Here is a 57,671-nt window from a genome sequence, read left to right as displayed (position 1 = left end):
CCGCATGGCGCTGCGCGCCTACCCCCGGATGGACACCTACGCTCGGCCTGCCGAAGGGGCTGAAGATCAAAAGCCACATCAAAAGCCAAAGCCAAAGCCAAAGCCAAAGCCAAAGCGGATCAAAAGATCACAGCCTTCGGCAGTTCCTACATGGGATTGGGTGTATTCAGTTGGAGATTGGTCGGCTGACAGGCCGCCTTCGCGAGCAAGCCCGCTCCCACAGTTGGGCCGGGTGCATCCGCAAGAGATTGGTCGGCTGTCAGGCCGCCATCGCCAGCAGGCTGGCTCCTACAATTTAGAGAGCGTGCACCCCATGCGGCGAAGCCGCCCCACTCAACACAATGAGCGTTAGCTCGAGTAAAGCTTTTGATCTCAGGGCCCGTCGGCAGGCTGAGTGGAGGGATTCATCCGGGGGTGGGAGCGCAGCGACCGTTTGGCGCAGCCAAACACAGCGAGAGGAGGTGCAGCGAAGCAAACCGTAGGCGCTGCCCCCCGGATGAATCCCGGAGCGAAGGAACCCGAGCCTAGGCGAGGGCCGAACGTCAGGGTAAAGCCCTTTTGGTTACTTTTGGGGCGTTTGCCAAAAGTGACCCGCCGTAAGGGCGGAACCCTAATCAGCCTTCACCCAAAAAACGGATCTACACCCAAAACTCAATCAGAGCGACGAACACTACTCCGATACATAAAAACCAAAGCCAACCCCAGACACACCATCGCCAACACCCGAGAAGACGAAAGCTCGATCGCCGGATTCCCCAACCAGCCAAAATTATCGATCAACATCCCCATCCCAAGTTGACCAACAATCACCGCAACAGTCGCCACCGCAGTCCCCACAACAGGCACCGCGCCAACCATGACCATCATGTAAACCACCCCAAACAGCGCCCCACAGACCTGCCACTTCGGCACATCAAGCAAACTCACCGCATGCGCCGGCTCAAAAAACACAATCAACAACCCGGTGACCACCGCCCCGACGAAAAACGTCAGCAGACTGCTGCGCAACACCCCGACCGTTTCACCGAGGCGTCCATTGATGGCCGCCTGCACACTCAACACTGCGCCCGCCAACACCACCACAGCCAACAAAATAACCAGACTCATATTCTCAACCCCGCGCAATCAGAACCAATGCCACCACAATCAACACCAATGCCAGCCACCGCTCGGCATTGACCTTCTTGCGCGTCGCGCCGAACCAGCCGAAATGGTCGATCAGCACACTCTTGCCGACCTGCCCGGACAAAATCGCGATCATCGTCATCGCGATCCCGATATGCGGCGTCGCCAGGGTCAGCACCACCACGTACATCGGCCCCAGAAACCCGCCGATCAATTGCCAGCGCGGCAGATCGGTCAGCGCCGGGCCTTTCTGCGGGCCGGCGAACAACAGCAGCAAAAACAGAATCGCCGAACCTACGCCGAAAATGCTCAAAGTCGCCCACAGATGCCCGACCTGCTCCCCCAACGGCCCCAGCAACCCGGCCTCCACCGACAGGCCCATGCCGGCCAGAATCACCAGCGGCAGCAACAACAGGCGCAACCCCGGCTTGCTGACCGGCGCCGCCCCACTCACTTCATCCAACGTCTGCATATCAAGATTCCACGCAAGTAAACGATGGCGCGGATTATCGGCTGGCGCCGCTGTGCGATAAATGGGAGCATTCAGACAACACTTTTGCGCAACTCGCACAGCAGGATGATTCATGCACGGGCTCAATGAACTGGGATTCAAGGCACTCAGGCTGTTTGTGGCGGTGCTCGACCACGGCAGTTTTTCCGAAGTCGCCCGCCGCGAGGGCGTGGCGCCCTCTTCGATCTCGCGGCAGATTCAGTTGATGGAGCAGGCGCTGAACCAGCAATTGCTCTACCGCCACACCCGCGCCGTGACGCCGACCGAGGCCGGACGCATGCTCGGCCACCACGCGCGGCTGGTGCTGGTGCAACTGGAGGAAGCCGAGCAGGCGTTGCAGGAACAGCAAAGCGAACCCACCGGGCTGGTGCGGATCAACGCGCCGGTGGTATTCGGTCAAAGGCATCTGACGCCGTGGCTCGGTCAGTTGCGCGCGCGCTATCCGCAGCTGCAACTGGACATCCAGCAGACCGACCATTACGTCGACCCGTTGCAGGAAGGCGCCGACCTGCTGTTTCGCATCGGCCCGCTGCACGACTCGAGCATGCAGGCGCGGATTCTGGCGCCGCATCGCTTTCAGGTCGCCGCCAGCCCGGCCTATCTCGAGCGCCACGGTACTCCGCAACACCCGCAGGATCTGGCGCAGCACCAGTGCCTGGCCTACAAGGGCGCGACTGGCCAGCAGCGCTGGTTTTTCCGCCAGGGCCAGGGTGACTGGACGCCTTACTCGGTCAAAGGCCCGATCACCGGCAACCACGCCGACACCCTCACCCAGGCCGCCGAGCAAGGCCTGGGGCTGGTGATGTTTCCGTCCTGGCTGATTGGTGAGGCGGTGCGCGAAGGCACGCTGGTGCCGGTGTTGCGCGAGTATCAGGTGTCCAACAGCCTGGAACCGCAGCAGATCGCGGTGCTGTGGCCGGGGAGCCGGCGGTTGTCGGTGAAGGTGCGGACGGTGATTGATTTCTTTGTCGAGTGCTTTGGTGAAGTGCCGTACTGGGACAGACCTTGAAGCTGAAAATCAAAAGCCCCTCACCCTAGCCCTCTCCCGGAGGGAGAGGGGACTGATCGGGGGATAGTCAAGAGATACGCTGACGTGAACGATCGGCTTTGAATCCAGAATCGACTGGTTTTTTCAGGTCGATGTATGACGCGAGACGCTGCGGTCAGTCCCCTCTCCCTCCGGGAGAGGGCTAGGGTGAGGGCCCGCTTGAGGATTCACTCAATTATCAGATGCGGAACTGGCCCACCAGCTTGCCCAACCGCTGCCCAAGCTCTGCCAGACTGCGCGAAGTCTGCGCCCCCAGTTGCGTCTCATCCGCCACGCTGTCCACCGCCACCGCAATCTGATGCACGCTGCGGTTGATCTCTTCGGCCACCGCCGTTTGTTCCTCGGCAGCACTGGCGATCTGCGCGTTCATCGAGTTGATCGTGGCAATCAGGTCAGCCATGGCATCCAGCGACGCGCCGGCCTGATTGGCCTGCGCCGAGGTGCCATCGCCCGCTTCGCTAGAGCGGCGCATCGCCTCGACCGCCGACTGTGTGCCGGCCTGCAGGCGATCGATCATCCCTTGAATTTCCTGGGTGCTGATCTGCGTACGGCTGGCCAGCGCGCGCACTTCGTCCGCCACCACCGCAAAGCCGCGCCCGGCCTCCCCGGCACGCGCCGCTTCAATCGCCGCGTTGAGCGCCAGCAGGTTGGTCTGCTCGGCAATCGAACGAATCACCCCGAGCACGCCGACAATCGACGACACATCCTGTTGCAGGCTGTCGAGCGACACGCCGCTGCTGCGAATGTCATCCACCAGCGCATGAATCTGTTTGATGCTGCCGGCCACCACGCGCTTGGCGCTCTGGCCTTCCTCGTCGGTCTGCTGCGCGGCGACCGCGGCGTTCTGCGCGCTCTTGGCGACTTCCTGAGCGGCGGCGGACATCTCATTGATCGCGGTGGCGACCTGATCGGTCTCGTGGCGCTGACGCTCCATGGCCTGGTCGGAGCGCTGGGCCTGATCCGAGACCTGATTCACCAGGCCAGTCAGTTGCGTGGTCATCTCGGTGATCTGCCGCACCAGGCCGTGGATCCTGTCGACGAAGCGGTTGAACGAGCCGGCCAGTTCGCCGAGTTCGTCCTGGCTGGTGATGTTCAACCGGCGTGTCAGATCGCCCTCGCCCGCCGCGATGTCGTCGAGGTTGGCTTTCATCAGATTGAGCGGGCGCAGAATGGTGTTGGCCAGCAGCATCCCGGCGATGGCAATCACCAGCAACACCACCAGCGCCACGCCGACAATGCTGAGGATCACGCCTTGCATGCGCTCCTGAACTTGCGCCTCGACCACCGCGACTTGCGCTTCGATACCGTCGAGGTTGACCGAGGTCCCGACCGCCATGTCCCACTTCGCCAGGTATTCGGTGTAGCCGAGTTTCGGCACCAGCACGCTGGCGTTGCCCGGCAACGGCGAGCTGTATTGCAGATAGTGGGTGCCGTCCTTCGCCACTTTCACCAGGCCGAGGTTGACGTAGACGCCATTGGGGTCGCGGTTGTCCTTGAAGCTTTTGCCCACGCCTTCGGGGTCGTTGGCCTTGAACAGGCGCACGGTCTCGGAGTCGTAGCCGAAGAAGTAGCCGTCCTTGCCGTAGCGGATGCCCGACAGCAGCTTGATCGCCTGCGCCCGCGCCACGTTGTCACCGGGGGCGGCTGCGTCGTACAGCGGCTTGATCGTGGTCATGGCCACGGCGACGTAACTTTGCAACGTGGCCTTGGCGTCGGCGAGCAGGCGCTCGCGGGTCTGTTCGACCTCGGTGTGCGCCTGTTGCTGGAGGATAAACAGCGTGGTCAGGCTGATGACCAGCGCAAAGAGCAGCACCGGCAGGACGGCAAGGGACAGGACTTTGGCCTTGAGACTCAAGCGCATTGGGGGGCTCACTCTTTTGGTTTTATTGGCGTGGTTAAAGGCGTTAACGGCACGCAATAGCAAAAGTTGAGCTTCGACTTGACCCCATCCCCTGTAGGAGTGAGCCTGCTCGCGATAGCGGTGTATCAGCCACTACATCTGTCGACTGATACATCGCTATCGCGAGCAGGCTCACTCCTACAAGGGGTATGTGGTGATCAGAGGACCATCGCCGCCACCCAGCCGAACGCCAGCAGCGGCAAGTTGTAGTGCAGGAAGGTCGGCACCACGGTGTCCCAGATGTGGTGGTGCTGGCCATCGACGTTCAGCCCGGAGGTCGGGCCCAGCGTCGAGTCGGAGGCCGGCGAGCCGGTGTCGCCCAGCGCCCCGGCAGTGCCGACGATGCACACGATGGCCATCGGGCTGAAGCCCAGTTGCACGCACAGCGGTACGAAAATCGCCGCCAGAATCGGCACCGTGGAGAACGACGAGCCGATACCGATGGTCACCATCAGGCCCACCAGCAGCATCAACAACGCGCCGATCGCCTGGCTGTGATCGATCCACGCCGCCGCGCTTTCCACCAGCGAGCGCACTTCGCCGGTGGCCTTGAGCACTTCGGCGAAACCCGAGGCGGAGATCATGATGAAGCCGATCATCGCCATCATCTTCATGCCTTCAGTGAACAGGTCGTCGGTCTCACGCCATTTGACGATGCCCGAGGCCGAGAAAATCAGGAACCCGGCCAGTGCGCCGATAATCATCGAGTCCAATAGCAACTGAATGATGAACGCGGCGGCAATCGCCAGACCGGCAATGCCGATGGTCTTCGGGTTGTACGCCACGCTGACCTGCTCGACCTGTTCGATCTTCTGCAGATCGTAAACGCGCTTCTTGCGATAGCTGAAAAACACCGCCAGCAACAGGCCGAAGACCATGCCCAGCGCCGGAATCGCCATGGCGTGCATGACGTTGATCTGGCTGATATCGACCCCGGCCTTGCTGACGTTGGCCAGCAGAATCTGATTGAGGAAGATGTTGCCGAAACCCACCGGGAACACCATGTACGGGGTGATCAGGCCGAAGGTCATGACGCAGGCGATCAGCCGCCGATCCAGCTGCAACTTGGTCAGTACATAAAGCAGCGGCGGCACCAGCAGCGGAATGAACGCAATGTGGATCGGCAGAATGTTCTGCGAGGCAATCGCCACCACCCACAGCAGACCGATCAGCAGCCATTTGACGCTGCCGCCGCCGCTCGAATGCTGGCGGTCAACCATCGCCAGAGCCTTGTCGGCCAGCGCATGGGCCAGGCCGGACTTGGCAATCGCCACGGCGAAAGCGCCGAGCAACGCGTAGGACAACGCCACCGTGGCCCCACCACCCAGGCCGCTGTTGAACGCCTTGAGCGTGGCGTCGATGCCCAGACCACCGGTCAGGCCGCCGACCAGTGCACCGACGATCAGGGCGATCACCACGTGCACGCGGGACAGGCTGAGGATCAGCATGACGCCGACCGCAGCAATCACTGCATTCATTTCACTACCTCAAAAACACTGCGATGAAATCATCACCGCCAGACAGGATGAGTCCGCCAACGGTTAACCGGCGGATTTGCAAAGAGGGTCTTATTAGAAGGGCGCGCACTGTGCCGCAGAGTGGCGGCGGTGTCAAAGCGAGCGGCTGAACTGAAATGTAACTGCCAGTGCACAACCCGGTGGTGCGCAGGAGATCCCTGTGGCGAGGGAGCTTGCTCCCGCTCGGCTGCGCAGCAGTCGCAAACCCGGTAGACGCGTTATGCCCTGAATGACCGCATTAGCAGGATTTGGGGGCGCTACGCACCCCAGCGGGAGCAAGCTCCCTCGCCACAGGGATCTAAATGTCACTCGGCTGCGGCAATCGGTCATATTGCGCTTGAACAATAAAGAAAGCCGAAACGCGGCCGTTACAGTGCAAAGTCTCAGATATTTATCGAATAAGGACGTCTCCATGTCGCTCAGACAACTTTCCATTCAATGGAAAATCACCCTGCTCGCCGGCCTGTGCCTGGCGGGCATCGTGACCCTGCTGGTGGGTCTTTCGCTGTACCGCATGGGGCACAGCTCCGAGCTGGTGAAAGCTTCGAGCATGGAGATGCTGACCGAGTCGGCCCAGGCGCGCATTGAATCGCAAGGTGAGGTGCAGGCTGCCGGGATTCGCCAGCAGTTCATGGACGCCTATCAATACGGTCACGGTTTCTCGCGGCAGGTGCTGTTCCTGCGCGAACAGGCCGAGAAGCGCTTCCTCGACGCCTTCGACCTGCGTGAAGACATGACCCGCCAGGTCAAGTCCGCCCTGCAGGCCAACCCGGATCTGCTCGGTCTGTCGCTGGTGTTCGAAGCCAACGCCTTGGATGGCAAGGATGAACTGTTCGCCGGTCAGGCTGAACTCGGCAGCAACGACAAGGGCCGTTTTGCCCTGTACTGGTCGCAGCCGACTCCGGGCAAAGTCACCTCGATGGCCCTGCCGGAAAGCGACATGGCCGACACCAGCACCGGCCCCAGCGGTCAGGCCGCCAACGCCTGGTTCACCTGCCCGCGCACCACGCTCAAACCGTGCGTGATCGAACCGTACTTCTATGTGATCGACGGTCAGAACGTGCTGATGACCAGCATCGTCTTCCCGTTGATGGTCAACGGCAAAGTCATCGCCTCGCTGTCGGTGGACATCAATCTCAACAGCCTGCAGGCGATCAGCCAGGGCGCGAGCAAAAAACTCTACGACGGCCAGACCGCCGTGAGCATCATCAGCCCCACCGGCCTGCTCGCCGGTTATAGCCCGGATGCGAGCAAACTGAGCAAGCGCCTGGATGCCGTGGACACCGTCAGTGGCGCTGAACTGTTGCGCCAACTTGCGGCCAGCAGCAGCGTCAGCAGCCTGCACAGCAACGGCCAGTTGAAAGTGCTGTCGCCGTTCCAGCCGATCCCCGGCGGGCCGTCGTGGGCCGTGTTGCTCGACGTACCGGAAAAGGTGCTGGTCAGCCGCGCCGAAGCGCTCAAGCAGCAACTGGATGCGAGCAACAACTCGGGCACATTGATCGAACTGAGCCTCGGCGTGCTCGCGGCGCTGGTCGGCCTGCTGCTGGTGTGGCTGATGGCGCGCAGCGTGACCAAACCGATCCTCGGCGTCGCGCATATGCTCGAAGACATTGCCAGCGGCGAAGGCGATCTGACCCGCCGTCTGGCGTATGACAAGCAGGATGAACTCGGTCAACTGGCCGGCTGGTTCAACAAGTTCCTCGACAAGCTGCAGCCGATCATCGCCGAAGTGAAACGCTCGGTGCAGGACGCGCGCAACACCGCCGACCAGTCCTCGGCCATCGCCACCCAGACCAGCGCCGGCATGGAGCAGCAATACCGTCAGGTCGATCAGGTCGCCACCGCCTCTCACGAAATGAGCGCCACCGCGCAGGACGTCGCACGCAGCGCCGCGCAAGCCGCCGAAGCGGCCAAGGACGCCGACCGCGCCACCCGTCAGGGCCTGACCGTGATCGACCGCACCACCGCGAGCATCGACACCCTCGCCGCCGACATGAGCGCGGCGATGGTTCAAGTCGAAGGCCTGGCCGCCAACAGCGAGAAGATCGGCACCGTGCTGGAAACCATCCGCGCCATCGCCGAACAGACCAACCTGCTGGCCCTCAACGCGGCGATCGAAGCGGCGCGTGCCGGTGAAGCCGGGCGTGGTTTTGCCGTGGTCGCCGACGAAGTGCGCAACCTTGCCCGCCGCACCCAAGAGTCGGTGGAAGAAACCCGTCAGGTCATCGAGCAACTGCAGACCGGCACCCAGGATGTGGTCGGTTCGATGGGCAACAGCCATCGTCAGGCGCAGGGCAGTGTCGAGCAGGTCGGGCAAGCAGTGACCGCACTGCGCCAGATCGGCGATGCAGTGACGGTGATCAGCGACATGAACCTGCAGATCGCCAGCGCGGCGGAAGAACAGAGCGCGGTGGCCGAGGAGATCAACAACAACGTGGCAACCATTCGTGATGTGACCGAATCGCTGTCCGGACAGGCCAATGAATCGGCGCGGGTGAGCCAGTCGCTGAACAGCCTGGCGAATCAGCAGCAGAGTCTGATGGATCAGTTCCGGGTCTGACTCGGACTTGAATCCAACTGGACTTCAATGTGGGAGCGAGCTTGCTCGCTCCCACAGGGGATTTATGGTGTTGGGGAGATCAGCGTTTTGGCAATTCGATCACCACCTTCAACCCGCCCCACTCGCTCTCGCCCAGCACCAGCAACCCACCCCACGTCTCGACGATATCGCGCACGATCCCCAGTCCCAGGCCATGCCCGTCAGTCTGCTCATCGAGCCGCGTGCCACGGCTGAACACCTGAGTGCGTTGCTCTTCAGGAATTCCCGGGCCGTCATCTTCAACGCTCAGGGCGAAGCCGTCCGTTCGCTCGATCACACTCAGGCGCACCTCGGCATCCGCCCATTTGCAGGCGTTGTCCAGCAGGTTGCCGAGCAGCTCCAGCAAGTCCTCGCGATCCCACGGCAGTTGCAGCCCCGGCGGCGCGACGTAGCTCAGTGCCAGATGCTCGCCGTGGATCATGTTCAGCGTTGCCAGCAATCCCGGCAGTTCCGCATCGCAATCAAACAGCGCACCCGGCAGCGCATCACCGGATAACCGTGCGCGATTGAGCTCACGATTGAGCCGCTGTTGCACCTGTTCCAGTTGCTCCTTGAGGATTCGGCGCAGCTCCGGGTGGGCATCGAGTTTCTCGCTCGACGCCAGACTCAGTAGCACCGCCAACGGCGTTTTCAGCGCATGCCCCAGATTGCCCAGCGCATTGCGTGAACGCTTGAGGCTGTCTTCGGTGTGCGCCAGCAAATGGTTGATCTGCGCCACCAGCGGCTCCAGTTCCACCGGCACCTGATCGTCCAGTTGCGAACGCTGGCCCTGCTGCAACTGGGCGATCTGCTCGCGCGCGCGTTCCAGCGGCTTCAACGCGCGCCGCACCGTCAGCCGTTGCAGCAGCAGAATCAGCAGCAAACCGGCCAGGCCCAGCCCGAGGCCGATCTGGCGCATGCGCTGGAAACTCTCGCGCACCGGAGTGTAATCCTGGGCGACGCTGATCGAGATAGATTGCCCCAGACGTCGATAGTCCGAGCGCAATACCAGCAACTGCTGACCGTCCGGCCCCAGTTGCAGGTTGCTGTGCAGACCCGGGTGCTCCAGCAGTGGCAGATCCTGATCCCACAGCGAACGCGAGCGCCAGTGGCTGTCGGCAAAATCGATGCGGAAGTAATGCCCGGAAAACGGTCGCTGATAGGCCGGCGACAAGTGCCGCTCGTCCAGCTGCAACCCTTGCGGGCCACGCACCAGCGCCACCAGCAGGCTTTCACTGTCGTTGCGCAGGCCCGCTTCGAGATAACGCTGCAAACCGACTTCGAACAACCACAGACTGGTTTGCGCCAGCACCAGGCCGACGATCACCATCACGCTGATCAACCCGAGGCTCAAGCGGCGCTGGATCGACCTCACGAAGCTTGCCCGCCGAACAGGTAACCCTGGCCGCGACGGGTTTCGATCACCGCTTTGCCGAGTTTGCGCCGCAGGTGGTTGACGTGAACTTCGAGGACGTTGGAATCACGCTCGGTCTCGCCGTCGTAGAGGTGCTCGGCGAGGTGGGTTTTCGACAGGATCTGTTCCGGGTGCAGCATGAAATAGCGCAGCAGGCGGAATTCGGCGGCGGTCAGCTGAATCTCGCTGCCGTCGCGAATCACGCACTGGCGACCTTCATCCAGATGCAGACCGGCGGCCTTGAGCGTCGGCTGATTGGCCTGGCCCTTGGAGCGGCGCAGCAACGACTGCACCCGCAGGTGCAGCTCTTCGGGGTGGAACGGTTTGGTCAGGTAATCGTCGGCGCCAGCCTTCAGGCCTTCGATGCGCTCGGCCCAGGAATCGCGAGCGGTGAGGATCAGCACCGGGGTCGACAGGCCACCGGCGCGCCATTGCGCCAGCACCTCCAGTCCGGGAACGCCGGGCAGACCGAGGTCGAGAATGATCAGGTCATACGGCTCGCTGCTGCCCTGATAGACCGCATCGCGGCCGTCCGCCAGCCAGTCCACCGCGTAGCCTTGGCGCTGCAGGCTGGCGATCAGTTCGTCAGCCAGCGGCACGTGGTCTTCCACCAGAAGCAAACGCATCGGTCAATCTTCCTTGTCTTTGAGCAGTTCGCCGCTGTCGGCCTTCAGGTGCAGCTCGCGCGCCACGCCCTCGACCGTCAGCAGTTCGACTTCGTAAACATAGACGTCGTGCTTTTCCTCCAGCTCGACCTCCAGCAGTTTGGCCCCCGGATAGCGATCCAGCGCCTGTTGCAGCACCTGCTCCAGCGGCAGGATCACCCCCTGCTGACGCAGCTTCAATGCCTCGTCCTGATCGAGATCGCGGGCCATCGCCGCCGAGCAGACAATCACAAGCGCCAACGCCGTGCGGCTGGTGGCGCGAACATTAACCTTCATTACGTATCCTGATGATCCTTGAGAACCTGCCCAGTGACCGCGTCTAATTCCAGATCCCACTCCAGCCCCTGCGGATCACGCATTTCGACCTGGTAGACGTACTTGCCGTACTGCTCTTCCAGCTCGGTATCGGTGATGGTCGAGCCCGGATGTCTGGCCAGCGCCGTGGCGTTGAGCTTCTCGAAGGAGACGATAGTACCAGCGTCGCGCAGGCGCAGGGCTTCATCGGGGCCAAGATCGCGAGCGTGGGCGAGGCTGGCGGTCAGGCCGATGATCGAGGCAATGGACAGGGCAGTCAGGGTTTTCATGGGTGTCTCCGTATTTTTATGTGCAGCTACGGTGGGCACCTTAGCGGGAGCAACTTAACTGAAACTGAATTGCCATCATTGCCCTGTAGGAGCTGCCGCAGGCTGCGATCTTTTGATCTTGCCTTTAAAAATCAAAAGATCGTCCGAACGCGGCCCGAGCCTGCGGCAGCTCCTACAGAGTTCGGTAACATGTGCTTATAATTGTTCGCTTGCTAACGATCGAGACCGGTATGACCGCCATCCACATCAAGTTCTCCGCCCTCACCCTCAAGGCCGGCCCACGGGCCATGGCGCGCATTCGTGCCCAGGGCCTGAACGCCGCTGACGTCGGCACCCTTCCCGGTGCCGCCGGCGGGCCGAAGGCTTTGGGGATTCAAGGGCTGGACCTGGCGTTGTTCGGTGAATGGCTGCCGAGCGCGCCGCGTGAGCGCTCGCTGATCGGCGCGTCGGTCGGTTCCTGGCGCTTCGCCAGTGCTTGCCTGCCGGACGCCGCCGAAGGCATCCGCCGCCTCGGTCAGTTGTACGCCGAGCAGAATTTCAACAAAGGCGTGACCATGACCGAGATCAGCCAGAGCTCGCAGCGCATGCTCAATGACCTGCTCGACGGCCGCGACGCCAGCATCCTCAACAACGCCGATTACCGCTTGAACATCATGGTGGTCAAAAGCCACGGACGCCTGGCCGACGACCATCGTGGCCGCCTCGGCCTGGCGCTGGGTTCGGTGATTGCCGATAACCTGCGCGGTCGCGCACGGCTGTCGCGGCACTTCGAACGGCTGATCATTCACGACCCGCGCCTCGCCCCGCCGTTGAATGCGCTGAATGACTTTCCGTCGCGCTTCGTCGCCCTCAATGCCGGCAACCTGCGTCAGGCGCTGCTGGCCTCGGGGTCGATTCCGATGGTCATGGAAGGCGTGCGCGACCTGCCGGGCGCCGGGGCCGGCACGTTCCGCGATGGCGGGCTGCTCGACTATCACCTCGATCTGCCCTACAGCGGCGACGGCATCGTGCTTTATCCGCACTTCACCGACCGGGTGATCCCCGGCTGGTTCGACAAGACCCTGCCGTGGCGCCGCGCCTCGGTGGAGCGTTTGCAGGACGTGCTGTTGCTCGCGCCTTCGAAGGAATATCTGGCGCGCCTGCCCTACGGCAAACTCCCCGACCGTAACGACTTCAAGCGCTTCATGGGCGATGCGCCGAGCCGCCAAAAGTACTGGCATGCGGCGATGGACGAAAGCCGCCGGCTGGGCGACGAGTTTCTCGAGTTGACCACCAACGGTCGCCTCGCCGAACGCTTGCTGACCCTTTAGTCAGTGTTTTCCCGCATCGCCAAACACAAGCTGGTAAACTCGCCGCCTGCCCGAATCGCTGCGGCGAACGCCACCTGAACAGAGCCGAAAATACTGTGGAAATCTTCAAGGAATTTACATTCGAATCCGCCCACCGCCTGCCGCACGTACCGGACGGCCACAAGTGCGGGCGTCTGCACGGTCACTCGTTCAAAGTGGCGATTCATTTGAGCGGCGACCTCGATCCGCACACCGGCTGGATCCGTGATTTTTCTGAGATCAAAGCGATTTTCAAGCCGCTGTACGAGCGTCTGGACCACAACTACCTGAACGACATTCCCGGCCTGGAAAACCCGACCAGCGAAGTGCTGGCCAAATTCATCTGGAATGAACTGAAGCCACTGCTGCCGGAACTCAGCGCGATCCGCATTCACGAGACCTGCACCAGCGGTTGCATCTATCGCGGTGAATGATCCAAACAAATCCCTGTGTAGGAGCTGCCGAAGGCTGCGATCTTTTGATCTTGTTTTTAAAGATCAAGATCAAAAGATCGCAGCCTGCGGCAGCTCCTACAGAGGGGATCTGCGTTAACAGCCTTCACGGCTGTTTTTTTATGTCTATGCTTTTTGGCTCAAACCCGCCAAGAGGACAGGCCCATGACGGACTGGCTGCTGGATCAGGTCTTCGAGTTCAACGGGCACCCGGTGCGCCACGCTGTGCGCGGTGACGGCCCGCCACTGGTGTTGGTGCATGGCACACCGTTTTCATCCTATGTGTGGCACCGGATCGCGCCGTATTTCTTTGCCAGCCACCGCGTGCATTATTTCGACCTGCTGGGTTACGGGCGCTCCGCACAACCGGATGCCGATGTCTCCCTCGGCGTGCAGAATCAACTGCTCGCGCAGCTGCTCGATCACTGGAACATCCAGCGCCCGGACGTGGTCGCCCATGACTTCGGCGGCGCCACCGCGTTGCGCACGCATTTGCTCAATGGCAAGGACTACCGCAGCCTGACGCTGATCGATCCCGTGGCGCTGACGCCATGGGGATCGCCGTTCGTGCAGCATGTGCGCCAGCATCAAGCGGCGTTCAACGGTCTGCCGGATTACATTCAGCGCGCCATCGTCCCGACCTACATTCGCGGGGCGATTCACCGCGACATCCCCGATGATGAACTGGCGCCCTACGTGCAACCGTGGCTCGGCGATCCGGGGCAAGCGGCGTTCTATCGGCAGATCGCGCAGATGGACGAGCGTTACACCCGCGAGGCCGAACCGCTGTACCCGTCTATCCGCTGCCCGGTGCAGATTCTCTGGGGGGAAGCCGACCAGTGGATTCCCATCGAGCGCGGCCGGGCGTTGCACAAGATGATTCCCGGTTCGCAATTTCACCCAATCGCCAACGCCGGCCACCTCGTCCAGGAAGACGCCCCGGAAGCCATCGTTGCTGCCCTGCTCAGATTTCTCTGACCCACATAAATCCCCCTGTAGGAGCTGCCGCAGGCTCGGGCCGCGTTCGGACGATCTTTTGATCTTGTTTTTTAAAATCAAAATCAAAAGATCGCAGCCTGCGGCAGCTCCTACATGGGGCTCGGGTGCATTCAGTTGCACCGCTTTCGCGCCAATCCATGCGCCTCGTCTATACATAACCCGCGCCAACCAGCATTTGGCACGACCACTGCAACCCACCCCGCGTCCCCCCCTCTTCAGCAAGGAACGCCCCATGACGCAGAACGACCCCGGCAACGACTACCCGCTCAGCGAAGTGCCGATGCATGCCCGCAAAGGTCTGGCCTCAACCGCCATGGTGTTGCTCGGTTTCACGTTTTTCACCGCAACCATGTTCGCCGGCGGCAAGCTCGGTGTGGCGTTCAGTTTTGCCGAGATGATGGCGGTGATCGTCGTCGGCAACCTGCTGCTCGGGCTGTATGCGGCGGGGCTGGGTTATATCGCCTTCAAGAGCGGGCTTAATTCGGTGCTGATGGGGCGTTTCTGTTTTGGTGAAGTCGGCAGCAAGCTCAGCGACCTGATCCTCGGTTTCACCCAGATCGGCTGGTATGCCTGGGGTACTGCGACCGCCGCCGTGGTGCTCGGCAAATACTTCGATCTGAATGAGGGCACCGTGCTCGGTTTGATGGTGCTGTTCGGCCTGGTGTTCTGCGCCACGGCGTATGTCGGGTATCGCGGCCTGGAGATTCTGTCGTACATCGCGGTGCCGGCGATGATGTTGCTGCTGATGCTGTCGATGTGGGTCGCGACGGTAAAAGTCGGTGGCCTCGATGGTTTGCTCAGCGTGGTGCCGACGGGTTCGCTGGACTGGTCGACCGCGATCACGCTGGTGTTCGGCACCTTCGTCAGCGGCGCGACCCAGGCGACCAACTGGACCCGCTTCTCACGCTCGGCACGGGTTGCCGTGTTGGCCAGCCTGATCGGATTTTTCATCGGCAATGGCCTGATGGTGCTGATCGGCGCCTACGGTGCGATCGTCTATCAGCAGCCCGACGTGGTTGAAGTGTTGCTGCTGCAAGGTTTCGCCATGGCCGCGATGGCCATGCTGTTGCTGAATATCTGGAGCACCCAGGACAACACTATCTATAACTTCGCCGTCGCCGGCTGCAACCTGCTGCGCACCGGGCGGCGCAAGACCGTGACCCTGGCCGGCGCAGTGATCGGCACCCTGCTCGCCCTGCTGGGCATGTACGACATGCTGGTGCCGTACCTGATTCTGCTGGGCACGGTGATTCCGCCGATTGGCGGGGTGATCATGGCCGACTTTTTCTTCCGCTGGCGTGGGCGTTATCCGCGTCTGGCCGACGCACGGCTGCCGGCGTTCAACTGGCCGGGGCTGGGGGCTTACGCGGTCGGTACGCTCGCTGCGTTCCACTCGCCGTGGGTCGCGCCGCTGGTAGGGATTGCCGCCGCCGCGCTAACGTATGTCATCGTCACCGGCCTGCTCGGCGCCCGTCGCGCCACCGTGCCATTACAAGACCTATAAGAAGGATTCGCCTGATGCACATCATCAACGCCCGACTGCGCAACCAGGAAGGTTTGCACGAATTGCACCTGGAAGAAGGCCTGATCCGCAGCATCGGCCGCCAGACCGAAGCCCCGACCCTCAACCCCGGCGACCTCGACGCCGGCGGCAATCTGGTGGTGCCGCCCTTCGTCGAGCCGCACATCCACCTCGACGCCACCCTCACCGCTGGCGAACCGCGCTGGAACATGAGCGGCACGTTGTTCGAAGGCATCGAGTGCTGGGGCGAGCGCAAGGTCACCATCACCGAAGAAGACACCAAAACCCGCGCCAAAAAGACCATTCAGGCCCTGGCCGCCCACGGCATCCAGCACGTGCGCACCCACGTCGACGTTACCGACCCGCAACTCACCGCACTCAAGGCGATGCTCGAAGTGCGCGAAGAAACCCGGCACCTGATCGACCTGCAAATCGTCGCGTTCCCGCAGGAAGGCATCGAGTCGTTCCGCAACGGTCGCGAGCTGATGGAAGAAGCGATTCGCATGGGCGCCGACGTGGTTGGCGGCATTCCACATTTCGAGTACACCCGTGATCAGGGCGTCAGTTCGGTGAAGTTTCTGATGGATCTGGCCGAGCGCACCGGCTGCCTGGTGGATGTGCATTGCGACGAGACCGACGACCCGCACTCGCGCTTTCTCGAAGTGCTCGCCGAAGAGGCGCGCAGCCGCGACATGGGCGCGCGGGTCACCGCCAGTCACACCACGGCGATGGGCTCTTACGACAACGCCTACTGCGCCAAACTGTTCCGCCTGCTCGGGCATTCCGGGATCAGTTTCGTCTCGTGCCCGACCGAAAGCATTCACCTGCAGGGGCGCTTCGACAACTTCCCGAAACGCCGTGGCGTGACCCGCGTGAATGAATTGCTCGAAGCCGGGATGAACGTGTGTTTCGGCCAGGATTCGATCGTCGATCCGTGGTATCCGCTGGGCAACGGCAACATCCTGCGCGTGCTGGAAGCCGGGTTGCACATCTGCCACATGCTCGGATACCGCAACCTGCAGAACGCGCTGGACCTGGTCACCGACAACAGCGCCAAAGCCATGCACCTGGGTGAGCGATATGGTTTGGAAAAGGGGCGTCCGGCGAACCTGCTGATTCTGTCGGCGGACAGCGATTACGAAGTGATCCGCAGCCAGGGCCTGCCGCTGTATTCGATTCGTGGCGGCAAGGTGCTGATGCAGCGGCAGATGCCGGTGGTGGAGTTCAGCGGCGGACAGATCTGAAATGGTTGTCAGGCTGATGGCCTCATCGCTGGCAAGCCAGCTCCCACAGTATTCAGCAGTGAACGCGTGATTTGTGTTCACCATATAACTCTGTGGGAGCTGGCTTGCCAGCGAAGGCGTTAGCCGATTCAGCCGATCAATCGCGCCGTACCAAACAGCCTGACCCGCACCAATTCGCCCTGCTCTTCTTCAAGCAACACCGGCGCCGTCCCGCCCGGCATGACGACGTGCACTTCGCCGCTCGCCACCCAACCCACCGCCCATGCTGCGCAGGCCACCGCACTGGCACTGGTGCCTGAAGACGCCGTCGGCCCTTCGCCACGCTCGAACACGCGGGCGACGATGCGCTGCGCTGACTCAAGCGCGGCCCATTGCAGATTGACGCCCGCCGGGCATGGCTGGCCGGCGCCCGTCGGCATCGCGTAGGCGATTCGGGTCAGGCCTTCGGCCCAGGGCGATTCGCGCATTTGCGGGTTGCTCGGCAACGCGGCAACGTCGGTGAGCAAGGTCACGCAATGCGGGTTGCCGATGCGCACGAACTGGCTGTGCTGCCACGCAGGATCGAGCTGCGCCAAGGGTTTTACATGGCTCACTTCATGACCATTGAATTCGCGGCTTTCAACATTCCGGGCGGTCACCGCTGAAGGACCGAAGCCCGGTTGACCGAGATTCAGCCAGAAGCCGTTAACGCCATCGACTGCAACTGGTTTCACCGAAGTTTCCACTGCGTCGCCCTTGTCGTGATGCACTCGCAGCGCCACCCCTTCCGCCGGCATCAGCCCCTGCTCCAGCAACGACTGGGAAAAGATCGTCAGGCCATTGCCGCTGCGCTCGGCCAAGGTGCCGTCGGTGTTGACGATCAACACATCAAATGGCGCCGCCGACTGAAACGGTCCGATCAACAGACCATCGCTGCGATGCGATTTGCTCCCCGCTGGACGCTGCCCTTCGGGCCAGTCGCAGCACAGCGCAATGGCTGCGCGACTCCATGCCGGTCTCGACACAGCACACTGCGCGGCATCGTTCGGCAAATCGATCCCCGCCTCGCGAAGCGCCTCAGGCGAAACCACCCCGTAAATATTGCCCCGCGCATCGTAGAACTGCGTCATCACCGGCCTCACTCACCTTGTCGAAGCCATCACTGTAAACCGCGATCCCCTGTAGGAGTGAGCCTGCTCGCGAAAGCGGTTTGTCAGCCGTCATATTCATTGCCTGAACCACCGCAATCGCGGGCAAGCCCGCTCCCACAGGGTTCTGCACAGAACGGGCAGTTGTGAACACCGGTCATCCAATGTGGGAGCGAGCTTGCTCGCGAAGGCTGCGTATCAGTCGCCATATTCATTGCCTGAACCACCGCATTCGCGAGCAAGCTCGCTGCCACAGGTTAGGATGTCGGTTGCACCGCCCCGAGACCTGCGATCGAACCTCGACGCGCTATCACTGTCATTCGGGGGACGCGACGTTTTTTGCCAAGGATCGATATGACCAGCCTCAACCCCCAAGACGCCTTCGTCCCCGGACGCCTGCAACAGATGTCGACGCGCATCGCCTTTTTCATCGCCGGCCTCGGCATTGCCGCGTGGGCGCCACTGGTGCCGTACGCCAAGGCCCGGGCTGGACTCGATGAAGGCACGCTGGGCCTGTTGCTGTTGTGCCTGGGAGTCGGCTCGATTCTGGCGATGCCGCTGGCGGGTATTCTCGCCACGCGCTTCGGCTGCCGCAAAGTCGCCACCGGCGGCACCCTGCTGATTTGCGCGGCGCTGCCGTTGCTGGCGACGGTGTCGTCGATACCGGCGCTGATCGCCGCGCTGTTCATGTTCGGCGCCGGGCTCGGCACGGTGGACTCGACCGTGAACCTGCAAGCGGTGATTGTCGAGCGGGCCAGCGGCAAAAATATGATGTCGGGGTTTCATGGCCTGTTCAGCCTTGGCGGGATTGTCGGCGCAGCGGGTGTCAGTGCCCTGCTCGGCCTCGGGCTGACGCCGCTGGCGGCGATGCTGGTGGTGGTGGCGGTGTTGATCGGTGCGCTGTTCAAAGCGGTGCCGCACATGTTGCCGTACGGCAGTGAAAGTTCCGGGCCGGCATTCGCCATTCCCCACGGCATTGTGCTGTTCATCGGCGGGATGTGCTTCATCGTGTTCCTCACCGAAGGCGCGGCGCTGGACTGGAGCGCGGTGTTCCTCGCGCAGGAACGCGGGATCGACACGGCGTATGCGGGTTTGGGTTACGCCGCATTTGCCCTGACCATGACGGCCGGACGCTTGCTGGGTGACCGGATCGTGCGCAGTGTCGGCGCCACGCGGGTCATTCTGTTCGGCGGGCTGTTGGCGGCGGCAGGTCTGTTTCTGGCGACCTTCGCCCCGAGCTGGGAAGCGGCGCTGCTGGGTTATGCGCTGGTCGGCGCCGGCTGTTCGAACATCGTGCCGGTGCTGTACACGGCGGTGGGCAAGCAGACGGTGATGCCGGAAAGCATCGCGGTGCCGGCAATCACCACCCTGGGTTACGCGGGGATTCTGGCGGGGCCGGCGGTGATCGGCTTTGTTGCGCATGCCAGCAGTCTGAGTTTTGCTTTCGGGTTGATGGCAGTGCTGTTGGTGGCAGTCGCCATCGGCGGCAAAGTCCTCAAGGTCTGAACCCCATCATTGTGGCGAGGGAGCTTGCTCCCGCCAGGTTGCGAAGCGACCCCAAAAAATCGGGCCTGCTGCGCAGTCCAGCGGGAGCAAGCTCCCTCGCCACAGGGTCAGGCGTCATCAAAAACCGACGCTGGCCTGTACAAAGAACGTGCGCGGTGCGCCCACATACATCCCCGAATTGTTGTCGCTGGAACGGGTGAAATACTGCTTGTCGAAGACATTTTTCACCCCGGCGCCGAGCTTCAGGTTCGACACCTGCGGCCCGAAGTCATACCCGCCGCGCACGTTCCAGGTCACGTACCCCGGGATGTCGCCGTACTGCCCGTCGGCCGTGCCTTCGGTGATGTAATTGCCGTTGAAGCTGCCATCGGCGTTGACCCCGGTGCCCGGCGAGCGCTGTTTCGATTGAGCGAAACCGTCGATGTTGTAGGTCCAGCGGTTGACGTCGTAGCGCAAGCCCACGGTCGCCACCTGCCGCGAATAGAATGGCAGATCACGGCCCTTGAAGCCCGGAATCTCGCCTTCGTAGGTGGCGCGGGTGTAGGTGAAACCGGCGTTGGCGGTCAGCCCGTCAAGGCGCGGATCAAGCGCGGCCATGTCGTAATGCACCGATGCTTCGATGCCCTGGTGCTTGGTGGCGCCGAGGTTGGTCCAGCCGACATCGTTGCTGATGTATTGCAACTCGTCATCGAAGTCGATGTAGAACAACGTCACTTCCCCGCCCCACACGTCATCGTTGTAGCGCGTGCCGATCTCGTAGGTCTTGGCTTTTTCAGGTTCCAGGCCGTTGGCGGTCTGGTCACCCGAGCCGCCTTGGCCGAGCTGGAAATACTGCAGGCTGCCGAACGAAGTTTCGTAGTTGGCGAACAGTTTCCACGCGTCCGACAGGTGATACATCACGCTCAGCGCCGGCAGCGGTTCGTTGCTTTCGATGCTGCGGTTTTTCTCCGGCACGCGTTTGCCTGCGGTGTCGAGCACGGCGCGGTCATGCCAGTCGGTGCTGATGTGCTCGAAGCGAATGCCGGGGGTGATGGTCCAGTTGCCGACGTCGACCTTGTTGTCGACGTACACCGAATTGGCCTCGGTGCCACCGGTGCGGTCCTGGAACACATGGCCGTCAGAGGTCGGGGTGACCACCGGCTGATTGTTGACCAGCGCCAGACGGCTCGACTGCTCGTGCATCGCTTCTTTCAGGTAGCGATAACCAACACTGACTTCCTGCGTGGTCGGGCCGACGTCAAACACCCGCGACACCCGCGGCTCGACACCCAGGGTGTAGTAGGAACGCGGGTACGAGCTGAGGGTTTTCTGGTCGCGGGCGGCGATGGTGCTGCCGCGAAAGCTGTCGGTGTAGTAGGTCAGAATTTCCGCCTGAGTACGCTCGTCGATCTGGCGGATCCACTTGAACGACACGTCTTTGCGCCGGCCACTGAAGTTGTCGTAATCGCGTACCGAGTCGTACGGTTTGTCGTCGTACTGCTTCTGCGTCAGGCCGCCGGGCATGTCGGCGCTGGCGTCGTAGTAATGGAAGTTGAGGCTGAAATCATCCTGATCGGTCGGCGCCCAATGGGTCTTGAGCAGCACGTCGTCGATGTCGTTGCCGTTGTTGCGTTCGCGGTAACCGTTGCCGTTGACCCCGGAGTACAGCAGCGCCACGCCCATGCCGTTATCGGCAGTACCGCCGAGTAACGCCGTGTCGATGTGCTTCCAGCCGCCGTAACGGGTGGTTTCCAGGGTGGTGCCGATTTCCCCGGTAGCTTTTTCCGGGATGGCGCGGGTGACGAAGTTGATCACCCCGCCGACGTTTTGCGGCCCGTAACGCACGGATCCGGCGCCGCGAACCACGTCGATGCTGTCGAGGTTGCCCGAGGAGATCGGCGCCATCGACAGTTGTGGCTGGCCGTACGGCGCAAACGCCGCGGGCACGCCATCGATCAGCACCGTGGAGCGTGGCGACAGGCGCGAAGTCAGGCCCCGCACGCCGACGTTCAGCGCAATGTCGCTGCCGCCGGTGCCGTTGGAGTCCTGCACCTGCACGCCCGGTACACGCTTGAGCACGTCACTGACGTTCATCGCGCCCTGCTCGACGATGGCTTCGCGGCGGATCACCGTGCGCGCACCCGGATGGTTCTGCACCACGGCGGCGTCGGCATCGCCGAGCCAGTCGCCGACCACCTTGATGTCGGTCACGCCCAGTTCCAATGGACCGTTGGCAGCGGAGGTCGCCGCTGGTGACAGGGTCACCGAGCCTTCGTTGATCTGATAATCCAGGCCACTGCCCTGCAGCAACTGGCGCAAAGCCTGCTCCGGGGAAATGTCACCATCGACGGCGGGAGCCTGTTTACCGGCCACCAGTTCCGGGCTGAAAAACACCTGCAACGAGGTTTGCTGGCCCAGTTCGCTCAGAGCCTGGCCCAGCGGCTGGGCGCGGATATGAATGGCGTCGGCGGCATACGCCAGTGGCATGCCACCGTTGACCGCCAGCGCCAGGGCCAGCGGTAACCAAGGGGATTTTTTGTTGTTGGCTGAGGTGTTTTTCACGTCGAACGTAGTCCTGTGGATCGCAAGAGTGTGCGTCTGTTAATGCAAACCAGTTGCAGTTGAACAGGAAGACGATGAACTCGAAAAAAACCTGAATTTTATTTTGAAATTATTTCCTGACTGCCATCGGCATGGGTGCGAACGGCCACCGGCAGGATGTTTGGCAAGGCCTTGAGCAAGGCGTCGGTGTTATCGGATTTGAACACGCTGGTCAGGCGCAGATTTGCGACGGTCGGGTTGCTGACCTTCAGCGGCTTGTCGCGATAACGCGAAACTTCCGCCGCCACTTCGCTGAGGCTGGCGTTGTTGAACACCAGTTTGCCGCCACGCCACGCCGTCAGTTCAGCGGGGTTGACCGCATAGGCGGCAGCGACTTTGCCTTCGGCATCGACATGTGTGCCGAGGCCCGCGGTCAGGTTGATGAATTGGTCGTCCGGCGCAGTGCGCCCCTGCACCTTGACCGTGCCCTGCTCCACCGCGACCCGGGTTTGCGTGACGTCGCGGCGCACATCGAAGCGGGTGCCGGTGACCGTGACCTTGCCACTGCCGGCCTCGACCACGAACGGGCGCGCGGTGTCGTGCTGAACGCTGAACATCGCCTCGCCTTCGGACAGTTCGATAAGCCGGCGATCCTTCTCATAACGCACCTGCAGACGACTGCGGCTGTTCAGGTCGATCACCGATCCGTCCGGCAGCGCCACATGTTTGCGCTCACCCAGCGCCGTCGCGAACTCGGCGCTATAGCCGTCCGGGTGATTCAGACCGCTGAACAGACCGAGGCCGAGCGCCACCGCCAGCACACTGGCCGCCACCGCATAACGCAGCAGTGGGCGACGTTCGCGTCGGGCCGGCGGGGTTTCGACGAGGGACTTGAGACGTGGCGCCGGCAGCAGATCCGCCGCCGTCCACAGGCCCTGCAGCAGCTGGAATTCGTCACGGTGTTGCGGATGCTGGTTCAGCCAGACGTCGAAACGCTGCTGTTCGTCGGCGCTGATCAGCGGCTCCTGCAGACGCACAAACCAGCGTGCCGCTTCATCGCGCACCGTTGTTTGCCCGCACGCACAATCACGGGTATCCATCATGGAATGTCCTGTCGGGCTGGGGATGAAAAGCGGCGACCGCTCATGACTGCATGCCGTCAAGGCGATCGCGCAAGTGGCGCAGGGTGCGGATCATATACTTTTCGACCATGTTCCTCGACAGCCCGAGGCGTTCGGCGATTTCCGCCTGGGTCAGCCCTTCGATCTTCTGCCAGACGAAAATCTTCCGGCAGTTGAGCGGCAGTTCCTGCAGCGCCCGTTCGATGGAGTCGGCCAACTGGATCGCCTGCATGTAATGCTCCGGGTCGCCGGTGGACGACACACTGTGATCGATCGCCTGCGACTCCATGGCTTCCCGCCGATCCTCACGCCGATAACCATCGACCGCAATGTTGCGTGCGGTCTGGTGCAGATACGCCCGTGGCTGCTGCACTGCTGCCGAATCGGATTCAAGCACCCGCACAAAGGTGTCGTGCGTCAGATCCTCGGCCTGCGCACGATTGCGCAGGCGCCGGGTCCAGGTGCCGATCAACTCTTCGTAATGCTCGAAAAAGCCGGGTCTGCGGGGCAGCATGGGATTCATGGCAGCGTGCGGTGGAAAGGGGCGTGAATAGTAATGCTTCCTATTAAGCCCGGCAATTCATTCCTTGGAGCCGAGCCCGCCGCTGATCCCGGGATCAGCGTGATTTTGCAATCACCTCACTCATGTATTGATGCAGATCGCGAAAATCCTGAACACTCCAGGCATGCGGCGCGATCTTCACGCCGTTATCCCGCAAGGTTTTCGGAATCAGATTGCCATTCGGGCGAAGGATGATCGAGGACACGATGACGCCCGGATAATCCTTCAGGCGTTTCTTGAAGGTGGCTGTTGTCAGGTCAGGTGTCGGCGGATTGCTTTTATTGGCCAATGGCCCGGTTGCCTTGATGTCGGCGCCGTGGCACACAGCACAGCGCTGGACATAAAGATTTTTGCCGTTGGCATTTTCTGCCACGGACACGGAGGTCTGAATGACTGATAACAAAGCGAATAAGGCGATGAGGGTAGTTTTCATTTTTCTAGAGGGTCAGAAGCTGAAACGGACGGCGCACAGCTAATCACACATCAGGAAGCCAATTTCCACGTATCGAGAAATTGCCAGGCAGCGACCCACGTCGTCGAGATTTTCGCAGCCGTCCCGCCTATTGTGTAAAATGCCGCCCGGGTGCCACCGCAACAACGCGGCAGGGCAGGTTTAATTCAGCGCAGGTCGGGCCGCCGCGCGGAGTTGCTGTGCCTATGAGCCACGATCCGTCACGCCTGCAGACTGCCCGTCAGGACTCGCCCTCTGCCTTGGCCTTTCTTTCCCGATTTTTCGCCGCCGAATCCGCCGGTGGCCTGATTCTGATGGCCGCTGCCCTGGCCGCGCTGCTGGTCGCCAACTCGCCTTGGGCGGCCACATACTTCTCGACTTTGCACGTCAAGATCGCCGGTCTGTCGATCGAGCATTGGGTGAATGATGGCCTGATGGCGATCTTCTTCATGCTGGTAGGCCTGGAGATCAAGCGCGAGATGCTCGCTGGTCAGCTATCGACCTGGGGCCAGCGCGCGCTGCCGGGTTTCGCCGCTTTGGGCGGGATGCTGGTCCCGGCCCTGATCTACGTCGCGATCAACTGGGGCAATCCGCAGACCCTCAGCGGTTGGGCGATTCCTGCCGCCACCGACATTGCTTTTGCCTTGGGCGTGCTGTCTCTGCTGGGCAAACGGGTACCGGTTTCGCTGAAGATCTTCCTCTCGGCGCTGGCCATCCTCGATGACCTGGGCGCAGTGGTGATCATCGCGATTTTCTACACCAGCGGCCTGTCGGTGAGCATGCTGCTGGCCTCGTTGGCAGTGATTGCACTGCTGGTGATCCTCAACCGCTGCGGTGTCAGAAAACTTTGGCCATACCTGATCGCCGGCGCCTTCCTGTGGTTCTTCATGCTGCAATCGGGGATCCACGCGACCCTCGCCGGGGTGATTCTGGCCCTGTGCATTCCGCTGGGAAATCCCGAAGACGAGCACAACTCGCCGCTGCTCTACCTCGAAGAAAAAATGCATCCGTGGGTGGCGTTCGCCGTGGTGCCGATTTTCGGCTTCGCCAACGCAGGTGTGTCGTTGACCGGCATTGCTCCGAGCAACCTGCTCGAGCCGGTGCCGCTGGGCGTCGCGCTGGGCCTGTTGTTCGGCAAGCAGATCGGCATCCTCGGCCTCGGCGCATTGGCAATTCGCAGTGGTCTGGCGCAACTGCCGCAAGGCGCGAGCTGGCTGCAACTGTACGGCGTCGCCCTGCTCTGCGGGATTGGTTTCACCATGAGCCTGTTCATTGGCGCACTGGCCTTCCCGGGCGCGCCGCATCTGGTCGATTCGGTGAAGGTCGGCGTGTTGCTGGGTTCGATCCTGTCCGCGCTGCTGGCGGTGGTCGTGCTGATGAAGGCGGGTAAGGCGAAGGCGTCGAGCTGACCTTCAGCAAGTCGTCTCAGTCAACTGGCGTTGACTGAGACTGAGGCTCTTTAGGAGCAGCCGAGCTACGCGATCTGGAACTGTTGCGACCCAACAGCTCTGGATCCTTCAGTGACATTAATACATTGCACTAGCGACAGATCCCGCCTGCTGTGCAAATCTCAGCCTTTGTACACCTCAAACTTCGTCGCATGACTGCCCTGCAGCATTCAACAATCGTACCTGGACCAGTGCATTTTTCCCCCCGCCACCATTGATCGTATAGGTGACACGCGCCGATCCATTTTTAATGGGCTTGATATGCGCTGACCAATCATAAATGGTTTTCTCAACACCATTGGCGATGTCACTCTCGGTGATAAAGTGATTGAGCGAAGTCTGTGTACCGGGAATGGGTTGCTCGCCCGCTTGATCGCCGTATCCCTGCCAGTCCAGTTTCAATACCGCCCCGATCTGTACGCCTGGCAGCGGACCTACTTTAACCTTCACACCGTTCTGTGGAGTCGAACGGCAACTAATAATGCCGTTAATGGCGCCTGGAAAAGTGATATCGCTCATTTTTGTATCTCCTTGATGACTTGTTGGATGCCGGGACGAAACCAACCTGACTGGAAGTGCCGGAACCTGATCTTCAGTTTTCAAGGAAGCTCTCACAACTGTTATAAATGACAGTTTCTTAAAACTCTTTGCTATGACGACTATTCATTTTCGATCTATATATTCGACCTGCGTATTTGCCTGCGATGGTTGCGCAGCGACTATCTTCACGGTAATACGACAGATCAAAACGAGCGGGCTTGCTCGCGAAGGCGTCAATTCAGTCAGCTAATTTTTCGACTGAATCTCCGCCTTCGCTAGCAAGCCCGCTCCCACAGTTTTTACAGCGGTGATGCTCAGCCTTTTTCGTCGATCCCGGCCTGCAGGGACTGGCTGTCCAGATGGCCGCTCAGGGTCACCGGACCGACTTTCAGATTGCCGTTATCGAACGACACCTTTGGTGCGTTCTCCTCGGTTTTCTGCGGCAGGTCCAATCCGGCTTTCACTCCGTAGTCACGGTTGACCAGATCGCTGCTACCGACCTTCGAACCGCCCAGATCCACCTTGCCTTCAGTCGATGAGATCCGCGCGCCAGTCAGCTGCGTTGCGCCGCCCACCACAAGGTTCACACCCTGATTGCCACTGATGCCGGACGCCTGCGCCACGCTGTCCTTGTGCGCGTATTCGCCCTGCGCTTTCAGCGTCGGTTTGTAGTCGGTGCCAGCGAGTTTTTCCTTGTCGCTCGGTGGGTTCTTCTTCGCGGTCAGGCCCAGATCGACATCGACCTTGGCTTGCGTCTTCGAGTCCTGACGGCTGTCGAGAGTGAGATCACCCGCTACCTTGCCACTGACAGTGTTCGCGTCGATCCGCGCACCCGACAGCTGTGCATCACCGGCACTATTCAGCACCACGCTGTCAGCCTTGATCTGGCTGTTTTGCTGGGTGGTGCTTTGCAGGTAATCGACGCCAACCTTCGCTCCGGCGTTGAAGCCGTGGTCACTGCTGGCCTCTTCATCGGCTGCGGTCGGGGTCTTGCTGCTCAGGTTGCCGCCGGCATTCAGTGCAACGTTCCAGTTGTTGCGGCTCTCGGTAGACTGCGCCGACTCCTGAACCAAACCGCCCTTCTGCGCATCGATGCTGACGTTCGGCGCGCTGACTTGCGTGCCTTGCAGGTGCACCGCGTCACCGCTCAACGCGACGTTGCTCTGGCTGTTGAGCTGGCCACCAGTCAACGTCTGCGAGTTTTCGTTGATGCGGCCTATGTTGAAGTTGCCGCTCAGATTACCGCCCTGATCGCGACTCTTCTCGCTGCTGGATTTGCTGCCGCCGCCCTTCAAACCGCCGCCGAGATTGCTGCCGGTCGCGGTGTGCGTAGCGGTGGCCGCCTGCAGATCAAGCTTGCCGTCAGCGTGCAGATCGATAGCGCCGGCGCTGTCGATCTGCGTGCCTTGCTGAACCTGATTGCCGCCGCTGCTCAATTGCACCGGGCCGTTGCCGTTGATGCTCGCGACGTGAGCCTGGGTGTCAGTGGTCTGCTTGCCGCTGTGATCGAGCTGGAACCCGGCGCCGAGGTCGACGTTGGTGCCGTCGGTGCCCGGCAAGGTGCCGACCGTCAGCGAACCGTTGCCGCGCAGGCTGGAGTCGCTGCTGCTCTGGTGGTCATTGGCCTGATTCAGCGCCAGATCGCCGCCAGTCTTGATGCTCACACCGCCCTGCCCGCCGTCGAAACGGCTGCCGGCGAACTGCGCGTCACCGCTCACTTTGATGTTCACGCCTTGGCTGCCGGCATAACCGCCGACCACTGCGGTGCTGCTGTCCTTGCTGCTGTAGCTGTTGCCACCGGCACCGCTGCCAGCGACGTTCACGTCCTCGCCGGTCTTGGTGTAAACGCGTACGTCGACCTTGGCATCCACTGAGTTATCAGTGCTGCTGTGAGTGTTGCTCGCGGCATCGGCAACCAGTTTGTCAGCGCTGATGTTTACCCCGCCATTGCTGGCGTTGTACTGGGTGCCTTGGTCGCGCAGGGTGCCGGCGGTTTTCATATCGACGCTGCCACCGTCGAAACGGCTGACCACGGCGTTGCTGTTCTGCTCGGTCTTGTCGGCGCTGCCGTGACCGATCGCCACGTCGATACCTACGTTCGGCTGGCCGAGATTGCTCAGGGCTTCCTTGTCCGGCACCTTGCCGTTAAGCGCATCCTTGACCGCACCGGCAATCGGGCGGGCGATGTCCTTGTACTCGACGTTGGCGCCGATGTCCGCCGACCAGTTGCTCTGGTTGTGCGTGCTGCTTTCGGTGTTGCTGGCAGCGCGGTTGTCGATCTCGTTGGCCGCAACGTTCAGACCGTTGCCAGCCTTGACCTGCGCGCCTTCGGTCAGCAGTTTGTCGGCATTGATGTTCAGGCTGCCGCTGCTTTGCACGTGGGTGGTTTGCGCGGTGGTTTTGCTGCTGCTGTCTTGCGTGGTGCTGTGGGCAAAATCGACGCCACTGCCGGCACGGTCGAGGCCGCCGGTGTAGTAGAAACCGCCGCCGGTACTGGAGGTGTCGGATGAGGTTTTGTGGCTGTCCTGTTCGGCCAGCAACGACACGTTCTTGCCGCTCAGCGTGGTGTCGCCAGCAGTGGATTTGACCTCACCGCCCTTGATCGTCAGATCGCCGCCCGCTTTCACCTGCACGCTGCCGCCGCTGAGACTCGAGCCTTGCTGGTTGACGTCGTTGCGGGTAACGGTCTGCTGCTTGTCTTCGTAGTGCACCCCGGCGCGGTATTGCTCCGGCGTTTGCTCTTTGGCGTAGGCATCGAAGCCACGGGTCTCGGTGGTCGAGCTGCTGTCGTGGGTGTTCTGCGTGGAATGCACGTTCACATCACCGGCAGCGTCCGCCGTCAGCGCGCCGCCAGCCTTGACCGTGGAGCCGGCCACTTCGATGTCCTTGGCGCTCTTGAGTTTGAGGTTGCTGTCGGAAACCAGCTCGCTGCGCACCGTGGTGCTGTCCCTGGCGTTCTGCCGCGACTCGTCCTTGGTGATGCCGAAGAACTTGCTGTCCTTGTCGTGGTTGTTGCTGTGCGAAGTGTCCTGCACACCGTCGATCACCAGCGAACCCTGATCGCTGATCACGCTGGCCTCGGTGCCGCCACGGACCTGGCTGCCGCTGATGCGCACGTCGTCAGCCTTGACCAGCAGTTTGCCGGCCGCGTTGATTTTGCTGCCCTGATGCCGGGTCTGGCCCTTGTCGGCGTCACCGGTCTTGCCGAAGAATCCGCCGCCGACCAGGTCGCCGGAATAACTGTTGTTATTGCTGCGACTGGTGCGGGTGGCCGTGGTGACGTCCACTTGCTTGCCCGCCAGTTTCACATCGCCGGCGCTGTTCAGTTCGGCGCCTTCGGCACGCAACAACGCGGCGGTCTGCAGAGCGATGTTGCCGCCCTTCAACTGACTGCCGATGCTGCGCTGCTCTTCGCTGCTGTTGTTCCAGTCGGCCTTCCACAGATGCTTGCGATGGTTGCCCTGATCGGTCTGGGTGTGGCTTTCGGTGGCTGCGCTCAGGCGCAGATCGCCGCCGCTTTGCACATCGAGATTTTTCGCCGCTTCAACCTTGGCCGCTTTGAGTTCGGTGTCTTTGCCGGAGGACAATTTGGCGTTACGGTTGGCGACGATCTGGCTGCCGTGCTGGCGAATTTCACTGTCGGTCTGGGTGCGATCGTAGGTTTCCCAGGTGATGCCGATGGTGCTGTTGCTCCAGTTTTCGCGTTTTTCCTGAAGCTTGCGGCTTTCGACGGTGCTCAAGGTCAGGTTGCGCTTGGCATTGACGCTGACGTCGCGACCATTGACGTCGGTGGCCGCCAGCGTCAGGTCGTTGCCGCTGTGCAGGCCGACATCGCCCTGACTGCTGCGAATGCCGGCACGCGTCACTTCGAGGCTGTTGGGGATCGCTTCACCGCTGACACTCAGGTCGCCAGCCGAGCGAATCTGCACGCCATCACGCCCGGCCACTTGCACCGCACCCACACGCACGCCCGCGCCTTCGGCAGTGCTGACGATGTTGATGCGCCCGGCCTGCATCGCGCCGAACAGGCTGGCGTCGATGCGTTGATCTTTCGTGTTGCCCGCCGGATCCACGGCGTTGACCTGACCGCTGGCGTAATCCACCTGATTGCGTCCGACCGTGAGGTTCAGTTGATCGCGGGCATCGATGCGGCCCTGGCTGTCGATACGCGGGGCGATCAGGTTGACCGAACCTTCGGCGTTACGCAGGCCACCACTCTGGATCTGCAACTGACCGCTGGCGTCGCGGGTGTTCAAGGCTTGCAGTTTGCCGTCGTTCAACTCCGGACGACCGACCAGCAGACTGGCGTTCGGCGTATTGATGAAACTGCCGCCGTTCACCGAAATGCCGTTGGGGTTGGCCAGTACGTAATCGGCGGCGCGGCCGAAGATTTCCTGAGCGCCATTGATCGCCGACGGGTTGCGGCTGATCACCTCGTTGAGGATCACGCTCGCCGCCTGCCCCTGCAATTGCGGGTTGGCCGCCAGTTGCCCGGCGAGCTGCGATTGCCCGGCCTGCAAGGCGTTGTTCAGCACCAGGCCCTGACGGTCGACGTTGTAGTCGAGGAACTGGTTGTGCGACAGGCCCGAGCCGTTGGGCGCGACGATATTGACGATGGGCACGCCGCCCTGGGTCTGCAATTGCGCGGTGCCGCCGGGGCCGGGCGCGACCACCACACCGCCGGCAATGGCGCTGGGCAGGTGCACGGCGAAGAACAGGCTGGCGATCGCCCAGCGCAGTTTGCCCCGAGGAGAAAGATGGAATGCAAAGGTGTGTGCTGGCATAAAAACGTCTCCATGTAAGTACGGCATCACGGCGCGCGATTTGGTCTTGGCCGTGGCTGTCGCGCTCAGATCCGACGGCTGTCTGTTCACTGCTTGATGAGTTTCGGTGCTGCTCATATCTGCAACCCCACACGCATCAGCCAGGTCTCTGGCTCGTGCTGCAAACCGTTGGGGGTGTTGAGGGCGCGTTGGTAATCGACGTCCACTTGCAGATTCTTCCAGCCCAGGTTCAGCCCGACACTGGCGCCGCTCAGTCGTTGGCCTTGAGCACCGTGGTCGGCCTTTAGCCAGCCATTGTCCAGGCCCACGCGCGGGGTGATCTGCAGCGGCCAGTCGGTACGCAGCGGCAGACGTAGCGTGTTGCGCCAGATCGCGCCGCTGGCACCGGATGCGCTGCTGACCCGATAACCGCGCACCGCCGAATCGTCAGTGCCGAGCAGTTGCTCGATGGCCGGCAACGGGTCGGGGCTGTATTGCAGATTGAGCTGGCTCTGCCACTGCCACGCTTGCGCGCCGAACTGGCCGTTGCGCCACTGGCTGAGGCCGGCGCGGTACTTGCGAAACTGCGCTTTGGGCAGGTTGCTGACCGCGTGGTTGGCGTCGTCATCGGCGCCCAGCCAGCGCAGGCCTTGCGAATAGGTGAAGTCGAGGTTCCACACCGCGCGGTCGAGCCAGAACAGATTGAGCCCGGCTTCTGCCACGGTCAGGGTCGGGCTTTGAATGCCCAGGCGGACATTTTCCAGATAGCTGTCGACGTCCTTGTGCGCCAGTTGCAGGTTGGCGCTGAGCTGGCGGCTCTGGTCGCGCCACAACACGCGGTCGGCGCGCAGGCTCAATTGATCGGTGATGCCGGTGCTGTACAAGGTCGCGCTGGGCAGTTTGAACGGCGCGCGATATTCGGCATGGCTGGCGAACGCGCTGTAGGTCCAGTAGCCGTAGGGAATCGCGTAATACAGGCTGGCGTTGCGACTGTAGCGGTCACCCTGATTCAACGTGTCGCTGGCACTGAGGCTCAACAGATCGTTGAGTTGCAACGGGCTGTCGAAGCTCAGGCTGACGGTATCGCGATCACGCCCGGTGCTGGCGCTGCCGAGGTTGTCCATGCCCAGGCCCAACGCCCAGCGCGACTGGCCCGAGGTGCGCGAACGCAGGATGATGCGCGAGGCGCCGGGCTGGCTGCCGGGGGCGATGTCGGCGGTCAGGTCAATCGAACGCAAGCGGTTCAGTTGATCAAGGCCCTGCTCCAGATCGCGCAGGTTCAGCGGCTGGCCGAGCATGTGCGGGAATGCGCCGCCCAGAGAAACGGGCAGGCTCTGATCGGCCAGTTCGATGGACTCGATGTAGCCCTCGTCGATCATGATGTCCAGCGACTGCCCCGCCGCTGGCGCGCTCAACAGGTACGGGCGGCTGGCGATGTAGCCTTGCTCGACGTAGATCGCGGTGATGGTCGCCAGCAGATGATTGATCTGGCCGACACCCATGCACGGCGCCAGCAGCGGTTTGATCCGCGCGTTGAGTTTGTCGCTGTCGAACAGGGTGACACCACCAATGCGCGTGCCACTTAGCGGCCAGCAGCGCTCATCAGGCGTGACGGTTTGCGGCATCGCCGGGGTGACCGGCGCCGGGCCGAACGCACCGCGCTCCAGTTGGCGCTTGCGTTGTTCCAGTTGCAGTTGTTGCAGATCGCGCTGTTGCTGTTGCTGCTGGCGCAGCACTTCCTGGCCCGGCGCAACAGGGTCAGCCGCTTGAATCGAGGAGGCACACACACTCAACACAATGGCCGACAACAGCGGGCAACCCGTGGAACGACGACGAAAAACAGCGCGAAGCGAATACGGCACGCAACATCCTTGCAATCATAAAATGGCTTAATGCCACCCCATCAATGCGAGTGATAGTCAGAGCCTTCCTACGCAAAAGCAAGACGCTTCCTACGCTGCTTACATTTCTTAAACAATTGATTTATCAGCCTTGATTGTCAGCAGCAACGCCACGCCGTTGCACGCTATCAGGGTTTCCCCGAGGGCCTGGGTCCAACCGGCGAGCATCAGTCCCGCGCCGATCAGCAGGTAATAAATCAGTCCCAGAAGTGCTCCGGCGGTGCCCAATCGGTCGCTGTAATTGGCCAATGCCGAACCAAGAATATTCGGAATCGCCATGCCGAAGGCCAGTACCACCAGCAACATCGCCAGCACGAACGCGCCACTGTCCTGCATCAGCCACACACCCAGCCCACCGAGCAAGCCGATGACTGCGGCGAGGCGAATCAGTTGCAGCGCGTGACAACCGCGGCGCAGCAAGCGCTGGTTGAGCCATGCTCCAAACCCTGAGCCCAACGCCAGAATTACGCCGCTGTAGCCGAACTCCGCGCCACTCAAGCCAAGCCGTTCGAACAGGAACGGACCAAGGCTGTAATAGCTGAACAGCGCCACGTTGAACAGGGCGATCCACAGTGCCGAACGCCAGATGTCGAGATCACCGAGCATGCGCGCGAGGGTTTCCAGCAGCCCCGCCGAGGCCGGTGCGGTCGTGCGGGTTTCGGGTAAAGCGCACCAACTCCATGACCATAGCGCCACGGCGATCAGCAGCAAAGCCGCGAGTACCCCGCGATAACCGAAAACTTCCACCAACCCTGCGCCGCTGAACAAGCCAATTGCCGGGCTGGCTGCCAGCGCCATGCCCACCAGGGAAAACACCTGCGCCAGTTCCGCGCCTTGAAAGCGGTCGCGCAACAGTGTCTGGGTGACCACCGAACCGACCGCCGCGCCAAATGCTGCCAACGCCTGGGCCATCAACAATGTGTTGAAACTACGCGCACTCAAGCCGATGACGCAGGCCAGCATGTAGAGCGCCAGACCGGCAAGCATCGAAGGGCGCCGGCCGATGCGGTCAGACACTCGCCCCCAGGTCACCACGCCAAAGGCGAACGCCAGGAAATACACCGACAAGGTCTGCGCAGCCACCTGCGGCCCGACGCCGAACGCTCGGCCGATATCGCCGAGCGCCGGGCTGTAGAGGGTCTGGGCGATCTGCGGAAACATCAGCAGGGCAATCGCCAGCAGCAATAAATGTCGGTTGTTCATAATGTTGACTCCTCATGTGAAAACGCCGAGGAGTCTAAAAAGTCTGGACTGACGTATTATCCGAGCCTTGCCAATTTATCGTTGAAATCGGACAAAACATGGCCTGGCTCGACGCCCACGTATCCTTCGACCCTGATCACTTCAGCGCGCCGGTCATCGGCATCGCCTCCACCCTCGGCGATCACGACTCCGGCCTGCACAGCCATCAGCGCGGGCAATTGCTCTACACCCGGCAAGGCTGCACACGCATCACCCTCGCGCAGCAGTTGTGCCTGCTGCCGCCGTCGCGGGCGGCGTGGATTCCCGGCGGTGTCAGCCATCGCGCGGTGATGCAGCACAGCGTCGATTACCGCTCGATCTGGCTCGTGCCCGAGCTGTGCCGCGAATTGCCGCAGCAGGTGTGCGTGATTGAAGTCAGTCCCTTGCTGCGAGCAGTGCTGGAGCCGATGGCGCAGGCTGATTTCGACAGCGACTGGCAGCACGGCAGACTGTTTCATCTGCTGGGCCTGTGCCTGAGCGAAATTCGGGAAGCCGCTCAGCAACCGATGCTGCTGCCCCTGCCCCGGGACAAACGCCTGGCCCCGTTGCTGTCGACACCCGAGCAACTGCCGCCGGAACTGCAAGCGCTGGAGCAGCAGATCGGCGCCAGCAGCCGCACCATCGGGCGGATCTTCCAGCGGGAAACCGGCATGAGCTACCAGCAATGGCGCCAGCAGTGGCGGCTGATGCGCGCCATGGAGTTGCTCGCCACCGGGCGCAGCCTCAGTTACTGCGGCTACGCACTGGGCTTCGCCAGCGACAGTGCGTTCATCGCTTTCTTCAAATCCATGAGCGGCACCACGCCCGGCCAGTGGCTCAAATAAGCAACTGACGATCGGCACAAAAATTCAATTGCCACAAAATATTACTCACGTCATATTACAGCCGTAATAACGACTTGATTTGCGCAGGTATTACGCCATGACCAGCATGCCCACCCTTGAGCCCGACCTGTCTGCTGCGCTCCCCACCGCCAAACCGCCGCTGCGCAAACGCCTGTTGCTGCCCGGCGTGGGCCTGATTGCTCTAGTGGTGGTCGGTGTGTACGCCGCGCACTGGTGGGGTACCGGGCGTTTTCTCGAAGAGACCGACGATGCCTACATCGGTGGCGACGTCACGGTGATCGGGCCGAAAGTCGCCGGCTACATCGAAGAAGTGCTGGTCAGCGACAACCAATCGGTGAAGGCCGGCGACGTGCTGATCCGCCTCGACGCACGCGACTATCGCGCCAACCTCGCCAAAGCCGAAGGCGCGGTTGCCGCTGAAGAAGCTCTGCTGGCCAACCTCGACGCCACTGAACAACTGCAGCAAGCGGTGATCGGCCAGGCCCGCGCCGGCATCGATGCCGCCGGTGCCGAAACCGCCCGCTCGCGGGATGACAATGCGCGCTACAAACGCCTGGTCAGCACCAATGCCGTGTCGGTGGAAAGTGCCCAACGCGCCGACGCCACCTTCAAGACCGCCCAGGCCCTGAGTGCCCGCGCCCAAGCCGAATTGCTCGCCGCCCAGCGCCAACTGGCGGTGATCGACACCCAGAAACAACAGGCCCGCGCCGCCCTGCAACAAGCCAGGGCCGAGCGTGATCTGGCCCAATTGAACCTCGGCTACACCGAACTGCGCGCGCCGGTCGACGGGGTGATCGGCAACCGCCGCGCGCGGGTCGGCGCCTATGCCCAGGCGGGTTCGCAGCAGTTGTCGGTGGTACCGGCCAGCGGTCTGTGGGTGGATGCCAATTTCAAGGAAGACCAGCTGGCGCGGATGCAACCCGGGCAACGGGTGAGCATCCGCGCCGACGTGCTCTCCGGCCAGGAATTCCATGGCCGCCTCGACAGCCTCGCCCCCGCCACCGGCTCGCAATTCAGCGTGCTGCCACCGGAGAACGCCACCGGCAACTTCACCAAAATCGTCCAGCGGGTGCCAGTGCGAATTCTGCTCGATCCGGCTGACGGCGTGCTCGGCCATCTGCGGCCGGGGCTGTCGGTCACCGCTGAAGTCGACACCCGCGCGTCAACTCAAACCAGCGCCGTGGCCGTCGCGCCATGAGCACCGCCCTCACCGCCGCGGCGCAACCGTTCAACGCCGCCGACATGGCCACCGCGACCAAGGTCTTCGCCTTCGCCACCATGTGCATCGGCATGTTCATTGCGCTGCTGGACATCCAGATCGTCTCGGCCTCGCTGCGTGACATCGGCGGCGGGCTCTCGGCCGGCACCGACGAAACCGCGTGGGTGCAGACCAGTTACCTGATCGCCGAAATCATCGTGATTCCGCTGTCCGGCTGGCTGTCGCGGGTGTTCTCCACGCGCTGGCTGTTCTGCGCCTCGGCGGTCGGTTTCACCCTGGCCAGTCTGCTCTGCGGCGTGGCCTGGAACATCCAGAGCATGATCGTCTTTCGTGCGCTGCAAGGCTTTCTCGGCGGCTCGATGATTCCGCTGGTGTTCACCACCGCGTTCTTTTTCTTCAGCGGCAAACAGCGGGTGATCGCCGCCGCGACCATCGGTGCCGTGGCGTCGCTGGCGCCGACATTGGGGCCGGTGATCGGCGGCTGGATCACCGACATTTCCTCGTGGCACTGGCTGTTCTACATCAACCTGGTGCCGGGGATTTTCGTCGCGGTGGCGGTGCCGATGCTGGTGAAGATCGACCAGCCGGAACTGGCGCTGCTCAAGGGCGCGGACTACCTGAGCATGGTATTTCTCGCGCTGTTTCTCGGCTGCCTGGAATACACCCTCGAAGAAGGCCCGCGCTGGAACTGGTTCAGCGATCAAACGATCCTGACCACGGCATGGATCAGCGGTCTGGCGGGTCTGGCCTTCATCGGGCGCACCTTGCACGTGGCCAATCCGATCGTCGATCTGCGCGCGCTCAAGGATCGCAACTTTGCCCTGGGCTGTTTCTTTTCCTTTGTCACCGGGATCGGCCTGTTCGCAACGATTTACCTGACCCCGCTGTTTCTCGGACGGGTGCGTGGCTACAGCGCGCTGGACATTGGTCTGGCGGTTTTTTCCACCGGGGTGTTCCAGATCATGGCGATTCCGCTGTACGCCTTTCTCGCCAATCGCATGGATCTGCGCTGGATCATGATGATCGGGCTGGGCCTGTTTGCCGTGTCGATGTGGGAATTCAGTCCGATCACTCACGACTGGGGCGCCGGTCAGTTGCTGCTGCCGCAAGCGCTGCGCGGGATCGCCCAGCAACTGGCGGTGCCACCGGCGGTGACACTGACGTTGGGCGGCTTGGCACCGGCACGCTTGAAGCACGCTTCGGGGCTGTTCAACCTGATGCGCAATCTGGGCGGAGCTATCGGGATTGCCGCGTGCGCGACCATTCTCAATGACCGCACCAACCTGCACTTCACCCGGTTGGCAGAACATCTGAACAGCAGCAACGAGGCGATGAATCAGTGGCTGACGCAGGTCGGTGGCAACCTGGCGACACTGGGTCAGAGCGGTGATGTCGGCGCCACCGCCGGCCTGCGTCAGCTGTGGCTGCTGACCTACCGCGAGGCACAGACCCAGACCTACGGCGATACCTTCTTGATGATCATGCTGTGCTTCATCATCGCCACGGCGATGGTGCCCTTGATGCGCAAGGTGCAACCACCAGCCGCGCCGAGTGCGGATGCGCATTGATCCAGACTTCCAAAACGACCGGCCCCTGTAGGAGCTGCCGGGTGAAACGAGGCTGCGATCTTTTGATCTGGTTTTTAAAAAATCAAAGTCAAAAGATCGCAGCCTGCGGCAGCTCCTACAGGGGTTAGGGGTGATGTGTTGCGGCTTAGAGCTGCGGGGTTTTGCGGAAACCCACGGCCAGACGGTTCCAGCTGTTGATGGTGCTGATCGCCACGCTCAGGTCGACCATTTCCTTGGGCGTGAATTGCGCCGCGACGATGTCGTAGTCTTCGTCCGGGGCGTGAGTCAGGCTCAGTTGGGTCAGCGATTCGGTCCACAGCAGCGCCGCACGTTCACGCTCGGTGAAGAATGGCGCTTCACGCCACGCGGTGACGGCGAACAGCCGGCGCGGAGTTTCGCCGCCCTTGATTGCATCAGCGGTGTGCATGTCGATGCAGAACGCGCAGCCGTTGATTTGCGAAGCGCGCAGCTTGACCAGTTCCACCAGAGTCTTTTCCAGCGGCAGTTTCGAGACCGCGGTCTCCAGGGCGATCATCGCTTTCAGGGCGTCTGGAGAAGCGGTGTAGAAATCGGTACGAGCTTTCATGATTGAATTTCCGGGGCCAGTGAATGTGTGACTAAGGTAGTCCCGCCACTGCCCCGGACAAATAGCCAATCTCCCGGAAGACGAGTAGACCACCCGTCACACGCGATTGCGCAACCAGTGCAGGAACCCGGTTTTCGCCACCACGACCGGCACGTCCTGCGTCAGGGTCTGGGCCTTGTGCAGACGATAATCGAGTAAGGCTTTCATCGCCTCGTTGATGTCGTGGCGGGCATCCAGACACGGCTTCAGGTAGGTCTTCTCGATGCGATACAGCGCGCAGAAGGTTTTCGCCGCGAAGGTCGCCGGCACTGACGAATCGGAGAGGATGCCGGCCTCGCCGATCACCTCCCCCGGCCCCATGCGCCCGGATTCGAACGGGCTGCCATGGCGGGTCAAGGTCACGGTGACCACACCCGATTCGATGATGAACAAATGATCACTGACCTCCCCGGCCTCGAGAATCGTCTCGCCGGCACGGAAGGTTTGCAGGGTCATGTTCTGGCTGAAGGTGTCTTTCTCTTCCTGGCGCAGGGTGGAGAAAATCGGCGAACTGTCGAGCAGCGCCCGTGGCCGCGAGAGGTTGCCGGCCACGATCGGTTCGACACTCGACAACAGATTGACCCCGGATGCCTGCAGATGCCGGTAAGCCAGATCGAACAGCTGATTACGCACCGAGCGCTTCTGATCCATCGACGAGACGAAACCGCTGATTTCATATTCCGCGCCGGCGCTACCGGAGCTTTTCAGCGCGACACTCGGCGAGGGATTGTCCAGCAGCGGGCGGCAACCCTGCATCGCCCGCTCCAGCGCATCGATCACCGTATTCGGACGCGCGTGCGGGCTGACCTGGACGCTGACGGCCACCCCGAACATGTTGCTCGGTCGGCTGAAGTTGATGATCTTGGCCTTGGCCGCCAGCGAGTTGGGAATCACCGCCATGCTGCCCTGGCTGGTCTGCAGACGCGTGGCGCGCCAGTCGATGTCGATGACCCGGCCTTCGGTGCCGTCGATCGAGATCCAGTCATCGATCTGATAGGGCTTGGTGGTGTTGAGCACGATCCCCGAGAATACGTCGCTGAGGGTGCTCTGCAACGCCAGACCGACGATGATCGCCAGGGCCCCGGACGTCGCCAGCACACCTTTGACCGGCAGATCCAGCACGTAGGCCAGCGCCGCGATAATGGCGATCAGGAAAATTACCGCACCAAGCAGATCCTGCAACAGCCGCCCGGTGTGCCCGACGCGCTGCATCATCACCGCGCCGATCAGCACGGTCAGGGTGCGCGCGCCGAACAGCCACCAGCCGATCTGCAAGCCGGTCGCCGCCAGGTGCAACGGCACGTTGTCAGCCCATGGCGCCGGCTCCATCGGATTGAGGCCTTCGTTGAACAACAGCACGCTGAACAGGCTGAAAATCAGCACCCGCACCAATAGCTTCCACTCGCTGCCACGGGAACTGATCAGGCGCCACAGGCCCAGATCGAGGAGGATCAGGATCAACGCGCAAAACAACGGATGTTCGGTCAAAAAAGACAACATCAAAGCACTCCGACAGGGCCCAATCGCGAGAAGATCGCACAGATTGGGCAAGTGTAGGAGTAATTGATTTCAGCGGATGAACGCCCGCGCAAAAACACCCGGAAACCAATGTGGGAGCGGGCTTGCCCGCGAAGGCGGTGGGTCAGCCAAATAAGCATCGACTGACCGTACGCTTTCGCGGGCAAGCCCGCTCCCACAGGGGATCAGGGTCTGGGTTGGGATTTGTGGCTCGCTGCAGTGCCCGCTCCCACAAAGGCCAATCAGCCGTGCATCTGGCCAAACCGCCCGGACTGGAAGTCGGCGAATGCCTGATGAATTTCCTGCTCGGTGTTCATCACGAACGGGCCATGGCCGACAATCGGTTCGTCGATCGGCTCGCCGCTGAGCAGCAGCACCACTGCGTCCTCACTGGCCTCAAGGGTCAACTGACGACCGTCGCGCTCGAACAGCACCAACTGCCCGACACCCGCGGTTTCCACGCCGTTGATCTGCACCGAACCTTTCAACAGCACCAGCGCGGTGTTGCGCCCTTCGTGCAGATCGAGCGTCAGCAACTTGCCGGCATTCAGCCGCAGGTCCCAGACGTCGATCGGCGTGAAAGTGTGCGACGGGCCTTTATGCCCATCGAACTCACCAGCGATCAGCCGCAGCCGGCCGGCATCGTCCCTCAGCGCGATATTGGGAATATCGCCGTCAAGAATGGTCTGGTAGCCGGGCGCAGCCATTTTGTCCTTGGCCGGCAGGTTGACCCACAACTGCACCATCTCCAGCTTGCCGCCGGTTCTGGCGAAGTTATCCGAGTGAAACTCTTCATGCAGGATCCCGGATGCAGCCGTCATCCATTGCACGTCGCCGGGACCGATGGTGCCGCCGCTGCCGGTGGAGTCGCGGTGCTGCACCTCGCCGTCGTAAACGATGGTCACCGTTTCGAAACCACGGTGCGGATGCTGGCCGACACCACGCCGCTCGGTAGTCGGGGTGAATTCGGCCGGGCCGGCGTGATCGAGCAGCAGGAACGGGCTGATGTGTTTGCCCAGATTGTCGTAGGAAAACAGGGTGCGCACCGGGAAGCCATCGCCGACCCAATGGCCGCGAGGGCTGGTGTAGATACCGATGATGTTTTTCATGGTTGCCTCCAAAAGGTGGGTGACGCAATGGATTAAGCTTAAATCCATGACAGCTGGAGGACTAGACGGCAAAAACCAGCTTCAGTGTTCCATCTGCAGAACAGTGATGCGCCCTTCCCGAGCGATTCACAACCCCTGTAGGAGCTGCGGCACGCTGCGATCTTTTGATCTTGTTGTTTAAATCAAAAGATCGCAGCGTGCCGCAGCTCCTACAAGATTCATGACTTCTGCTCAACAGTGCTTTGCCCCACCAGCGGTTTTTCTCAAGGACACAGACGCGGATACTCCTGCCCATTCCCACTGCAACCCTGGAGTCATCAATGTCTGTTCCCGCTTTTGGTCTGGGTACGTTTCGCCTGCAAGGTCAGGTGGTCATCGATTCGGTGCGCACCGGCCTTGAACTCGGTTACCGCGCCATCGACACCGCGCAGATCTACGAGAACGAAGCCGAGGTCGGTCAAGCCATCGCCGCCAGCGGCATTGCTCGTGAAGAGCTGTTCATCACCAGCAAGATCTGGATCGCCAACTTCGCCAAGGATCGTCTGATCGAGAGCCTCAAGGAAAGCCTGCAGAAGTTGCAGACCGACTATCTCGACCTGACGCTGATCCACTGGCCGTCGCCGGAAGATCAAGTGCCGGTCGGCGAATTCATGGGGGCGCTGCTCGAAGCCAAGCGTCTGGGCCTGACCCGGCAGATCGGGGTGTCCAACTTCACCATCGAGCTGATGCAGCAAGCCATCGCAGCGGTCGGTGCAGACCACATCGCCACCAACCAGATCGAGCTGCACCCGTACCTGCAAAACCGCAAAGTGGTCGAGTTCGCCCGCAGCCAGGGCATTCAGATCACCTCCTACATGACCCTCGCCTATGGCGAAGTGCTGAAGGATCCGGTGATCCGGCAGATTGCTGAACGTCTGCAAGCGACGCCGGCGCAAGTCACCCTGGCCTGGGCGATGCAGTCGGGTTACGCGGTGATTCCATCGTCGACCAAACGTGCCAACCTGCAAAGCAACCTCGGCGCCACGACGCTGACCCTGAGCGAACCCGATATGGCGCTGATCGCCGGTCTGGAGCGTGGCCATCGTCTGACCAGCCCGAAAGGCATCGCCCCGCAGTGGGATTGATCGCTCAGTCCTGAAGGCGCTGCGCGAGGCCAAGCATGGCGGTGCGCAGCGCAGCCACCGAGCGGTGGACAGCCAGGGTTTCGGCGTCGCGGCACGCCTGTTCAAGATCGGTGCACGCCGCCGCCACTCGCGCCGCACCGACCATTTGCGCACCGCCCTTGATGTGATGCGCCAGTGTCCGCAACCCGTCCAGATCCTGTGGCTGGCGCGCCGCATCCAGCCGTTGCAGATCGTCGTGCAAGCTGCGCAACACTTGTTCGCGCAGGCGTTGCATCACCGCATGATCGTCTCCGGCCATCTGCTCCAGCGCGCTCAGGTCGATCTCGGTCAACGTCACTGCCGGGGTCGGCAGGTGATCGATGTCGCCGTGACTGGCCAACTGCAACGACTGTTGCAGATCATCCAGGCGAATCGGCTTGAACAAACAATCGTCCATGCCGGCCTCCAGGCAACGAACCCGTTCCTCGACTTGCGCGTTGGCAGTAAACCCGAGGATCAGGCAACGCCCCCGGCCGCTCGCCGCCTCTTCGTCACGGATCGTCCGGGCGAGTTCGTAGCCGTTGCGCCGTGGCATGTTGCAGTCGGTGATCAGCACATCGAAGGCCTGGGTCCGCCAACGCTGCAAGCCCAGCTCACCGTCCTCGATGTCGACTGTGCGGTGGCCGAGTTCACTCAGTTGCCAGCACAGCAGCAAGCGGTTGACCGGATGATCGTCCACTACCAGCACGCTCAGTGAGCGCGCCGGCGTGTCCGCCACGGCGGGGCTTGCCGCCTCGGGGGCGAGCGCGGCCAGAGGCAGCAATTGCAGATTTATCTCGACCCGCGTGCCATGCCCCGGCTCACTGTCGAGGTGCAGTGTTCCGCCCATCATTTCGCAGAGGTTGCGGCTGATCACCAGTCCCAATCCCGAGCCGCTGCGCGCTGACTGGCCATGATTGCCGACCTGGACGAACGGACTGAACAGGCGTTTGCGGTCGTCTTCACTGATGCCGATGCCGCTGTCCTCAATCACTACTTTCACGGCCGACTGGCCGAGCGCTGTCCTGCTCACCGCCAGTTGCAGAGTGACCTGACCGTGCTCGGTGAACTTGATCGCGTTGCTCAACAGGTTCGACAGCACTTGCTTGAAGCGTATCGGGTCGAGCATCACCTCGACGTCGCTGTGCGCATCCAGTTCGACCTGCCACAGCAGGCGTTTCTCGCGCGCCAGCCCCTCGAATACCCGGCACACCGAGTTCACCAGTTCACGCAGATTGACCCGTTGCGGCGCGAGGGACAGATGCCCGGACTCGATGCGCGCGATGTCGAGAATATCGCCGATCAATCCCAGTAATTGCTGGCCGGCAGCGGACGCAACCTCGATCGCCAATTTGTCGGTGACGCCCTCCTCGGCACGCTTGAGGGCCAGTTCGAGCATGCCGATCAGGGCGTTCATCGGCGTGCGGATTTCATGGCTCATGGTCGCCAGAAACGTGGTCTTGGCCCGGTTGGCGTCGTCGGCGGCATCCTTGGCCTGCTGCAACTGCTGCAACCACTGCTGACGCTGGCGCAACTGCCAACGCTGAAAGGCGATCCAGGTCAAGGCCAGCAACAGCAGCCCTGCCGCAGCGGCAAACGCCACAAGGATTTCGTGGCGATGACGCTGCCAATAGCTCTCTTCCACAACCACGTCATGGCTCCAGCGCTCGACCAGTTCGTCCATCTGTTGTGGCGCGATGCTCAGCAGCGCCTTGTTCAGAATCGTGTGCAGCGCCGTATCCTGCGCTGCGGTCGCCAGGGCGATCCGCGCCGGTTGATCGCCGATCGTGTTGGTGATGCGCAGGCGCTCGCGGTAATGGCGGGCGATCAGAAAGCGCGCCACCAGCAGCGAGCTGACGGTGGCGTCGGCCTGGCCTTTGGCGATCTGCTCCATGCCCTCGGCAGGACTGCGCACCTCCACCAGGCGGATCCCGGGCACTCGCTGCAAAATGTAGTCGCGCAACGGATGACCGCGATAAATCGCCAGGCGCTTGCCCGGCAGATCAATGAGGCTGCGCGGACTACCCGCGGTTGTCGCACTGACCAGCACGAACGGGTTGTTCAGGTAGGCGCGGGTGAATTGCAGCTCGGCTTCGCGTTCGCTGCTCGGGGTCACCACCGGCAGCACGTCGAGCTCACCGGCCTTGAGCTGTTCGATCTGGCGGTCCAGCGAACGTCCACGAATCACTTCGAATTGCAGCCCGGTACGCTGACCGATCAGGTTGAGCAACTGCGCCGACAGCCCATTGAATCGCCCGTCGGCATCAAAGAACGTCAGCGGTGCGAAGTCCTCGATCACACCGACCCGCACCCGCGGATGTTGCGCCAGCCACTGCTGCTCGCTGGCACTGAAGCGCACTCGCGACTGCGCGGCCATGTGCGCGCGCCCCGCGCTCCAGCGCTGCTCGATCAGTTGACGACGCTCCATGGGAATCGCCGCCAGCGCCTTGTCGATGATGCGTTTGAGGCGTACGTCACTGCGCAGCAGGGCGAAACCGAAGGGATTGGCATCCAGCCCGGAAGGCCCGGCCAGTTGCAGGTCATTGCGATAATTGGTGTTGATCAGGTAATTGGCACTGATCAGATCACCGAAATAACCATCATCGACACCGAACGCCACCGCACCCAGCGCGTCCATCGCCGAGGGATAGCGCTGCACTTTCGCCTCGGGGTAGAACGCCTGCACGCTGGTCAGCGGCAGATAATCCTCGACCATGGCGATGCGTCGGCCCGCCAAGTCCGCCGGCAATGTTTCGTCGAGCCGGGTGACCAGCATCGGCTGGTCTTCGGCGTAGGGGCGCGACAAAATGAAATCCGCATCGGCCAGTTCGAAATTGTTCGAGGTACCCAGCAGATCGAGTTCGCCGCGCTTGAGTGCACTCATCAGCGCGTCGCGATGGGTAAAGCGTTGCACCTCGATCCGCACACCGAGCAGTTGCGCCAGCAGCTCCGCGTAATCGGCGGTCAGCCCTTCCAGCTCCAACCGATTGCGGGTGATTTCAAACGGTGGGTAATCGGCGCCGGAAATGCCCATGCGCAACCGGGGGTGCTGGCGCAGCCATTGGCGATCCTGCTCGTCGAGCGGAACCCGGATATTTTCCAGTGCCGCCTGGCTCAACAACTCCAGAGGCTGTGGCGGCTCACTGGCCCAGCAGGTGGCCGTGATGCTCAACCACAGCACGCACCAGCAGCGTCGCAGATTCATTTTCCACTCAGATCAAATGGTTGCGCTTGGCGAATTCGCGCAAGTACACCGCTGACTTTGAGTGCAGACCCAGCTTTTTTATCAAGCGGGTTTTGTAGGTGCTGACGGTCTTGTGGCTGAGGAACATTTCGGCCGCGATATTCTTGTTGGGCTTGCCCAGGGCCAACTGCTCGAGAATGCTCAGTTCACGGTTGGAGAGCTCGTCGATCAGCTGCTTTTCGCTGCGGTGCGACGGCGACGACACCGGGCCGCTATCAGGCAGTGCAGCAAAATAGGAGTAGCCCGACATCAGCGCCTGGACAGCCTTGTGCAATTGCAGCAACTGGTTGGTTTTGGCCACGTAACCCATGGCGCCGCTACGCAGACAGCGATCCTGATAGTGCAGCGGATCCTGAGAGGTAAAAATCAGGACCCTGCACTCGGGATCAGTGGCCTTGAGCCGCTCCAGTACCTCCAGTCCGCCGAGCCCCGGCAGCTTGAGATCGAGTACCACCAGTTTCGGCTTGTGCTCCCGGCTCAGCGCCATGGCTTCGCTGGCGCTGGATGCTTCGTGAATCACCTTGAACCTTTCGGTTTCGAGGACAAGTTTCACGGCAGCCCTTACCACCGGATGATCGTCGACGATCAGCGCTGACTTCATGACCGCTCCCAGTGCAAAAACAGGACGATGGATAGCGCCACCCGCTGTTCCCGCCGGGGTGGCTGCGCAAAGACTGTTACACGGGAAGCAAAGCGTATCTACCTGTCAGATCTGACAGTTGCGCCAAAGGGAAATCCATGCTCAAGCCCCGGTGCTGCGAGGCTGGCGCCGTTTTCCATGTGTTCGCCGCGCAAACCGGGGCAACATCGACCCGCGCCATCAGGTCCTTGATCGCAGCCGCATTGGGCAAGGCGACGGGGCTGATCTGCAGGTTTTCCTGAGCGAAGCCAGCAGGCGTCAGCGCAGGTGCCGAGGGTTCGTTATAGATCAGGACGTGGCGCACCTGCGGGTTGTGCAGGAAAAACCCCGGCAGGTCCAGCGCTCCGGCCGCCAGCTCGGCGTTGATGACCACGACGTCGAACGGTGCACAGCCGTAGTCCACCAGGGTCAGTAATTCAAGCAGATTCTGTATCGGAGCGATGCGGAAGTAGTCGAGGCCATTGAACAGGCGCTCGATTTTCATCCGGTGAAAATGCTGCGGATCGGCAATCAGGATGCGCAGGGATTTATTGATCATGCTCGATCTCGGGGCGGTGGATGGGTGCGCCAAGACTACGCAAGCCTCAGGAGCAGTTCTGTAGGACTTTTCCTAAAAAACCGGTCATTCATCCCCACCCTTGAGCCATGCCGAAGGGCTGTCCGAGGTTGTTGCCTTATTCCGTCGTACTCGGACTCCAGAACGCCTGCACCACCAGCGCTGAAGTCGAGATCCGCGCCACCAGGGCATCCAGCTCGTCACCGTCCACCGAGGTGGTCGCCAGCGTGGCTTCGATCTCGATTTCGTCGGCACCGAAGGCGTGCACATCGACGTCGCTGGCCGGGTAGTTGCTGCGTTCCAGCTCGGCTTCGAGCAGGGCAAACACGGCTTTCTGCTGCGAGCGCCGGGCGATCACGTAAACGATGTTGGTGACTTCCGCCGAGACCACGTCCAGCGGCTGGCGGTTGATGTTGTTGACGATCGGCCGCAGCAAGGTGTTGGCGGCCAGAATGAACAGCGTGCCGAGCACCGCTTCGGCCAGCAGGTCAGCACCGGCGCAGGCACCGACGGCGGCGGAAGTCCACAGAGTCGCGGCGGTGTTGAGGCCGCGCACATTACCCTCCTCGCGCATGATCACCCCGGCACCGAGAAAGCCGATGCCCGAGACCACGTAGGCGACCACCCGCACCGCGCCTTCAGCACCGCCGAGACGGTTGGCCATGTCGACGAATATTGCCGCGCCGACCGCCACCAGCACGTTGGTGCGCAGGCCGGCGGTGCGTTGCCGGTACTGGCGCTCGAAACCGATCAGGCCACCGAGGATGAAGGCGGCGCTGAGGCTGACCAGGGTGTCGAGCAGTGAATCGAGGTTGAGGTTGTTGATGGCTTGCATAGTCTTGTCCTTGAAAACATCCGAATCCCCTGTAGGAGTGAGCCTGCTCGCGATAGCGGTGTGTCAGTCGTTGAAATTTTGACTGACGGATTGCCATCGCGAGCAGGCTCACTCCTACAGAGGGAACAGCGTTGTCCTGTTGTTATTGCCAGCCGAACCGGCGGATGTAGAAACCTTTCACCGCCTGAGTCAGCGCCATGTACGCCAGCAGGATCACCGGCAGGAACACGAAGTACAGCGACGGCAGCGCCTGCAGTTTGAAGTAGTTGGCCAGCGGCCCCATCGGCAGGAAGATCCCCACCGCCATGATGATCCCGGTCATTACCAGCAGCGGCATGGCTGCACGGCTTTGCAGGAACGGAATCTTCGGCGTGCGGATCATGTGCACGATCAGCGTCTGGGTCAGCAGCCCCACCACGAACCAGCCGGACTGGAACAGGGTCTGGTGGTCCGGGGTGTTGGCATCGAACACATACCACATCAAGGCGAACGTCAGGATGTCAAAGATCGAACTGATCGGGCCGAAGAACAGCATGAAGCGCCCGACATCAGCCGGCTGCCAGCGCTGCGGCTTCTTCAGCATCTCCTTGTCGACGTTGTCGAACGGAATCGCGATCTGCGAAATGTCGTAGAGCAGGTTCTGTACCAGCAGGTGCATCGGCAGCATCGGCAGGAACGGAATGAACGCACTGGCCACCAGCACCGAGAATACGTTGCCGAAGTTGGAACTGGCGGTCATCTTGATGTACTTGAGCATGTTGGCGAAGGTCCGGCGCCCTTCGAGCACGCCCTCCTCCAGCACCATCAGGCTCTTTTCCAGGAGGATGATGTCGGCGGCTTCCTTGGCGATGTCCACCGCGCTGTCCACCGAAATCCCGATGTCGGCGGTACGCAGCGCCGGCGCATCGTTGATGCCGTCCCCCATGAACCCGACCACGTGCCCGTTGCCCTTGAGGATGCGCACGATGCGCTCCTTGTGCGACGGCGTCAGCTTGGCGAACACGTTGGTGTTCTCCACCGCCACCGCCAGCTCAGCGTCGCTCATGCGCTCGATGTCGTTGCCCAACAGCAAGCCCTGTTGCGCCAGACCGACTTCACGGCAGATCTTCGCGGTCACCAGTTCGTTGTCACCGGTCAGCACCTTGACCGCCACGCCGTGCTCGGCCAGCGCTTTGAGCGCCGGTGCGGTGCTTTCCTTCGGTGGATCGAGGAACGCCACATAACCGATCAGCGTCAGTTCCTGCTCATCCGCCAGGCTGTAGGTGTCGCGACCTTGCGGCATCGAACGGGCAGCCACTGCCACCACGCGCAAGCCTTCAGCGTTGAATGCTGCGGTGACCTGACGAATCCGGGTCAGCAATTCATCGCTCAAGGCTTCCTCGACATCGCCGTGCTGCACACGGGTGCACACCGCCAGCACTTCTTCCACCGCACCTTTGCAGATCAGTTGATGTGGCTGACCACGCCCTTCGACCACCACCGACATGCGCCGGCGATTGAAGTCGAACGGTATTTCATCGACCTTGCGAAACGCCGTGCCGACCTTCAGTTCGCGGTGGATTTCCACGTGCTCCAGCACCGCCACGTCGAGTAGGTTTTTCAGCCCGGTCTGGTAGTAGCTGTTGAGGTAGGCCATTTCCAGCACGTCATCGGAATCTTCACCCCAGACATCGACATTGCGCGCGAGGAAGATCTTGTCCTGGGTCAGGGTGCCGGTCTTGTCGGTGCACAGCACGTCCATGGCGCCGAAGTTCTGGATCGCATCCAGACGCTTGACGATGACTTTCTTGCGCGACAGAAACACCGCACCTTTGGCCAGGGTCGAGGTGACGATCATCGGCAGCATTTCCGGGGTCAGACCCACGGCGATCGACAGCGCGAACAGCAGTGCTTCAGTCCAGTCGCCCTTGGTGAACCCGTTGATGAACAACACCAGCGGCGCCATGACAAACATGAAGCGGATCAGCAACCAGCTGACCTTGTTCACGCCCATCTGGAACGAAGTCACCGCGCGATCAGTTGCCCCCACACGTTGGGCCAGGGCACCGAAATAGGTGCTGTTGCCCGTGGTGAGAATCACCGCCACCGCCGTGCCGGATACCACGTTGGTGCCCATGAACAGGATGTTCTCCAGCTCCAGCGGATTGCGCGTGTCGCGGTCGGCCTGACGGGCAAACTTCTCCACCGGCATCGATTCACCGGTCATCGCTGCCTGGCTGACGAACAGGTCCTTGGCGCTGAGCACCCGGCAGTCGGCGGGAATCATGTCGCCGGCGGACAGCACGATCAGGTCGCCCGGCACCAGTTGCTTGATCGGCAACTCGACGCGCGGCTCATCGCGGCGCATCACCGTGGCGGTGTTGCTGACCATGGCCTTGAGCGCGTCGGCGGCCTGGTTGGATTTGCTTTCCTGCCAGAAACGCAGCAGCGTCGACAGCACCACCATCGAGAAGATCACGGTGGCAGCTTTCAGGTCTTCGGTCAGCCACGAGATCACCGCCAACAGAGTCAGCAGCAGGTTGAACGGGTTTTTGTAGCAGTGCCACAGGTGGGTCCACCGTGGCAGCGGCTGCTCGTGATCGACTTCATTGAGGCCGTACTGCGCGCGCAGTGCATCGACTTCAAAATCGGTCAGGCCGTCGGTGTGAGTACCCAGCGAAGACAGCAGTTCGCCGCTGTCGCGATGGGCCGCATCGACCAGGGTGTTGGCCAGGGTGGGCGGCACTTCACGGCTGACCGTGGTGTCGTTGATCGATTCCAGCAGCGCCAGACGGCGGAAGTGCCGGGCGATGTGGCGTGTGCGCAGGAAGCCTGCGAAAAATTCCTTGAGCGTAAGTTTCATGGCTGTTGCCCCTATGGTCAGCCGGGAAACCGTCGAGCAGGTACGACCATGCCTCGTTCACCGGAAAATCCGGCACGGCAAGGCTTGGCGCGCCGGTCACAAAGGACAGGCGTGTCGATAGGTTTGCGATCACGACCACACGGTCGAAATCACATACTTTCAGTGTCGATGAGAAGGACGTCGGGACATGGTCTCAACTGACCATGATCGGGATGCCGCTGCTCGCTTTACGGCGAGACAACGGCAGAGAAAGGCTGCGCGTTATCTTGCCGAGAATCTGCCGGTTACCGAGACCGGCCGACAACTGTCACTCGAACAAGTACCCACTGTGGGTCTCCGCTATTGATGAAAACGCGCGAAGCTTACGCCTCGATGATTGGAGAGTAAACCCGTGTAAGGAGGTGTGTCGGGGAATATCGGGGATGTTCAGGAAGGGTTCAGGATTCAGATTTTTCGCCGGTCTTCAGGGCCCTATCGCGGGCAAGCCCGCTCCCACAAGAATCTCCAGTGAATACAAGTTTTGCATCCGACACAGATCCTGTGGGAGCTGGCTTGCCAGCGATTGCGGTGGATCAGGCAATGCTGATTCAGCTGGCAGTCGCCAACAACAGATCCGCCACCGAACGATGCCCACGATGCTTGCCATGCTCATACAGCGAACCGGCAATCTCGTCGGCACGCACCGGCAGCACCGACAGCAGCGTGTCGCTCAGACCATGGCTGGCCTGGCAGAAGCCCTGCATGTACAGGCCGGCCTTGCAGCGCTCGTCGGTGATCAGTTTGTAGTTGCGATCGACCTCGAAATCACCGAGGTATTCTTCCAGTGGCGCCAGCAGTTTGCGGTGCATCTGCCGCTCGTAACCGGTGGCCAGGACCACGGCGTCATAGATACGCACGGTGACTTCGCCGGTGGCGTTGTTGCGCACCGCCAGTTCGATGCCGCGCTCGGTGGCGGTGGCGCTTTCGACGGTGGTCAGGGTACGGAACGCGTGACGGGCGATGCCCGAGACTTTCTGCCGATAGAAGATGCCGTAGATGCGCTCGATCAAGTCGATGTCGACCACCGAGTAGTTGGTGTTGTGGTACTCGTTGACCAAGCGCTCACGCTCGGCGCTGTTTTGCTGGAACACCAGATCGGTGAACTCCGGCGAGAAAACTTCGTTGACGAACGGGCTGTCGTCCGCAGGCTTGAGGGCCGAGCCGCGCAGGATCATGTCGACCTGCACCGACGGGAACGAATCGTTCAGATCGATGAAGGCTTCCGCCGCGCTCTGCCCGCCGCCGATGATCGCGATGCTCATCGGTTGGTTGTTCACACACGGCTGTTTGGCCATCTGCGACAGGTACTGCGAGTGGTGGAACACACGGCTGTCGCCCTTCAGCGCCTTGAACGCTTCGGGAATCCGCGGCGTGCCACCGGCACTGACCACCACCGACCGCGCAGTGCGCACGAACTGCTGGCCTTCGCTGTCGCGGGAGATCACGCGCAATGCTTCAACCTGATGGTTGTGCAGCACCGGTTCGATGGTCAGCACTTCTTCGCCGTAACGGCTCTGTTCGGTGAACTGCCCGGCGACCCAGCGCAGGTAGTCGTTGTACTCCATGCGGCACGGGTAGAAGGTGCCGAGGTTGATAAAGTCCACCAGACGCCCGTGAGCCTTCAGGTAGTTGACGAACGAGTACGGGCTGGTCGGGTTGCGCAGGGTTACCAGATCCTTGAGGAAGGAAATCTGCAATTCGCTCTGGGTCGACAGGGTGTTGCCGTGCCAGCTGTAGTCGGCCTGCTTGTCGAGGAACAGCACATCCAGTTCGCCGTGGGTCGGGCCGCGCTCTTGCAGAGCGATGGCCAGCGCCAGGTTCGAAGGGCCGAAACCGACGCCGATCAGGTCGTGAACGATGGGCGATGCAATTGCCTGAGTCATTTCCAGTGTCCTCTGGATGAACCCCTCAACAAGGGGAAAGGAGAGCCTAAGTGACCCAACTGGCCTTGAGCAGGACAGCAGGTCGTCTGTTGAGTAGGAACGAGGACAGTGAAATAAAATTTAGCGATGGCGGCTCAATGGGCATCCCATTGCTTGATGCGCAGGCGGCAATGCTTCATCGCATTGACGATGTGCTTTTCCACCAGCGCCTTGGAAATCCCCAGATGTTCGGCGATCTGCGGGTGCGACAGGCCTTCGATCTTGCGCAGCAGAAAACTGTCGCGACACAGCGGCGACAATTCCGCCAAGGCGCGCTGGAGCATCTCCAGACGTTGGCCGTGGTCGAGGGTGCCGTGGGGCGACGGGGTGAAATAACGCTCTTCGCTGTCGAGCACTTCCAGCGGTTCGACCTGGCGCAAGGCGTTGCGCCGATGATCGTCGATCACCAGATTCAGTGCCGTGCGATAGAGAAAGGCCCGCGGCTGCTCGATGGGCGTGTCGCTGGAGCGTTCCAGAACCCGCACATAAGCGTCATGCACCACATCTTCGGCGACCTGACGGTTGCCGAGCTTGGCGTTCAGGAAACACACCAGCTCGCGATAGTAGTTTTCCAACATGACTCCCGGCCGCTTCGATGCGGATTCGATCCTTGAGCACACTGATCGAAGGCCCCGCAAACACGGGTAGCAAGATAGTGGCAACTTGAGGTGCGTAATTTATAGTAATTCTCATATAGATTTAAAGTGGCGTTTGTCGTTGCCCGTCAAATAGTGGCGTTCTATACCTGTAACATCCTGTGTCTTCGCTTAAATTCCCCTCCACATCCATCGTTTACAGGACAGCTCCCCGTGTCTGTCGCGCCCCGCGACAGCGTTCAGCGGCTGCGCGCTGTTGCGTGCAGCCGAACGACGGGCCGAATTCCACTGGCCGGAACCCTGCATGAAACGTCCCCGCCCCGCTCGACGCGCCCTGCTCGCAGTCCTTTGTCTGATTCCCGTTGTTGCCTACGCCGCATGGCAAATCATGCCGCCGGGCCGCGAGCGCTTCGCCACCGTGCAAGTCAGCCGTGGCGACATCGAAAGCAGCGTCACCGCGCTGGGCACCCTGCAACCGCGCCGGTATGTCGATGTCGGCGCGCAGGCCTCCGGGCAGATCCAGAAAATCCACGTGGAAGTCGGTGACGTGGTCAAGGAAGGTCAACTGCTGGTGGAAATCGATCCGTCCACGCAGAAGGCCAAACTCGACGCCGGACGCTTCTCCATCGAAAACCTCAAGGCGCAATTGCAGGAGCAGCGCGCCCAGCATGAACTGGCGCGGCAAAAGTATCAGCGGCAGCAGAATCTCGTGGCCGGTGGCGCCACCCGTGAAGAAGACGTGCAAACCGCCCGCGCCGAACTGAAAGCCACTCAGGCCCGCGTCGACATGTTCCAGGCGCAGATCCGCCAGGCAGAAGCGAGCCTGCGCAGTGATCAGGCCGAACTCGGCTACACCCGAATCTACGCGCCGATGGCCGGCACCGTGGTTGCCCTCGACGCCCGCGAGGGCCAGACCCTCAACGCGCAACAGCAAACGCCGCTGATCCTGCGCATCGCCAAGCTGTCACCGATGACCGTGTGGGCCGAGGTCTCCGAGGCCGACATCGGCCATGTCAAACCGGGCATGACCGCCTACTTCACCACCCTCAGCGGCGGCCAGCGCCGCTGGAGCAGCACCGTGCGGCAGATCCTGCCAGTGCCGCCCAAGCCGCTGGACCAGACCAGCCAGGGTGGCGGCAGCCCGGCCAGCAGCAGTAAAAGCGGCAGCGCCCGCGTTGTGCTGTACACGGTTTTGCTCGACGTCGATAACGCCGACAACGCCTTGATGGCCGAGATGACCACCCAGGTGTTTTTCGTCGCCAATCAGGCCAAAGGCGTGCTCACCGCCCCGGTCGCCGCGTTGCAGGGCAGCACCACGGCCAACCTGCAAACCGCGCAGGTGGTGGCGGCCAATGGCGACATCCAGCAACGCGAGGTACGCACCGGCATCAGCGACCGGCTCAAGGTGCAGATTGTCGACGGCCTCAACGAAGGCGATCACCTGCTGATCGGCCCGGTCGACGGCAGCGGAGGCTGAATGCAAACGCCTCTGATCGACCTGCAGGACATCCGCAAATCCTACGGCGGCGGTGACGCTCCCGAGGTTCACGTGCTGCGCGGTATCGACCTGTCGATCCACGCCGGCGAATTCGTGGCGATTGTCGGCGCTTCCGGCTCTGGCAAATCGACCCTGATGAACATCCTCGGCTGCCTCGACCGGCCGACCTCCGGCGAGTATCGCTTTGCCGGGGAAAACGTCGCCGGCCTCGACAGCGACGAGCTGGCCTGGCTGCGCCGCGAAGCCTTCGGTTTCGTGTTCCAGGGCTATCACCTGATTCCATCCGGCTCGGCTCAGGAAAACGTCGAGATGCCGGCGATCTATGCCGGCACCCCGGCCGCCGAACGTCACGCCCGCGCCGCCGCCCTGCTCGACCGCCTCGGCCTGGCCTCGCGCACCGGCAATCGCCCGCATCAGTTGTCCGGCGGTCAGCAGCAACGGGTGTCGATTGCCCGGGCGTTGATGAACGGCGGCCACATCATCCTCGCCGACGAACCCACCGGCGCCCTCGACAGCCACAGCGGCAAAGAGGTGATGACGCTGCTCGACGAACTGGCGAGCCAGGGCCACGTGGTGATCCTCATCACCCACGACCGCGAAGTCGCGGCCCGGGCCAAACGCATCATCGAAATCCGCGACGGCCTGATCATCAGCGACAGCGCCCGCGATAATCCCCACGCCCAGATCAGCGCCAATCCCGGCACCCTGCAAGCAGTGGATCTGCGCCAGCGTCTGGCCGTGGGCGCGGACGCCACTGGCGCCTGGAAAGGTGAACTGGTCGATGCCCTGCACGCCGCGTGGCGAGTGATGTGGATCAACCGCTTTCGCACCGCACTGACCCTGCTCGGGATCATCATCGGTGTGGCGTCGGTGGTGGTGATGCTGGCGGTCGGTGAAGGCAGTAAACGCCAGGTGATGGCGCAGATGGGCGCGTTCGGTTCGAACATCATTTACCTCAGCGGCTCGGCGCCCAACCCGCGCACGCCGCCGGGGATCATCACCCTCGACGATGTGCACGCGTTGGCCAGCCTGCCGCAAGTGCAGCGGATCATGCCGGTCAACGGCGCCGAGGCCGGGGTGCGTTACGGCAATGCCGACCACCTGAGTTACGTCGGCGGCAACGACACCAACTTCCCGGCGATCTTCAACTGGCCGGTGGTGCAAGGCAGTTACTTCACCGAGGCCGACGAGCAGAACGCTGCAGCCGTTGCGGTGATCGGCCACAAAGTCAGCAGCAAACTGCTCAAGGATGTGCCTAACCCGATCGGCCAATTCATCCTGATCGAGAATGTGCCGTTCCAGGTGGTCGGCGTGCTTGCGGAAAAAGGCGCCAGCTCCGGCGACTCCGACAGCGACAATCGCATCGCCATCCCTTATTCGGCGGCCAGCGTCCGGCTGTTCGGCACGCGCAATCCGGAATACGTGGCCATCGCCGCCGCCGACGCGCGCAAGGTCAAGGACACCGAGCAGGCCATCGAGCAACTGATGCTGCGCCTGCACAACGGCAAGAAGGATTTTGAACTGACCAACAACGCCGCGATGATCCAGGCCGAGGCGCGCACCCAGAACACCCTGTCGCTGATGCTCGGCTCGATTGCCGCGATCTCGCTGCTGGTCGGCGGTATCGGGGTGATGAACATCATGCTCATGACCGTGCGCGAGCGGACTCGCGAGATCGGCATTCGCATGGCCACCGGCGCCCGCCAGCGTGACATCCTCCGGCAGTTCCTCACCGAAGCGGTGATGCTCTCGGTGGTCGGCGGCATTGCCGGGATCGCCCTGGCGCTGATCGTCGGCGGCGTGCTGATCCTCAGCGAAGTGGCCGTGGCCTTTTCCTTGATGGCGGTACTTGGCGCCTTCGGTTGCGCCCTGGTCACCGGCGTTGTCTTCGGCTTCATGCCGGCCCGCAAAGCTGCCCGGCTTGACCCGGTCACGGCCCTTACCAGTGAATGATCGATCTATGAAACCGCGCCTCAGCCTGTTGACCGTGTGCCTGATCCTCAGCGCCTGCGGCAGTCCCGTTCAACGCCCGGACAGTGGCGTGCAGCCGCCAGCTGCCTGGCAGTCGCCCCATGGCGCCAGCGTTGCCCGCAACAACCCGCAGTGGTGGACGCAATTTGGCAGCCCGGAACTGGATCGCCTGATCGAACAGGCTCGCGTCGGCAGTTTCGACCTCGCGGCCGCCGTTGCTCGAGTGCGTCAGGCGCAGGCAGGCACTGTCATCGCTGGCGGCTCTCAGTTGCCGGAGGTCAAGGCCGGTCTGAATGCCAATCGGCAGAAACTGCTGCGCGGCAATGGCTACAGCCAACTCGATGCCAACAGCAGCAACAAGGCGGTGGACTATTTCGATACCAACCTGAGCGCCACCTACGAAATCGATTTCTGGGGCGGCAAACGCGCCTCGCGCGACAGTGCGCAGTTCGCCCTGCAGGCCAGCGAATTCGACCGGGCGACGGTCGAGCTGACATTGCTCAGCGGCGTTGCCAGCACGTATGCGCAGACCTTGTCGCTGCGCGAGCAGAGCCGCATCGCCGAACTCAATCTGGCCAACGCGCAAAGCGTGCTGAAACTGGTGCAGACGCGGTTTGATTCAGGCTCAGCCACCGCGCTGGAGCTGGCGCAACAGAAGAGCCTGGTCGCCGCCCAGCAATGGCAATTGCCGCGCGTGCAACAGCAAGCCCAGGACGCGTTGATCAGCCTCGCCGCCCTGCTCGGCCGACCGGTGCAACAACTGTCGGCGACAGAGTCCTTCGAGCACCTGCAGTGGCCAGACATCGCCGCCGGCGTGCCCAGCGAGTTGCTCACGCATCGTCCGGACATCGCACGCGCCGAAGCCCAGCTGGCCGCCGCCGAGGCGGACGTCAAAGTCGCTCGCGCGGCCATGTTGCCGGCACTGACCCTGACCGCCCAACTCGGCTCGGGCGCCAATCAGTTCGACGATTTGATTCGCAGCCCTTTCTACAACCTGACCGCCGGGCTGGTCGCACCGATTTTCAATAACGGTCGCCTCGGCGCTGAACGCGACAAGGCCTCGGCGCGCCAGCAAGAGCTGCTGGAAACCTACCGTGGCGCGATCATCAACGGTTTCGCCGATGTGGAAAAAGCGCTCAATAGCATTCGTCGCCTGGATGAACAGCGGTTGTGGCAGGACGAAGAACTGAATCAGGCGCAGACCGCATTCGACATCGCCCAGAGCCGCTACCAGGCCGGCGCCGAAGACTTGCTGACCGTGTTGGAAACCCAGCGCACGCTGTACGCGGCCCAGGATCAGCATGCACAACTGCGGCTGTCACGAGTGCAGGCCAGCATTGCGCTGTACAAGGCACTTGGCGGCGGGTGGCAGACTTTGTAATCGAATCAACACAACAACCCTGTGGGAGCTGGCTTGCCAGCGATGAGGCCAGC

At 61.9% G+C, this 57,671-nt stretch carries 43 protein-coding genes and 2 pseudogenes; 17 read left to right on the top strand and 28 right to left on the bottom strand.

Features of this window, described 5'->3' with window-relative positions:
• Positions 1-651: 651 nt before the first annotated feature.
• Together ACIP8I_RS03375 and ACIP8I_RS03370 are read right to left on the bottom strand one after the other, a co-directional pair.
• A complete protein-coding gene (locus ACIP8I_RS03375; RefSeq protein ID WP_098968038.1) occupies positions 652-1,107 on the bottom strand; it encodes a DMT family transporter in 456 nt (151 codons plus the stop codon).
• Between the two features lie 4 nt (positions 1,108-1,111).
• On the bottom strand, positions 1,112-1,597 hold the full coding sequence (locus ACIP8I_RS03370; protein WP_400758671.1) for a DMT family transporter: 486 nt from the start codon (positions 1,595-1,597) through the stop codon (positions 1,112-1,114).
• 112 nt (positions 1,598-1,709) lie between these two features.
• Between ACIP8I_RS03370 and ACIP8I_RS03365 the strand changes: the two genes are divergently transcribed.
• The gene (locus ACIP8I_RS03365) at positions 1,710-2,645 is read left to right on the top strand and encodes a LysR family transcriptional regulator (protein WP_400758669.1); all 936 of its coding nucleotides are present in this window, start codon (positions 1,710-1,712) and stop codon (positions 2,643-2,645) included.
• Positions 2,646-2,862: 217 nt separating this feature from the next.
• Here ACIP8I_RS03365 and ACIP8I_RS03360 read toward each other — a convergent pair whose 3' ends face one another.
• The 3 genes and pseudogenes from ACIP8I_RS03360 to ACIP8I_RS03350 form a co-directional block, all read right to left on the bottom strand.
• Positions 2,863-3,618 carry a methyl-accepting chemotaxis protein gene (locus tag ACIP8I_RS03360; RefSeq protein WP_371917818.1) on the bottom strand — a complete coding sequence of 252 codons (756 nt, stop codon included), beginning with the start codon at positions 3,616-3,618 and terminating at the stop codon, positions 2,863-2,865.
• A 102-nt stretch (positions 3,619-3,720) separates the two neighbouring features.
• Positions 3,721-4,545, bottom strand: a pseudogene (locus tag ACIP8I_RS03355) (cache domain-containing protein); the annotation flags it as partial.
• Between the two features lie 197 nt (positions 4,546-4,742).
• Positions 4,743-6,062 carry a Na+/H+ antiporter NhaC family protein gene (locus ACIP8I_RS03350; RefSeq protein WP_367084035.1) on the bottom strand — a complete coding sequence of 440 codons (1,320 nt, stop codon included), beginning with the start codon at positions 6,060-6,062 and terminating at the stop codon, positions 4,743-4,745.
• Positions 6,063-6,330: 268 nt separating this feature from the next.
• On the opposite strand from ACIP8I_RS03350, the pseudogene ACIP8I_RS03345 reads away from it, so the two are divergent.
• Together ACIP8I_RS03345 and ACIP8I_RS03340 are read left to right on the top strand one after the other, a co-directional pair.
• Positions 6,331-7,803, top strand: a pseudogene (locus ACIP8I_RS03345) (HAMP domain-containing protein); the annotation flags it as partial.
• A 102-nt stretch (positions 7,804-7,905) separates the two neighbouring features.
• Complete coding sequence (locus ACIP8I_RS03340; RefSeq protein WP_371262551.1) at positions 7,906-8,661, top strand: methyl-accepting chemotaxis protein; 756 nt, start codon at positions 7,906-7,908, stop codon at positions 8,659-8,661.
• Between the two features lie 79 nt (positions 8,662-8,740).
• Here the strand turns inward: ACIP8I_RS03340 and ACIP8I_RS03335 are convergent, their stop codons facing one another.
• From ACIP8I_RS03335 to ACIP8I_RS03320, 4 genes are read right to left on the bottom strand one after another with little or no spacing between them, the layout of a single operon-like run.
• A complete protein-coding gene (locus ACIP8I_RS03335; RefSeq protein WP_400758668.1) occupies positions 8,741-10,054 on the bottom strand; it encodes a sensor histidine kinase in 1,314 nt (437 codons plus the stop codon).
• Positions 10,051-10,719, bottom strand: coding sequence for a response regulator transcription factor (locus ACIP8I_RS03330; protein ID WP_400758666.1), 669 nt, complete (start codon positions 10,717-10,719; stop codon positions 10,051-10,053). Before ACIP8I_RS03330 ends, ACIP8I_RS03335 begins: the two co-directional genes overlap by 4 nt.
• Before the next feature lie 3 nt (positions 10,720-10,722).
• A complete protein-coding gene (locus ACIP8I_RS03325; RefSeq protein ID WP_210557541.1) occupies positions 10,723-11,034 on the bottom strand; it encodes a PepSY domain-containing protein in 312 nt (103 codons plus the stop codon).
• Positions 11,034-11,342 (bottom strand): PepSY domain-containing protein, encoded by a 309-nt coding sequence (locus ACIP8I_RS03320; protein ID WP_400758664.1) that lies wholly within the window; start codon positions 11,340-11,342, stop codon positions 11,034-11,036. The genes ACIP8I_RS03325 and ACIP8I_RS03320 overlap by 1 nt, the downstream gene beginning before the upstream one ends.
• Before the next feature lie 230 nt (positions 11,343-11,572).
• On the opposite strand from ACIP8I_RS03320, the gene ACIP8I_RS03315 reads away from it, so the two are divergent.
• The 5 genes from ACIP8I_RS03315 to codA all read left to right on the top strand — a co-directional run bounded on the left by ACIP8I_RS03315 (position 11,573) and on the right by codA (position 16,887).
• Positions 11,573-12,652 (top strand): patatin-like phospholipase family protein, encoded by a 1,080-nt coding sequence (locus ACIP8I_RS03315; RefSeq protein ID WP_400758662.1) that lies wholly within the window; start codon positions 11,573-11,575, stop codon positions 12,650-12,652.
• 95 nt (positions 12,653-12,747) lie between these two features.
• Complete coding sequence (gene queD, locus ACIP8I_RS03310) at positions 12,748-13,104, top strand: 6-carboxytetrahydropterin synthase QueD (RefSeq protein ID WP_007955941.1); 357 nt, start codon at positions 12,748-12,750, stop codon at positions 13,102-13,104.
• Positions 13,105-13,287: 183 nt separating this feature from the next.
• A complete protein-coding gene (locus ACIP8I_RS03305) occupies positions 13,288-14,100 on the top strand; it encodes an alpha/beta fold hydrolase (RefSeq protein WP_400758660.1) in 813 nt (270 codons plus the stop codon).
• Between the two features lie 253 nt (positions 14,101-14,353).
• The gene (codB, locus tag ACIP8I_RS03300) at positions 14,354-15,625 is read left to right on the top strand and encodes a cytosine permease (protein ID WP_400758658.1); all 1,272 of its coding nucleotides are present in this window, start codon (positions 14,354-14,356) and stop codon (positions 15,623-15,625) included.
• 14 nt (positions 15,626-15,639) lie between these two features.
• Positions 15,640-16,887: a cytosine deaminase gene (codA, locus tag ACIP8I_RS03295; protein ID WP_400758656.1), complete on the top strand. Its 1,248-nt coding sequence runs from the start codon at positions 15,640-15,642 to the stop codon at positions 16,885-16,887.
• Positions 16,888-17,015: 128 nt separating this feature from the next.
• Here codA and ACIP8I_RS03290 read toward each other — a convergent pair whose 3' ends face one another.
• Entirely contained in the window at positions 17,016-17,996 is a 981-nt protein-coding gene (locus ACIP8I_RS03290; protein WP_400758654.1) for a diaminopimelate epimerase, read from the bottom strand.
• A 372-nt stretch (positions 17,997-18,368) separates the two neighbouring features.
• Between ACIP8I_RS03290 and ACIP8I_RS03285 the strand changes: the two genes are divergently transcribed.
• Positions 18,369-19,520, top strand: a complete 1,152-nt coding sequence (locus ACIP8I_RS03285; RefSeq protein ID WP_400758652.1) for an MFS transporter — start codon at positions 18,369-18,371, stop codon at positions 19,518-19,520.
• Between the two features lie 117 nt (positions 19,521-19,637).
• On the opposite strand, the gene ACIP8I_RS03280 is transcribed toward ACIP8I_RS03285, so the two are convergent.
• The 4 genes from ACIP8I_RS03280 to ACIP8I_RS03265 form a co-directional block, all read right to left on the bottom strand.
• Positions 19,638-22,061: a TonB-dependent siderophore receptor gene (locus ACIP8I_RS03280; RefSeq protein ID WP_400758650.1), complete on the bottom strand. Its 2,424-nt coding sequence runs from the start codon at positions 22,059-22,061 to the stop codon at positions 19,638-19,640.
• A 98-nt stretch (positions 22,062-22,159) separates the two neighbouring features.
• Entirely contained in the window at positions 22,160-23,143 is a 984-nt protein-coding gene (locus tag ACIP8I_RS03275) for a FecR family protein (RefSeq protein WP_400758649.1), read from the bottom strand.
• A 40-nt stretch (positions 23,144-23,183) separates the two neighbouring features.
• Positions 23,184-23,684, bottom strand: a complete 501-nt coding sequence (locus ACIP8I_RS03270; RefSeq protein ID WP_400758647.1) for a sigma-70 family RNA polymerase sigma factor — start codon at positions 23,682-23,684, stop codon at positions 23,184-23,186.
• Positions 23,685-23,778: 94 nt separating this feature from the next.
• On the bottom strand, positions 23,779-24,156 hold the full coding sequence (locus ACIP8I_RS03265) for a c-type cytochrome (RefSeq protein WP_400758646.1): 378 nt from the start codon (positions 24,154-24,156) through the stop codon (positions 23,779-23,781).
• 224 nt (positions 24,157-24,380) lie between these two features.
• Between ACIP8I_RS03265 and nhaA the strand changes: the two genes are divergently transcribed.
• Positions 24,381-25,583, top strand: a complete 1,203-nt coding sequence (gene nhaA, locus ACIP8I_RS03260; protein ID WP_400758644.1) for a Na+/H+ antiporter NhaA — start codon at positions 24,381-24,383, stop codon at positions 25,581-25,583.
• A gap of 177 nt (positions 25,584-25,760) precedes the next feature.
• Here the strand turns inward: nhaA and ACIP8I_RS03255 are convergent, their stop codons facing one another.
• The 4 genes from ACIP8I_RS03255 to ACIP8I_RS03240 form a co-directional block, all read right to left on the bottom strand.
• On the bottom strand, positions 25,761-26,141 hold the full coding sequence (locus ACIP8I_RS03255) for a hypothetical protein (RefSeq protein ID WP_400758642.1): 381 nt from the start codon (positions 26,139-26,141) through the stop codon (positions 25,761-25,763).
• A 335-nt stretch (positions 26,142-26,476) separates the two neighbouring features.
• Positions 26,477-30,946 carry a hemagglutinin repeat-containing protein gene (locus tag ACIP8I_RS03250; protein ID WP_400758640.1) on the bottom strand — a complete coding sequence of 1,490 codons (4,470 nt, stop codon included), beginning with the start codon at positions 30,944-30,946 and terminating at the stop codon, positions 26,477-26,479.
• Positions 30,947-31,059: 113 nt separating this feature from the next.
• Entirely contained in the window at positions 31,060-32,787 is a 1,728-nt protein-coding gene (locus tag ACIP8I_RS03245) for a ShlB/FhaC/HecB family hemolysin secretion/activation protein (RefSeq protein ID WP_400758638.1), read from the bottom strand.
• Between the two features lie 108 nt (positions 32,788-32,895).
• On the bottom strand, positions 32,896-34,029 hold the full coding sequence (locus ACIP8I_RS03240; protein ID WP_400758636.1) for an MFS transporter: 1,134 nt from the start codon (positions 34,027-34,029) through the stop codon (positions 32,896-32,898).
• Positions 34,030-34,127: 98 nt separating this feature from the next.
• Here ACIP8I_RS03240 and ACIP8I_RS03235 point away from each other — a divergent pair, with 98 nt between their 5' ends.
• From ACIP8I_RS03235 to ACIP8I_RS03225, 3 genes are all read left to right on the top strand, one after another.
• Positions 34,128-34,892 (top strand): AraC family transcriptional regulator, encoded by a 765-nt coding sequence (locus ACIP8I_RS03235; protein ID WP_400758634.1) that lies wholly within the window; start codon positions 34,128-34,130, stop codon positions 34,890-34,892.
• Positions 34,893-34,989: 97 nt separating this feature from the next.
• Positions 34,990-36,111 carry an HlyD family secretion protein gene (locus ACIP8I_RS03230; protein ID WP_400758632.1) on the top strand — a complete coding sequence of 374 codons (1,122 nt, stop codon included), beginning with the start codon at positions 34,990-34,992 and terminating at the stop codon, positions 36,109-36,111.
• Positions 36,108-37,700, top strand: a complete 1,593-nt coding sequence (locus tag ACIP8I_RS03225; RefSeq protein ID WP_400758630.1) for a DHA2 family efflux MFS transporter permease subunit — start codon at positions 36,108-36,110, stop codon at positions 37,698-37,700. The genes ACIP8I_RS03230 and ACIP8I_RS03225 overlap by 4 nt, the downstream gene beginning before the upstream one ends.
• A 145-nt stretch (positions 37,701-37,845) precedes the next feature.
• Here ACIP8I_RS03225 and ACIP8I_RS03220 read toward each other — a convergent pair whose 3' ends face one another.
• The 3 genes from ACIP8I_RS03220 to ACIP8I_RS03210 all read right to left on the bottom strand — a co-directional run bounded on the left by ACIP8I_RS03220 (position 37,846) and on the right by ACIP8I_RS03210 (position 40,952).
• Positions 37,846-38,286: a carboxymuconolactone decarboxylase family protein gene (locus ACIP8I_RS03220; protein ID WP_007968280.1), complete on the bottom strand. Its 441-nt coding sequence runs from the start codon at positions 38,284-38,286 to the stop codon at positions 37,846-37,848.
• Between the two features lie 96 nt (positions 38,287-38,382).
• On the bottom strand, positions 38,383-39,825 hold the full coding sequence (locus tag ACIP8I_RS03215; RefSeq protein WP_007968281.1) for a mechanosensitive ion channel domain-containing protein: 1,443 nt from the start codon (positions 39,823-39,825) through the stop codon (positions 38,383-38,385).
• Positions 39,826-40,085: 260 nt separating this feature from the next.
• The gene (locus tag ACIP8I_RS03210; protein ID WP_400758628.1) at positions 40,086-40,952 is read right to left on the bottom strand and encodes a pirin family protein; all 867 of its coding nucleotides are present in this window, start codon (positions 40,950-40,952) and stop codon (positions 40,086-40,088) included.
• A 320-nt stretch (positions 40,953-41,272) separates the two neighbouring features.
• On the opposite strand from ACIP8I_RS03210, the gene dkgB reads away from it, so the two are divergent.
• Entirely contained in the window at positions 41,273-42,076 is an 804-nt protein-coding gene (dkgB, locus tag ACIP8I_RS03205) for a 2,5-didehydrogluconate reductase DkgB (protein ID WP_400758626.1), read from the top strand.
• 4 nt (positions 42,077-42,080) lie between these two features.
• On the opposite strand, the gene ACIP8I_RS03200 is transcribed toward dkgB, so the two are convergent.
• The 7 genes from ACIP8I_RS03200 to ACIP8I_RS03170 form a co-directional block, all read right to left on the bottom strand.
• Positions 42,081-45,299 carry a transporter substrate-binding domain-containing protein gene (locus ACIP8I_RS03200; protein WP_400758624.1) on the bottom strand — a complete coding sequence of 1,073 codons (3,219 nt, stop codon included), beginning with the start codon at positions 45,297-45,299 and terminating at the stop codon, positions 42,081-42,083.
• Positions 45,300-45,306: 7 nt separating this feature from the next.
• Positions 45,307-45,939, bottom strand: coding sequence for a response regulator transcription factor (locus ACIP8I_RS03195; RefSeq protein ID WP_007968285.1), 633 nt, complete (start codon positions 45,937-45,939; stop codon positions 45,307-45,309).
• Positions 45,940-46,015: 76 nt separating this feature from the next.
• Positions 46,016-46,516 carry a chemotaxis protein CheY gene (locus ACIP8I_RS03190; protein ID WP_400758622.1) on the bottom strand — a complete coding sequence of 167 codons (501 nt, stop codon included), beginning with the start codon at positions 46,514-46,516 and terminating at the stop codon, positions 46,016-46,018.
• A gap of 136 nt (positions 46,517-46,652) precedes the next feature.
• Complete coding sequence (locus ACIP8I_RS03185; protein WP_027614024.1) at positions 46,653-47,369, bottom strand: MgtC/SapB family protein; 717 nt, start codon at positions 47,367-47,369, stop codon at positions 46,653-46,655.
• Between the two features lie 142 nt (positions 47,370-47,511).
• Positions 47,512-50,211 carry a magnesium-translocating P-type ATPase gene (gene mgtA / locus ACIP8I_RS03180; RefSeq protein ID WP_400758620.1) on the bottom strand — a complete coding sequence of 900 codons (2,700 nt, stop codon included), beginning with the start codon at positions 50,209-50,211 and terminating at the stop codon, positions 47,512-47,514.
• A gap of 587 nt (positions 50,212-50,798) precedes the next feature.
• Positions 50,799-52,133 carry a lysine N(6)-hydroxylase/L-ornithine N(5)-oxygenase family protein gene (locus ACIP8I_RS03175; RefSeq protein WP_400758618.1) on the bottom strand — a complete coding sequence of 445 codons (1,335 nt, stop codon included), beginning with the start codon at positions 52,131-52,133 and terminating at the stop codon, positions 50,799-50,801.
• 134 nt (positions 52,134-52,267) lie between these two features.
• Complete coding sequence (locus tag ACIP8I_RS03170; protein ID WP_045122005.1) at positions 52,268-52,750, bottom strand: sigma-70 family RNA polymerase sigma factor; 483 nt, start codon at positions 52,748-52,750, stop codon at positions 52,268-52,270.
• A gap of 322 nt (positions 52,751-53,072) precedes the next feature.
• On the opposite strand from ACIP8I_RS03170, the gene ACIP8I_RS03165 reads away from it, so the two are divergent.
• From ACIP8I_RS03165 to ACIP8I_RS03155, 3 genes are read left to right on the top strand one after another with little or no spacing between them, the layout of a single operon-like run.
• Positions 53,073-54,245 carry an efflux RND transporter periplasmic adaptor subunit gene (locus ACIP8I_RS03165; RefSeq protein WP_225138204.1) on the top strand — a complete coding sequence of 391 codons (1,173 nt, stop codon included), beginning with the start codon at positions 53,073-53,075 and terminating at the stop codon, positions 54,243-54,245.
• Complete coding sequence (locus ACIP8I_RS03160) at positions 54,246-56,219, top strand: MacB family efflux pump subunit (protein WP_400758615.1); 1,974 nt, start codon at positions 54,246-54,248, stop codon at positions 56,217-56,219. It begins immediately after the preceding gene.
• Positions 56,220-56,226: 7 nt separating this feature from the next.
• Positions 56,227-57,618 carry an efflux transporter outer membrane subunit gene (locus tag ACIP8I_RS03155; protein ID WP_400758613.1) on the top strand — a complete coding sequence of 464 codons (1,392 nt, stop codon included), beginning with the start codon at positions 56,227-56,229 and terminating at the stop codon, positions 57,616-57,618.
• Positions 57,619-57,671 lie beyond the last annotated feature (53 nt).

Source organism: Pseudomonas sp. NPDC088414 (genome assembly GCF_044753325.1).
GTDB lineage: Bacteria > Pseudomonadota > Gammaproteobacteria > Pseudomonadales > Pseudomonadaceae > Aquipseudomonas.
The sequence above is the reverse complement of the archived record's forward strand: the minus strand, read 5'-3'. Positions and strand labels throughout refer to the sequence as shown.

Excerpts from the sequence above, each read along its gene's own strand:
- ACIP8I_RS03330 (WP_400758666.1), bottom strand. The coding sequence starts at position 10,719 with ATGCGTTTGCTTCTGGTGGAAGACCACGTGCCGCTGGCTGACGAACTG.
- ACIP8I_RS03325 (WP_210557541.1), bottom strand. The coding sequence starts at position 11,034 with ATGAAGGTTAATGTTCGCGCCACCAGCCGCACGGCGTTGGCGCTTGTG.
- ACIP8I_RS03235 (WP_400758634.1), top strand. The coding sequence starts at position 34,128 with ATGGCCTGGCTCGACGCCCACGTATCCTTCGACCCTGATCACTTCAGC.
- ACIP8I_RS03250 (WP_400758640.1), bottom strand. The coding sequence starts at position 30,946 with ATGCCAGCACACACCTTTGCATTCCATCTTTCTCCTCGGGGCAAACTG.
- ACIP8I_RS03190 (WP_400758622.1), bottom strand. The coding sequence starts at position 46,516 with ATGATCAATAAATCCCTGCGCATCCTGATTGCCGATCCGCAGCATTTT.
- ACIP8I_RS03320 (WP_400758664.1), bottom strand. The coding sequence starts at position 11,342 with ATGAAAACCCTGACTGCCCTGTCCATTGCCTCGATCATCGGCCTGACC.
- ACIP8I_RS03225 (WP_400758630.1), top strand. The coding sequence starts at position 36,108 with ATGAGCACCGCCCTCACCGCCGCGGCGCAACCGTTCAACGCCGCCGAC.
- ACIP8I_RS03265 (WP_400758646.1), bottom strand. The coding sequence starts at position 24,156 with ATGAAAACTACCCTCATCGCCTTATTCGCTTTGTTATCAGTCATTCAG.
- ACIP8I_RS03305 (WP_400758660.1), top strand. The coding sequence starts at position 13,288 with ATGACGGACTGGCTGCTGGATCAGGTCTTCGAGTTCAACGGGCACCCG.
- ACIP8I_RS03175 (WP_400758618.1), bottom strand. The coding sequence starts at position 52,133 with ATGACTCAGGCAATTGCATCGCCCATCGTTCACGACCTGATCGGCGTC.
- codA (WP_400758656.1), top strand. The coding sequence starts at position 15,640 with ATGCACATCATCAACGCCCGACTGCGCAACCAGGAAGGTTTGCACGAA.
- dkgB (WP_400758626.1), top strand. The coding sequence starts at position 41,273 with ATGTCTGTTCCCGCTTTTGGTCTGGGTACGTTTCGCCTGCAAGGTCAG.
- ACIP8I_RS03290 (WP_400758654.1), bottom strand. The coding sequence starts at position 17,996 with ATGACGCAGTTCTACGATGCGCGGGGCAATATTTACGGGGTGGTTTCG.
- ACIP8I_RS03220 (WP_007968280.1), bottom strand. The coding sequence starts at position 38,286 with ATGAAAGCTCGTACCGATTTCTACACCGCTTCTCCAGACGCCCTGAAA.
- ACIP8I_RS03210 (WP_400758628.1), bottom strand. The coding sequence starts at position 40,952 with ATGAAAAACATCATCGGTATCTACACCAGCCCTCGCGGCCATTGGGTC.
- ACIP8I_RS03230 (WP_400758632.1), top strand. The coding sequence starts at position 34,990 with ATGACCAGCATGCCCACCCTTGAGCCCGACCTGTCTGCTGCGCTCCCC.
- ACIP8I_RS03285 (WP_400758652.1), top strand. The coding sequence starts at position 18,369 with ATGACCAGCCTCAACCCCCAAGACGCCTTCGTCCCCGGACGCCTGCAA.
- ACIP8I_RS03270 (WP_400758647.1), bottom strand. The coding sequence starts at position 23,684 with ATGAATCCCATGCTGCCCCGCAGACCCGGCTTTTTCGAGCATTACGAA.
- ACIP8I_RS03170 (WP_045122005.1), bottom strand. The coding sequence starts at position 52,750 with ATGTTGGAAAACTACTATCGCGAGCTGGTGTGTTTCCTGAACGCCAAG.
- ACIP8I_RS03315 (WP_400758662.1), top strand. The coding sequence starts at position 11,573 with ATGACCGCCATCCACATCAAGTTCTCCGCCCTCACCCTCAAGGCCGGC.
- ACIP8I_RS03365 (WP_400758669.1), top strand. The coding sequence starts at position 1,710 with ATGCACGGGCTCAATGAACTGGGATTCAAGGCACTCAGGCTGTTTGTG.
- mgtA (WP_400758620.1), bottom strand. The coding sequence starts at position 50,211 with ATGAAACTTACGCTCAAGGAATTTTTCGCAGGCTTCCTGCGCACACGC.
- ACIP8I_RS03255 (WP_400758642.1), bottom strand. The coding sequence starts at position 26,141 with ATGAGCGATATCACTTTTCCAGGCGCCATTAACGGCATTATTAGTTGC.
- ACIP8I_RS03195 (WP_007968285.1), bottom strand. The coding sequence starts at position 45,939 with ATGAAGTCAGCGCTGATCGTCGACGATCATCCGGTGGTAAGGGCTGCC.
- ACIP8I_RS03340 (WP_371262551.1), top strand. The coding sequence starts at position 7,906 with ATGGAGCAGCAATACCGTCAGGTCGATCAGGTCGCCACCGCCTCTCAC.
- ACIP8I_RS03360 (WP_371917818.1), bottom strand. The coding sequence starts at position 3,618 with ATGGAGCGTCAGCGCCACGAGACCGATCAGGTCGCCACCGCGATCAAT.
- ACIP8I_RS03215 (WP_007968281.1), bottom strand. The coding sequence starts at position 39,825 with ATGTTGTCTTTTTTGACCGAACATCCGTTGTTTTGCGCGTTGATCCTG.
- ACIP8I_RS03185 (WP_027614024.1), bottom strand. The coding sequence starts at position 47,369 with ATGCAAGCCATCAACAACCTCAACCTCGATTCACTGCTCGACACCCTG.
- ACIP8I_RS03165 (WP_225138204.1), top strand. The coding sequence starts at position 53,073 with ATGAAACGTCCCCGCCCCGCTCGACGCGCCCTGCTCGCAGTCCTTTGT.
- ACIP8I_RS03155 (WP_400758613.1), top strand. The coding sequence starts at position 56,227 with ATGAAACCGCGCCTCAGCCTGTTGACCGTGTGCCTGATCCTCAGCGCC.
- ACIP8I_RS03350 (WP_367084035.1), bottom strand. The coding sequence starts at position 6,062 with ATGAATGCAGTGATTGCTGCGGTCGGCGTCATGCTGATCCTCAGCCTG.
- ACIP8I_RS03240 (WP_400758636.1), bottom strand. The coding sequence starts at position 34,029 with ATGAACAACCGACATTTATTGCTGCTGGCGATTGCCCTGCTGATGTTT.
- ACIP8I_RS03200 (WP_400758624.1), bottom strand. The coding sequence starts at position 45,299 with ATGAATCTGCGACGCTGCTGGTGCGTGCTGTGGTTGAGCATCACGGCC.
- codB (WP_400758658.1), top strand. The coding sequence starts at position 14,354 with ATGACGCAGAACGACCCCGGCAACGACTACCCGCTCAGCGAAGTGCCG.
- nhaA (WP_400758644.1), top strand. The coding sequence starts at position 24,381 with ATGAGCCACGATCCGTCACGCCTGCAGACTGCCCGTCAGGACTCGCCC.
- ACIP8I_RS03275 (WP_400758649.1), bottom strand. The coding sequence starts at position 23,143 with ATGATGGATACCCGTGATTGTGCGTGCGGGCAAACAACGGTGCGCGAT.
- ACIP8I_RS03370 (WP_400758671.1), bottom strand. The coding sequence starts at position 1,597 with ATGCAGACGTTGGATGAAGTGAGTGGGGCGGCGCCGGTCAGCAAGCCG.
- ACIP8I_RS03160 (WP_400758615.1), top strand. The coding sequence starts at position 54,246 with ATGCAAACGCCTCTGATCGACCTGCAGGACATCCGCAAATCCTACGGC.
- ACIP8I_RS03375 (WP_098968038.1), bottom strand. The coding sequence starts at position 1,107 with ATGAGTCTGGTTATTTTGTTGGCTGTGGTGGTGTTGGCGGGCGCAGTG.